The sequence below is a fragment of the Centipeda noxia ATCC 43541 genome, assembly GCF_000160555.1.
GTDB classification, from domain to species: domain Bacteria; phylum Bacillota; class Negativicutes; order Selenomonadales; family Selenomonadaceae; genus Centipeda; species Centipeda noxia.
The window spans coordinates 1-57239 of record NZ_GG749280.1; the positions used below are offsets into that span (position 1 = coordinate 1).

Consider the following 57239-nt stretch of genomic DNA (forward strand, 5'->3'; position numbering starts at 1 on the left):
ATTACGGGGGTTCATGAGCTTTTCCCCATGCGCTTTGCCCGCATCGGCGCGACTGTCATAATATAACACGCACAAGAACTTCCGTCAAGCCCTTTTTCTTCATTTTTTCATGTTTCTTTGTAAAAACCTCCCCATTCTCACAAGCTATATGTAAAGTTCAATTCATTCCGTTCGGATAGTGTTGGTGCGGCGGCATCTTTGTCTGAAAGGACACGGGGGTTCATTGGCCAAACGATGCTGATCACGGGGTCATTCCAACGAATATTGCCGTCGCAGCCAGGCGCGTAGAAATTGTCTGCCTTGTACTGCACCTCGACATTATCGGTGAGCGTGATGAAACCATGCGCAAACCCGCGTGGAATAAAGAGCTGCCGATAGTTCTCTGCCGAAAGCTCGATGCCGACCCACTTTGCATAGGTTGGCGATCCGCGGCGAATATCTACGGCAACATCAAATATTGCCCCTCGCGAGACACGCAGAAGTTTTGCCTGTGCCATTGGATTCAGCTGATAGTGCAGTCCGCGCAGTGTTCCCCTTTGCGCGGAGAAGGAATGGTTGTCCTGCACAAAGTTAACATTGATACCTGCATTCTCCATCTTTTTCTGCGACCAGCTCTCCATGAACCAGCCACGCGCATCGCCGAACACCTGAGGTTCGAGGATGAAGACGCCCTCGAGCGCCGTCTCAATCACATTCATAGATATCTCCTATACATCTTTGATGAGGCGCTTCAAATAAATTCCGTATTCGTTCTTTGCAAGCGGCTCGGCGAGACGCAGAACCTGTTCCGCGTCGATGTAACCCATGCGATAGGCAATCTCCTCAATGCAGGAGATTTTGAGCCCCTGCCGCGCCTGTATGGTCTGGACGAAGGTTGCTGCCGAGAGCAGAGACTCATGTGTGCCTGTGTCGAGCCATGCATAGCCGCGCCGCAGGCGCTCTACATGAAGTTTCCCCGCCGTGAGGTAGGCAATATTGACATCGGTAATCTCCAACTCACCGCGTGCAGACGGACGAATCCCGCGCGCAATATTGACGATATCGCTGTCATAGAAATAGAGTCCCGTGACAGCATAGTTTGATTGCGGCCGCGCTGGCTTCTCCTCAAGGGCAAGTGCCTGTCCCGCTTCGTCAAAGGAGACGACGCCGTAGCGCTCGGGATCGGATACGTAGTAGGCGAACACGGTCGCCCCCTCTTCGCGCTGTACGGCGCTTTGAAGGACCTGCGCAAAGTCGGAGCCATAGAAGATATTGTCACCGAGTACGAGCGCACAGGCGTCACCCGCAATGAAGTCTGCGCCAATAATAAATGCCTGGGCAAGTCCGTCGGGGCACGGCTGAACAGCGTATGATACGGAAAGACCGAGCTGGCTTCCATCACCGAGCAGTGCCTGATAGAGCGCGCTGTCCTCCGGTGTCGTAATGATGAGAATGTCGCGTATCCCTGCGAGCATAAGTGTGCTCAGCGGATAGTAGATCATTGGCTTGTCATAGATTGGCATGAGCTGCTTTGATACGACCTTCGTCAGCGGATAGAGCCGTGTTCCCGATCCTCCCGCGAGGATAATTCCCTTTTTAATCATCCCGTCACCTCTCTGGAATTTTTCCCTTATTGTACGGTGTTTTGTGATGTAAGGCAAGAAAATTTCCAGGCATTATTTCTTGAAGAATCATCATTGGAACGATATAATCAAGAAAATTGTGGTACATAGGAGGACTTATATGGGCACATCTGTAAATTTTTCCGTCGGCGATCCTTTTCCGCTGCCGGTCCTTGCGCAGGCAGACGGCGGCATGTTCCAAGCGGATAAAAACGGTATGATGTTCGTGCTCCAGCTCTCGCGAACAGACGCTGTCGCCGTCGAGGCATTCCGCACAGGAGAAATCGAGCTTGCCGTGACTGAGGAGAGCGGTGTTCTTTTCCTACTCTACCGCATTGACGGCATCTTCCGTGACGGCTGGGGGGACGCCCCGCTCTCCCTCTCTCTTGTGAAGAAAGATCTGCTGCCCGATGAAGAGAGTCTCTCTGATCCGACAATTCATCTCTATCTGATTGATACGAATCTAAAGATTCTGCTGGCGCAGCGTACGGCACATCTACCCGAGAAGTTTGCGGAGATCATCCGTGCAAATATACGTACACAACAAAAAGAACCCCTCTCCGCTCTTGCGTTTCAAAAAAAGGTGGCAACAATCTGGGCAGAGAAATCCTCTGCGGACCTGCGTGCCATGGCAAGTGCGGCGCATACGCTGCCGATGACGCTGGGAAGCGCTCCGCTGCACTAAAAGCAAAGAGCCGATTTTGACCATCGTGAGACGGTCAAAATCGGCTCTTTTAACAAGTTGTTCTGCGGTATGCGTAAGCTACGAAACATAATACACGCGATTTGCGCGGCGGGTGGGCGGCTTCGGCAGATCGCCGCTGCGGTAGCCGAGCGCACAGTGCCCGACACCGATATACGCACCCTCGATGCCCAATTTTTTCAGCAGTTTTTGATAGAAAGGTTCTTCAAACTCTTCCTTTGCACGATTAATCCATATGGTGCCAAGCCCCAGTGCATGCCCTGCGAGCATAAGGTTGCCGAGGACGAGGCTCCCGTCCTGCACCGATGTATGTCCCTCTTTCGGAGCGAGCACAATGAGAATCACAGGGGCACCATAAAAGGGATCCGTTCCCTCTTCCCAACCGCCGATGCGGCAGTTGTCGCGGGCGATTCGTGCCCGCAGATCGGGATTTGTCACAGCAACGATGATCGGAGACTGCTTTCCTTTTCCGCTGGCCGCATACAACCCGGCTTCGATTACCTTATCGATCAGCGCATGCGGCACCTCATCCGTTTTGAACTTCCGAATGCTGCGGCGCTCAATGATGTCCTTGAGCGTTGTGTTCATCGTATTTCTCCCCTTTCTTTAATGCCTTCGACAATCCGCGCGATGAGCGCCGTCCTTGAAAACGGCGTAATGATATAGTAGCCGTCAATATATGGTTCGATGTCTTTTGCAATCGCAAGTGAGAGACGGACGGCGAGTTCTTCCGCTGCAGTCCGGTCCAGCCCACGGTATGCGCTGATGATGCGCTCCTCAACGTGAATGCCCACGATCTCGCTTTCCATAAAACGGGCGTTCCGCTCGCTGACAACAGGCATAATGCCCCCGAGAATAAACGCGCCGGGGAGCATGTCGCGTGCCGTTTGCAGGTTTTCCTTTGCACGCTCACTCAGGACAGGCTGGGTAAAGAACCCTGTCATGCCCGCTTCCATCTTTTTCCGTGCAAGTCCGAGCTGCGACGGAAAATGCTTTGCATTGACATTGAGTGCTCCAAACACATGGAACGGCACGATATCTCCGCGTGAACCGAGGCTCGTGACAAATGAGGCAAGCTTGCGTGAATTGAACTGATAGACGCTCTTGACCTCATCGCGCTCTGCTGTTGGGATCGGGTCCCCCGTGATCGCGATCATATTGTGCACGCCCTCGGCGCTCAGTCCGAGGAGAATGGATTTGATCGCGTTGAGGTTGCGGTCGCGGCAGGTCATATGCGGGATGGGCTCGATGCCGAGCTCGCGGTGGACGCGCCCGGCAAGCATCGCCGCGTCCATACGCGCGCGCGCGATGGGATTATCCGCAATAGTAATGGCAGAAATGCCCGCTGCCTGCAGCTCACGCACCCCGACAAGGAATTTATCTGCATTTCCGGTCTCCGGCGGGTCAAGCTCGACAGCGATGGGCTTCCCTCCGGATTTCAACGCATCAAAAAAGGGACTGAGCGGAACTTCCATCGGTTGGACGCGGGTCTCTTCGCCTTCCTCGTCAATCTCGCCCGTACCGTCCGCAAGTGCGGCACAAAGCGCACGGATATGCTCCGGCGTCGTACCGCAGCAGCCGCCGACAATCGAGATGCCATCGCGCACGATCGCGGCAAGACTTGTGCCGAAATACTCCGGAGCGCTCTCATAGAATGTACGTCCGTCGACAACGATCGGATGCCCCGCATTCGGCATGAGGGAAAGAGGCAGGGACGTCATCCCAAGATGATGACCCAGTTCCCGCATCTGCCGCACGCCATTTACACAGTTAAAACCGACGGCATCAATCGATCCGCTCTCTGCCGCCTCATGAATCAGATCCTCGGCGAAGCGTCCGTCACGCGTATAGCCGCCGGGCAGCGCAGAGAACGAGGCCAGGATGAAGGCATGGGGGCATATGCGTTTGATGTGTGCTGCCGTCTCGATCAAGCCCTCAATTGACGCGTTGGTCTCGAAGAGGAAGTGCGTCGCACCGCATGCGAGAAATGTATCGGCGAGGAAGCGATACTCTGCGATGATGTCTGTATGCGGCAGGCCCGTAACAGGACCAATGTCGGCAAATACATAAGCTCCGAACGGTTCTGCCGCGCGCGCTGCTATTTCCCATCCCGCACGGATGATACGCCGCACAAGAGATTCGTCGCCCTGGTAGACGATACGGTTTGCAGCGAAGGTATTGGTCTTGATCGCCTGTGCGCCTGCCTGCAGGTACTCCGTATGAATAGCCCCGACAACGGCAGGTGTCTCTATATTGGCGAGCTCAACACCTTTCCCGTGGGTATGCGTCTTTTGGGCATAGTATGTGCCCATGCCGCCGTCAAAAACCAGCGGCTCTTTTTTGATGTGTTCTCGTATATCTGCGCTGTTTTGCGCCATCTGTATTCAGCCTCCCTGCCGCGCTATCCGAGTACGCGGCGCGCGATCTCGACAATGCTCCGCGCATCGCCGGCATAGTGATCCGCGCCAATTTCACGCGCATAATCCTCTGTCAGCACAGCACCGCCGACCACGGTTTCACATTCATGCCCTGCCTCATGCAGAGCATCGATGGTGCGCTTCATTGCTGTAACAGTCGTCGTCATGAGTGCGGAGAGCCCGATCAGTCCGACCTGCTTTTCGATGGCGACCTCCACCACGCGCGTAACGGGCACGTCGCGCCCGAGGTCGATAATCTGGTAGCCGTAATTCTCCAGGACAACCTTGACAATGTTCTTGCCAATGTCATGGATATCCCCTTCCACTGTGGCAAGGATGATCTTCCCTTTCGAAACGCCCTGCCCCTCCTCGGCAAGGCGGGCTTTGATGAGTTCAAGACCTGCCGTCGCGGCATTTGCCGCATTGATGAGCTGCGGGAGGAAGATAATTTCCTTCTCATAGCGGTCGCCCACAATATCGAGCGCAGGGATGACCTTCTCCTGGATGATCTCCATCGGCGCTTTCTCCGTGAGAAGCTTCCGCGTGATGCGCTCAGCATCATCACTCAGCCCTCGGATGATCGCGTCCATAAGCGGGTCAACGTCGTCAGCGCCGTCTGCTGCAGCGGTCTGTACGGCATCCGGCGACTCGCTGCCCGTAATGCCAAGTTCCTTGCGTCGCCGTATCTCCGCCTGCTCCGGTGCAAAGCGTGCAATATAGGCGGCGCAGTCCACATCCTCACCAGAGACCGCGCGGAAGGAGATGACAGCATCCATGATCTCCTTTGTGTTCGGATTGACAATGGGGAAATCAAGGCCGACATGCATCGCCTGTATGAGAAAGTTTTCCGTCATATGCACGCGTGCCGGGAGGCCGAATGAGATATTGCTGACGCCGAGCGCACAATGCAGTCCGAGGCGCTCGTGCACCTCCCGCACGGCACGCAGGGTCTCCATTGCCTGATTCTGCTGGGCTGAAACGGTGAGTGTCAGACAGTCGATGATGATATCCTCACGTTCGATGCCGTAGCGCTCTGCCTCTGCGACAATGCGCTCGGCGACCGCGATGCGGTCTGCGGCAGTCTCCGGCAGCCCCTTCTCGTCCATCGCAAGGCCGAGCACAGCCGCCCCATAGTGTTTGGCAAGCGGGAAGATAGCATCCATACGCTCGCGTTCACCGCTGACCGAGTTGATGATGACACGCCCGTTTGTCACGCGCAGCGCCGCTGCAATGACCTTCGGATTTGCCGAGTCGATTTGCAGAGGCAGATCAACCACGCTCTGTACGGCCTTGACGACATACGGAATAATCTTCTCCTCATCAACGCCCTGCGCACCGACATTGATGTCGAGCACCTGCGCGCCCGCTTCCTGCTGGGATATGGCGAGCTTCTTGATGTACCCGTAGTCCTCCTCAAGAAGAGCCTGCTGGAGACGCTTCTTGCCCGTCGGATTGATGCGTTCGCCGATGACATTCAGTTTTCCGTATTCAGCAACGCGCCCCGGCGAGGCGATGCCCTTGCGCTTCCTGCGCTCAGGCCGCTCCGCAGCGCCGCTTGCAACAGAAGCAGCAAGTGCCCGAATGAACTCCGGATTTGTGCCGCAGCAGCCGCCCATGATAACGGCGCCGCGCCGCGCGAACTCCGCCATCTCCCGGCCAAACTCCTCTGCCGTCATCTCATAGGCGCCCGTACGTGGATCGGGCAGACCCGCATTGGGCTTCACAATGACAGGCAGATCCGTCCACTCCATTAGTTCATCGACAATCGGCAGAAGTTCTACGGGACCAAGCGAGCAGTTGACGCCGATTGCCGCAACACCGAGCGCGTCCAGTGTAACCGCGACAGACGGTACAGCTGCACCAAGAAAGGTGCGTCCATTCTGTTCGAAGGTCATCGTCACCCAAATGGGCAGCTTCGTATGCTCCTTTGCTGCGAGTACGGCCGCCTTTGCTTCATAGAGATCGGTCAGCGTCTCAAAGATGATGAGATCGGCACCCGCCTCCTCTCCCGCAACCGCCATTTCGCGGAAAAGTTCATAGGCCGCTTCAAAGGAGAGCGTGCCAAGCGGCTCGACCAGCTCTCCGATGGGACCGACATCGAGCGCAACACGCACCCCTTCCACACCGGAGTGCTCTGCCGCACGGCGCGCAATCTGCACATTTGCCCCGATGACTTCGGCGACGGTCTTGCCTGTTCCTGCGAGTTTATGCCCGTTCGCTCCGAACGTATTGCTGTAAATAACGCGGCTGCCCGCGGCGATGTAGTTCCGATGAATTTCCTCGACCACTTCGGGATGCTCTATGCCGAAGAGCTCGGGGCGCTCGCCCGGCGCAAGCCCCCGCGCCTGCAGCTCAGTCCCCATCCCACCATCCAATATAATAATGTCTTTCATTCCGACTCCTTCACTCTCACGTACGGAATTTTCTTTACGTTTTTGCGCCCTCTCTGCACCTGCGCCCAGCCTTGCGGAAGGGGCAGCTGCGGAACATGAGACAGCTCTCGCAGTCCGGAGGACGATGCGGCTGTGGTGTCCGGGCGATCCCCATGATCGCCGTCACCGATTTGCGCGGCACCATGATCGTCGTCGGCGTCAGCGAGACCCCAACGCGCCGCGTCATATCGAGCAGAGCAAAAAATTTCGGCTGCTCCGAGATCGGCAGATCGCCGTACCCCGGACTGAAGCGATCGGTCAGATAACGCCCCTCTGCCTCCACAGCAGCGCGCATATCGCTCTCGAAATTATTGCAGATATTCTCGATCGCCGTACTCGCACACGCGTCCATGATGACAGAGTCCGCTGCATTCATGACCTCATAGCGCATCATCAGGCGCTCTACCCCGGGACCGAGCGTCGCGCCGAAGAGAACAGCCTCCTCGCACGGCGCAAGCATACGCGGGATATCGCGGCCCTCAAATGTGACACCGAGCACGGCGCCGTTCTCCAACGGCACTTGCCGATAGGTCAGACGCGGGGTTGCCGCTGCCAGCACCTCATCCGTACAGCGGCGAATCTGCGCCGCGATTTCCTCTGTAAGCTCCTGCCCGCGAAAGCCGAGATACTTCAAAATTTCGTTCATATTCAGCGTTGTAAAACGCGGTTCAAACATACTCTCTCCTATTTTTCCTTTCCCCTCGCGGGAACTTGTGATATAATACAGCACTGTCATTTTATATGCTAAGGAAAAAATTATCAAGGGGGAAACGGAATGATAAAAGAAGCGATTCAAAAAGTCGTGGATAAGCAGGATCTCTCCTATGATGAGGCGTACGCCGTCATGAACGAAATCATGTCGGGCGAAACCTCTGCGGTTGAAAATGCCGCCTACCTTGCAGCACTCTCAACAAAGAGCAGCGGCATGGAGACGATTGACGAGATCTCCGGCTCTGCAGCGGCAATGCGCGCGCATGCCGAGACAGTCGAGCATGACATGGACGTGATTGATATCGTCGGTACAGGCGGCGATCACTCAGGCAGCATCAACGTTTCGACAACAGCCTCGTTCCTCGCGGCAGCAGCCGGACTGAAAGTCTGCAAGCACGGCAACCGTGCGGCGTCGTCGAAAAGCGGTACCGCGGACTGCCTGGAGGCGCTCGGCATAAACATCGACCAACCGCCCGAGAAAGTGCGCGAAGAGCTTCGCTCCATCGGTCTCGCTTTCCTCTTTGCCCAGCGCTACCACCAATCGATGAAACATGTCGGAGCGATTCGCCGCGAGCTCGGCATTCGCACGGTATTTAACATTCTCGGCCCCCTCACGAATCCGTCACGCCCTGCCTGCATGCTGCTCGGCGTCTACGGCGAGCACCTCCTGCGCCCGCTTGCAAAAGTATTGCCCGAACTCGGTGTGAAACGCGCGCTCATCGTCCACGGAATGGACGGCATGGATGAAATTTCGATCGGTGCTCCAACAATGGTGCGCGAGATCGCAGGAGGCAATGAGACTTCCTATGAGATACGCCCGGAGGATTTCGGCATTGCGCCCGCATCGAAAGATATGATTCGCGGCGGTTCTCCCGAAGAAAATGCTGCCGTCACGCGCGGCATCCTCGCCGGAGAGATCCGTGACGCACGCGCAGACATCTGTCTCATGAACGCAGGCGCTGCAATCTATATCGGCGGCCGCGCATCCTCTATTGCCGACGGCATTGCTGCAGCACGACAAACGATCGCCGACGGAAGTGCCCTAAAAAAGATGAAGAGTTTCATCAAAATCTCGCACGAATGAAAGGAGTTTGCATATATGCAGACACTCGAACAGCTCAGTAATTTTGTTTCGCGTTATATGGCATTATTCGTCATTCTCATCGCGGGCATCTCCCTTTTTCAGCCGTGGACATTCATTTGGACAGTGCCGTGGATCACGATCCTGCTCGGCGTCGTCATGTTCGGCATGGGTATGACGCTCCGCTTTGCGGATTTTAAGCTTGTCCTCCAGCGCCCGCGTGACGTATTCATCGGTACGGTCGCACAGTTCGGCATCATGCCGCTCCTCGCATGGGCGCTGGCACATGCCTTCGCCCTCCCGCCGGAACTTGCGGCAGGCGTTATCCTCGTCGGCACCTGTCCCGGCGGTACGTCGTCCAATGTCATGACCTACCTCGCGCGCGGCGATGTCGCACTCTCCGTCTCTATGACGATGGCGTCCACCATTCTCGCGCCGATTATGACGCCTCTTCTCACGCTCTGGCTGGCCGGTCAGTGGATTGACATCCCGGCAGAGAAAATGATGATCTCCATCGCGCAGGTCGTCATCGCTCCGATCATCCTCGGCATTCTCATCAACCATTTCTTTGAACGGCCCGTGCAAAAGGCAATCAAAATCCTCCCGCTCATCTCGGTCATTGCTATTGTGCTCATCGTCGGCGGCGTTGTCTCAGCGAATGCGGAACGCATCATCGAGACGGGCGCCCTCATCATGCTCGTCGTCATATGCCACAACCTCCTCGGCTACGCACTCGGCTTTCTCGTCGCCAAAGCGCTCGGTATGAATATGGCGAAGGTCAAAGCCGTCTCCATCGAGGTTGGCATGCAGAACTCGGGGCTCGCAACTTCGCTTGCACTCCTCCACTTCGGTGCGGCAGCTGCCATCCCCGGCGCGCTCTTCAGCGTCTGGCACAACATCTCCGGCTCCCTTGCCGCCAATTATCTTTCGAGCGGAATGAAAAAATCCTCGTAAGAATTTCACAGTGAAAAGGGGCTGACCAATAAAGGTCAGCCCCTTCTTACTATATCCAATTTCTGCACCGGAATTCAATTAATGGTTGAACATGTTGCGCAGCGCCTGCTTGTTGACCTCGCGGTTCAGCTGAGCAAGATGCTGCGTCAGCTTAATGCTTTTCGGACAGACGCGCTCGCAGTTCTGACTGTTGCCGCAGCTCGTGATGCCGCCCTTTTCCATCAGTGCATTGAGACGTTTCGGTGCATCGAACTTTCCGAGCGGATGCAGATTGAACAGCAGCGTCTGTGCCGTCGGCGCGGGCCCGATGAAATCCGACTGAGGTCCGACATTCGGACACGCCTCGAGGCAGCAGCCGCAGGTCATGCAGTGCGACAGCTCATAGCAAGTCTCAGCCGTATAGGGATTCTGAATCGGCGCATCCTTAACGTCCCATGTGCCGTCCACCTCAATCCAGCCGTGAATGCGCTTGAGGCTCTCAAACATAACTGATCGGTCAATGAGAAGATCGCGGATGACCGGGAATGTACGCGCCGGCTGTATGCGAATCGGCTGTGCAAGGTGATCTACCAGCGCGCAGCATGCCTGCTGCGCACGGCCATTGATGACCATCATGCATGCACCGCAGACCTTCTCGAGGCAGTTGCACTCCCAGACCGGAGGCGGAACGCGCTTGCCGTCGACGGTCACAGGGTTCTTCTGAATCTCCATGAGTGCTGCAACGACGTTGAGACCGGTACGATAGTCGACCTCGAATTCCTGCGTATACGGGCTTTCATTCGGTCCGTCCTGGCGCTCAATGATAAAACGAACTTTTTTCTGTTCTGCCATGACTGCTATCCTCCCCTACTCCTTCTTGGCAACGGCATAGTTGCGCGCACGTGCCTTGATGAGCGAATGCTCAAAATCCATGTAGCTGATAATCGGTTCCTCTGTCTTCGGATCGTAGTCTACGATGGAGGTCTTCATAAAGTGCTCGTCATCACGGCCATAGAAGACGAGCTCGCCGTCGGCATCGGTCATGCGTTCGCCGCTCTCGTCAAGCAGGATCTTGGCATGTGCGCCGCGGCTCTCATCGCGGCAGCGCGCCGCCTTCGTAACCGCCATCGCATAGAGAATCATATTGCGCAGCTGACGTACGAACATCGCTTCCTGGTTCGCCCATGTCCCATGATCCGTCACGCCGATGTCATCCCAACGCTTCAGGATGTCCTTGAGCTTTTCAAGGCAGATATCAAGGCCCTTATTGTCACGCTCGATGGAGACGTAATCATACATGATCTCGCCCATCTCCTGATGGAGCTGATGCGCATTGACCGAGCCTGTCATATTGCGGATTCTGTCGAACTCCTCAACGGCCTCTTTGCGCGCGCTCTCCATCTCTTCCTCTGTAAGGGCAGTCCCGAGCTCGCCGCTGCGGGCCCAGCGCAATGCCTCAGGCCCTGCGATAAAGCCCGAGTATGCCGCCGAGAGAAGTGAATTCGCACCAAGACGGTTCGCACCATGGTACTGATGGTCGCACTCACCGGCCGCCATAAGCCCCGGGAGGTTTGTATGGTGATTGCGGTCGACCCAGATACCGCCCATCGAATAGTGCACGGATGGGAAGATCTCCATCGGTACCTTGCGCGGGTCCTGACCGACAAACTCCGAATACATCTCGAGGATGCCGCCGAGCTTGCGCTCGAGGTAGTCCGCGGGAATATGGGAGAGGTCGAGATAAACACGGCGGTCATTGTCAATGCCGAGGCCCATATGGACACAGACCTTGAAGATTGCGCGGGAGGCAACATCGCGGGGAACAAGATTGCCGTATGCCGGGTACATCTCCTCGAGAAAATACCACGGCTTTCCGTCCTTATACGTCCAGATGCGCCCGCCCTCGCCGCGGCATGCTTCAGACATGAGACGGTTCTTATCCGAGCCCGGAATCGCTGTCGGGTGAATCTGAATGAATTCCGGGTTGCCAATGTGTGCGCCCTGCTGATATGCGGAGGAAACCGCCGAGCCGTTGCAGATTGTGGACGCCGTACAGCGTCCGAACACCTGTCCGGGTCCGCCTGTCGCCAGTATGACAACATCTGCCGGGAACGATTTAATCTCGTTTGAATTCATGTTTTGCGCAACAATGCCGCGGACAATGCCGTCCTTATTCTTAATCGCGCGGATGTATTCCCAGAACTCATATTTTGTAACCTTGCCTTTGACTTCCCAGCGGCGCACCTGCTCATCGAGTGCGTAGAGAAGCTGCTGACCGGTCGTAGAGCCCGCGAATACCGTACGCTTATTCTTCTGTCCGCCGAAGTTGCGCAGATCAAGCACACCCTCTGCCGTACGCGTAAACGGAACCCCCATCCGGTCAAACATCTTGACGAGCTTCGGCGCAGCCTCAACCATGCCTTTGACCGCAAGCTGATCCGCGAGGAAGTCACCGCCGTAGACCGTATCATCGAAGTGCTCATAGACGCTGTCGTGCTCGCCCTTCGTATCCATGCAGGCATTCATACCGCCCTGTGCGCAGAGCGAGTGCGAACGCTTCACCGGGCAATAGGAAAAGAGGTCAACCGTACCGCCGCCCTCGCAGACCCTCATCGCAGCGAGCAGCCCTGCCAGACCGCCGCCGACGATGATAACCTTATTTTCTGGTACTTTAGCCATTCTTACTCTCCTTTGCTGCAGTTCTCACATGAAATAGCTGCCCATGAAGGCGAGCGTAACAAGACTCATCAGCGTACAGAGGCTCATCGCAAGCGCATTGATCACAGACTGCGCGCGCGGCCCCTTTGCAATGCCCCATGTCATGCAGAATGTCGAAATCCCATTGCAGAAATGGAAGATCGCTGCAATCATGCCGAGCGTATAGAGCACTGTGTGTAAAATGGCATAATCCCCCGTCACAAAATAGGTATAGAGGAGGTCATAGTTAATATGTGTCCCCATGATGCCCTTTTCCCACACGCGCATATAGCCTACATGCCAGATGAGGAACGGAATGAGCAGCCATGCCGTATAACGCTGAACGGCAAACTGCCAGTTGCGGACGTAGCCATAATTGCCGGGATTGTTCTTCGCCTGCGCAGCGATATAGATGCCATAAATCGCGTGAAAGAGAATCGGCAGCGCGATGGCAAACACCTCGAGCCCGTAGAAAAGCGGACGCGGGATAAGATCCATCATGGCCAGCGCATCGTTGAAGGCCTTCGCTCCGCCTAGCACGGTCGAGTTTGTAAAGACGTGCTCAAAGAGGAAAACGCCGATGACGATAAGTCCGACCAAGGAATGCAGGCGCCGCATGTAAAAGGTTGTGTGGAACATTTCATACCTCCTAAAATATGTAGACCTCTGGAAGTGCAGCTCCGGAACATCTCCGGAGCTGCTCCCCGAATGATTCGTCATGCGCCAAACCATCCGCATGCGTAGTCAAATCAAAGTTTGCGATAGGGTTTCTGTCCCATTTCATAGAAGTTATTGCCCTCGGAATCAATCACAACGATACAGGGGAAATCTTCGACCGTTAGCTTTGCGACGGCTTCGGGGCCAAGTTCCGGGTACCCTACGACTTCATACTTCTTCACAGACTTTGCAATCAGGGCCGCCGCACCGCCGACCGCAGCAAAATAGGTGGCGCCATGCTTCTTCATCGACTCGACAACGGCTGCCGAACGCGAGCCCTTGCCGACCATGCCTTTGATGCCCTGTTCCAACATCGTCGGAGTATACGCATCCATGCGGCCGGATGTCGTTGGGCCTGCCGAACCGATCGGGTCGCCCGGCTTTGCCGGCGTCGGTCCAAGGTAGTAGACAATTTGATCGTGCCAGTCAACCGGCAGAGGTTCTCCTTTTGCAAGGGCCTCGGTCATCGCCTTATGCGCCGCATCGCGCGCACTGATGATCGTCCCCGTAATCAGGACACTGTCACCGGCCTTGAGCTTGCGAGACATTTCTTCTGTAAACGGAGTCGTAATACGGATACTGTCCGCCATTGAGCATTCCTCCCTAACGATAATACACAGTGTCAGAGCACTCGATGCGCATGCCTAAGGGCATGGCAGCAGATGGTCACCGCAACCGGAAGCCCTGCGATGTGCGTTGCCCCCCATTCAATATTCACGGCAAGCGCGGTGGTCGTCCCTCCAAGCTGGGGACCAATGCCCGTCTTGTTGATCATCTCGAGGAGCTCATTCTCGAGTTGTGCATACTCCGGCATTGCATGCCGCTGATCAATCGGCCGCGTAAGCGCCTTCTTCGAAAGGAGTGCCGCCTGATCCATCGTTCCGCCGATACCGACACCGACCACCTCGGGAGGACACGGATTCGGACCCGCATGCTGAATGATCTCCATGACAGCATTCTTTACACCCTCAACACCATCTGCAGGAACCAGCATCTTCACGCCGGACTTGTTTTCCGAACCGAAGCCTTTGGGCGCGATCGTAATGTTGAGCTGATCGCCGGCAATGATCTTTGTGTAGATCACACCCGGCGTATTGTTCTGTGTATTCTTTCGGTTAAAAAGGGGCTCCGCAACAACCGATTTGCGCAGGTACCCTTCCGTATATCCCTTTGCAATTCCCTCGTTGATCGCATCCTCCAAGAGGCCACCGGTGATATGGAGATCCTGCCCGACCTCCACAAACACAATGGTCATCCCTGTGTCCTGGCAATATGGACGATCCTCCTCACGCGCGATCTCAGCGTTGCGAATGATCTGATCCAAGACAATCCTGCCGACGGGCGACTCCTCGGTCTCTCTCCCCTTTTTTAACCCCTTATAGACATCATCCGGGAGATAGTACGCCGCTTCTTTGCACATCTCGGCGACGTTCTCTGTGATTTCTTTTGCGCTTAGCTCTCGCAAAATAATCCCTCCTATAAATATAACTTATACACAGGTTGATTAGACTATATCATATTTTTTTCTTGCTTTCAAGTTTTTCAAATAGAGCGTAAAGCCTTGAGAAAAGTGAATCTCATTCAATTTCAGGAGATATTTTTTACGCTTGGCCGCGCTTCATTTTCTATATTGTTCTTTATCGTTTCTTTCACGTATTACATTGGATAATAAAAATTATGATCCCGTTTGCACTGTATTTCAAGTCATATATCAAATGTTTTTTATCTTTTTAGCGAATGCGAAGAAGTTCCACCTGCGGAACTTCATGTTCATGCAGCTCCACAAGCATAAAAGAGCCTCTCCGCTCATCGCGCGGACGTGCAATGCTCCCCGGATTGAGCACGGTCACATCTCCGCGTTCTTCGAGCGCCGTGTGCGTGTGTCCGTAGACTGCAATATCCGCCCCTGCTTCACGTGCCGCCGCGGAAAGCATCGCTGTATCAAAACGCACGTTAAAGAGATGCCCGTGCGTGAGAAAAATGCGGTGGCCAGCTGCCTCCACGACCGTCTCCTCATAGATGCCGTCCGCGTAAACGTCACAGTTGCCGAGAACGCGCTCCACACGCTTGCCTGTCAGTTTCTCCAAATCATCCGCATCTGGGGCGAAATCCCCCGCATGCAGCCAAAGTTCCACCGCAGCTGCGCCGGGTACGGCAAGCATATCCTCAAATACACGGATATCTCCGTGACTGTCACTCACAATTCCGATCTTCACGATATTTCCCTTTCTAAAATGTAGGACGGCATGAGGTTTCTCCTCATGCTAAGTCCCCCCCGCACTTTCCTCATGGCAGACAGAGGCAAAGGCACGCTTCCGTTATCTCGTGCGAAGAAATTTTTCGAGCTGCACCTTCATTCTTTTCAGGGCGGTGCCGCGATGACTGATCTCATGCTTTTCCTCGCACGTAAGCTCCGCCATTGACCGACCGTCCGACAGATAAAAATATGGGTCATAGCCAAAGCCCCCCGTACCGCGTGCCTCAGGCCGGATATAACCGGAGCAGGTTCCCTCTGCCGTGAGTTCATGCCCGTCCTCGAGCGCAAGCACAAGCGCACAGTGATAAGCAGCGGCAGCATTCTCCTCGCCACATATCCGGAGGTCCGCGATGAGCTTCGCATTATTCGCCGCATCGTCACCGTGCATGCCCGCATAACGTGCCGAACGGACACCGGGCGCACCGTCGAGCGCCTCCACGGCAAGTCCCGAGTCGTCAGCAAGCGCTGCCAGCCCCGTCTGTTCTCTGTAACAGCGTGCCTTAATGCACGCATTCTCCATAAAGGTCGCGCCGTCTTCGACAGGTTCTTTGATCTCCGATGCATCCGGCAGGATCTCATGTATGCGCGAAAGCGGCACAAGGCGTACAGGCAGCCCCGCAAAAGCTTTCTCCATCTCACGCACCTTGCCTTCATTCGACGTGGCGATAAGAATGATCTTCTCCATCTTATCCCTCCCGCCCCGGCAGCCAGGACAATGTCTCACCGAGCGCTGTCTTCTGATGTTCGATCAGCTCTCGGATACCTCGTTCGCCGAGATCGAGGAGCGCATTCATCTCCGCGCGCGAAAATGAACGCCCTTCACCCGTCCCCTGCACTTCGACGAACTCGCCCGCCCCCGTCATCACGAGGTTCATGTCAACCATCGCGCTGGAATCCTCCTCATAGCAAATATCGAGGAGCGGAGTTCCTTCCGTGTCAATGCCGACACTGACCGCCGCTACATAGTCGCGCACGGGAAAGATTCCATGCTTTGTATAGAAGGTCGCACATGCTTCCACAAGTGCAACAAATGCCCCCGTCACAGATGCAGTCCGTGTCCCGCCGTCCGCTTGAAGAACATCACAGTCAATATGGATGGTCCGCTCACCGAGTACCTTCATGTCGACCACCGCGCGCAGGGCACGCCCGATGAGGCGCTGAATCTCCTGTGTTCGTCCCGACTGCCGGCCGCGCACAGCCTCCCTTGCCGTCCGCTCTGCCCCCGCTCCGGGGAGCATGGCGTACTCCGCCGTGACCCACCCTGTCCCCGAGCCTTTCAAAAAGAACGGTACACGCTCCTCTACCGTTGCTGCGCATACAACGCGCGTATGCCCAGTCTCAACAAGGGCAGAGCCGGCAGGATACCGCTGATATCCGCGTTCGATGTGCACGGGGCGCAGCTGATCGGTACGTCTCAGATCTCTTCTTGGCATGCTTTTCCCTCTTCCGTCATTTACTTATAAAAAAGAAAGCAGGATGTTTGCGCTGATGCGGAGATTGATCTCCTGCAAATTCTTCCTGCTTTCCGCCTTTTCTTATGTATGTCGATGCATTTACTCAGCATGATGCGCCGCCTGATACTGCCGATAGTTTTTTACGATGCAGATCGGCGTTTTTTGCGAAGCGTTTCCAAAGGGATTATCCAGCAGCAGCTTTGCTGCAAGCGTTCCGTCCACGCCGTCCGACACGCCGACCACGCGGGAGCGCTTGAGGTCATTGACATCCGCTACCATCGCGCCGAATGCTCCCACACGCTCGCAAATGCGCGCAGCAACCCGATCCGGCTCGGCAGGACCGTAGACGATCATCTTATCGAACGGCGGCATCGTCCCCGTCACATCGTCAATCAGAGCAGCTTCCTTCCCGCCCCACTGGTAGAATAATCCGCTCTTTCCGACAAGCTTGCCGAGGAATCCGGCAAAGAGTGCAAAAAGGACGCGCCATGTTCCCTCCACGTCCATCAGCGCCTGCATTCCATGCGGACTTGCGAGGCTGCCGTAGTCCGGGATAAAACGGCATGCGAAGCGGGCGGCAGCGGAGATGTTCAGCTCCTCGGGACAGACGATCCGCCCCTGCGTGATCGCTACCACACTCTCGGCGCAGCAGACGAGATCGTCTGCAGTCACCCGTGGGCCGGCGTAGGATTCGATCACATCCGCAATATCGTCCGCATCGGTCAAGATCCGCGTTGGAACGGGAAGAATATCCAGCTCAGCCATTCTTCTTCCCCCCTTCCCGGGCAATCGCAATGCCGGCAAGATCTGCAATTTCCTGCGCCGCAACCTTCAGCATCACCTTTGAATAATGCGCAGGAATACGTCCAGTCTCCTGGTAGATGAGGTCGAGCCGCAAGTCGGGCAGATGCGCAATCGCCTCTTCAAGAGAATTCCCTCTGCGGCCCTCAATGGAAACCTTGAGTACGAGATGGATGCGCGAATGCTTCTGAATCAGCACCGCCTCAAAGTAATCGTCCTCACGCGGCGCGCCGGCAAGCTCCACCTTGCCGCGTACAAGCGCGCCGTCATACTGCTCATAGGGAAGCTGGATGCGCAGAAACGCGTCCATGATCGTCCCGCACTGCTTTCCCTCATTGGCAAATGGGATGGTCGCCCCGATCACGAGATGCTCCGCCGTGTGTTCGACAAGAGAAAACTTCGTCATCTCGCCGACCTTCGGCACGATGATCTCCGTGCCGAGATAGGCAAAAACCGCCCGCCGACCGATCTCCGCGACAATCAGCATGACGATCAGTAAGTGTATCCACCATCCAAGTTCAGCGCCCAATGTCCCGTCCCTCTTTCTCTGCCGCCATCGCCGCCTCCAGCGGCTCATAGAAACGCCGCGGCAGGCGCGTGATGTGCCCGGTGTCGCGGCGCGTAAATACATTCTCCGAAAATCCGCACACGAGCATCGTTCCCGCCTCATTCAATATGCGATATGAGAACGCCATCTTCGCCTTTGTGAGCGCCGTACCCGTCGTCTCGATGACGAGCTCGTCATCAAAGTGTCCCGGCGCATGGAACTCTGCACTGACCTTCGTGATTGGGAATACATATCCTGCCTCCATCAGATCGCCTAGTGTGATGCCGATGCGCCGCAGGTAGGCGACACGTCCGATCTCAAACCAGCGGATGTAGTTCGCATGGTGCACGACCTCCATCGCATCTGTATCGTAAAAATTCACCCGATGTTCAACACGGATCGGCATGAATGCTCCTTTCGTTTCGAGAATCTGAGATTCCTCAGACAATTTCCTCCATGCGCTCTGCACGCGCGAGATACCCCTCAATCCGTGCAAGCGCCTCCGCCCCCTCGACCAGCCGTCCCGACTCAAAGAAGGTGCAGTGCGCCTTCCTCTCGCCTGCAGGCACAGTGCGCAGATTCGTACGACGCGCCAATTCCTCTACCGTCCCCTCATTCCCGTCTACAAAACCTACTGTCTGCGGCATGATTTGACGCAGTGTATCTTTGAAATAATTAAAGTGCGTACACCCGAGCACAATCGCGGAATAGTTGATGAGGTCATACGGCGCAAGCGCACTCCGGAGATAGTTCTCTACACGCGGAGATACAAACTCTCTCTCCTCCGCAAATTCCACGAGGCGCGGGAGGGCAAGAAGATCGATGCACCCGCCTGTGTCATACGCCGAGATCAGACGGCGCAGCTTCTCACCGTTTACGGTGATCGGCGTTGCCGTCACAAGCACCCGGCGCTCCGTATCGCGTTCAAGCGCTTTCTTTACCGCAGGCTCCATTCCGATGATCGGCACCGCATAGAGCCGCCGCATCTCATCCACCGCAACAGAGGTCGCCGTATTGCAGGCAACGACAACAGTATCGGCCTTCTGTTGCTCAACGAGAAAATGAAACGCCTCGCGGACGAAGCCTCGCACGGCAGGGACGGATTTCGTGCCATAGGGCACATGATCACGGTCAGCGAAGAATAGGAAGTCCTCTGAGGGGAGTACGCGCCGCGCGTGACTGAGCACAGTCAATCCACCAATCCCCGAATCAAACAGAGCGATGCGCATTGCCGCCTCCTCTTCTGCACCAACGATATTATTCTATTATAGCAACTTCTTCTCCCTTTGACAAATTCCTTCCACCCCTGCTATAACCGGTTCATTGAACTTTTGTAATATTTAATTACTTTATGGAAAGATTTTGCAGATGAAACGACGGCTGAAAAAGAAGGAATATGTCTTCGTTGCCTCGATGCTCTTCGGACTTGTCTTCGGCGCAGGCAATCTGATCTTCCCTGCAGCCATGGGTCAGCGTGCAGGCGCAGCGATGCTGCCGGCACTCATGGCTCTGCTCTATCTCGCACTCACCTATGTCGGTGCACAAAGCCGCACAGTCTATGGCATTGACGCGAATGGAGGCGACAGCCTCTATCACATCGCATCCCATTATTTCGGCGCATCCGGCGGCATTCTGCTCGGCATTACGATCACCTGCGCCTGTCTTAAGACCGCCATTGGGCTCGTCACCGCATGCAGCACGACATTCTCCGAACTTTTCCCGCGCTCGCCCTCGTATGAAAAATATGCCGTTTTCTTCGCGTTCTTCTCGTTCGCCGTGTCAAACGTCGGACTCAGCCACATCATCGCATATGCTCTCCCTGTACTCTACTTCCTCTATCCCGCGGCCATTGTCCTGATCGTTCTCTGCCTGCTGGAGGGTGTGCTCGGATATCATCGCCCGCTCTTTGTCGGCACAATGATCGGCACCTGCACCGCCGCAGCATTTGATTTCATAAAGGCTCTGTCACCGTCCGTTCAGAGTGCGCTGCCCGGCATCCATCTCCTGCGCACGATCGGAGAGGCGCTCCCTCTTTCCGTGATCGGCATGGGATGGGTTGTTCCCTCGATCACGGGGCTCCTGCTCGGCAGCATCGTTCTCGTTCTGCAAAAAAGATGGGCCTATTGACGCAAAGGGGCCTTTTTGATAGAATGAATACCGCTGAATACGGAGAGGTGTCCGAGTGGTTTAAGGAGCCGGTCTTGAAAACCGGTGATGCGGCAACGCACCGTGGGTTCGAATCCCACCCTCTCCGCCATATTTTTGCAATCGAAAAGACGACTGCTTATGCAGCCGTCTTTTTTTTGTACGAATATAAGTCGTTACAGCGTTCCAAAGATGCGGTCGCCTGCATCGCCAAGCCCCGGTACGATGTATCCATGTGAATTAAGACATTCGTCCACTGCCGCGACGTAGATCGGCACATCCGGATGATCGGCAGCAACACGCCGGACTCCCTCAGGCGCCGACACAAGACACATGAGGATGATGTTCTTCGCTCCCTTTTCCTTGAGCAGCGCCAGTGCAGCCGATGCGCTTCCGCCCGTTGCGAGCATCGGGTCAGGAACGATGAGTGTGCGGTCCTCCACCCCGCTGGGAAGCTTTGCATAGTATTCGACCGGCGCAAGTGTCTCCGGATCGCGGTAGAGCCCGATATGCCCCACACGTGCGGCCGGAACGAGCATCAGGATGCCGTCGAGCATCCCAAGCCCCGCGCGCAGAATAGGAACGATGCCGAGCTTCTTCCCCTCGAGCATCTTTCCGCAGCAGGGAGCAACGGGCGTCTCAATCTCCACATCCCGCAGCGGGAAATCGCGCGTGATCTCATATGCCATGAGCATGGAGATCTCCGAGAGAAGCTCGCGGAACTCCTTCGTCCCGGTCTCCTTCATGCGCATAATCGTCAGCTTATGCTGGATGAGCGGATGATTGACCAGATGGAGACTCGGGACATCGGACGGATGGAATATATCAGGCATGAGAGGGGCATCCTTTCTGCTAGAAAATCATTTTACATGTAGAGCGGATAGTTATCGCAGAGCACAGCGACGCGGCGGCGGGCTTCTTCCCGGCGCGGCATATCCGTCGGCGCATCAAGCACATATGCGATGATGCGTGCGACTTCGCGCATATCCTCCTCGTTGAAGCCGCGCGTGGTAAGCGCAGGCGATCCGAGACGGATGCCGCTCGTGATGAAGGGGCTGCGCGGCTCGAACGGAATCGTATTGCGGTTCGCCGTGATGTTGACCTCATCGAGGATATTCTGCGCGTCTTTTCCGGTGATTTCCTTGTTCGTAAGATCGACAAGCATGACGTGCGTGTCCGTCCCGCCGGAGACGATACGATAGCCGAGCCGTATCAGCTCATCGGCGAGAGCAGCGGCATTCTTTACAACCTGGGCGCCGTATTCCCTGAACGAAGGCTGCAGTGCCTCGCCGAGCGCGACTGCCTTCGCAGCGATGACATGCATCAGAGGGCCCCCCTGAATGCCGGGGAAAACAGCTTTGTTGATCTTCTTTCCAATCTCCTCATCACGCCCGAGGATGATGCCTCCGCGCGGGCCGCGCAGCGTCTTATGCGTGGTCGAGGTGACGACATCCGCGTATGGAACAGGACTCGGATGCTGACCTGCAGCGACGAGGCCGGCAATGTGCGCCATATCCACCATAAAGAGAGCGCCGGCTGCCTTTGCGATCGTTCCGATACGTGCGAAATCTATCGTGCGCGCGTAAGCAGAGGCCCCTGCAATAATCATTTTCGGCTTGTGTTCCTTGGCAAGTCTCTCCAGTGCGTCGTAGTCGATGCGCTCGGTCTCCCGATCCACGCCGTAGGGAATGACCTTATAATAGGTGCCCGAAATATTAACAGGACTGCCGTGCGTCAGATGTCCCCCATCCGTCAGATTCATGCCGAGAATTGTGTCTCCCGGCTGCAGGAGCGCAAAGAACACCGCCATATTTGCCTGCGCGCCCGAATGCGGCTGCACATTTGCCCAGTTCGCGCCAAAGAGCTCCTTTGCGCGGTCAATCGCCAGCTGCTCCACAACATCGACGTACTCACATCCGCCGTAATAGCGTTTGCCCGGATAACCCTCTGCATATTTGTTTGTGAGAACGCTGCCCTGCGCCTCCATAACGGCACGGCTGACGATATTCTCCGAAGCGATGAGTTCCAGCTTCGTCCGCTGACGCTGCAGCTCATGCTCAATCGCTTCGTATGCCTTCGGATCGACCTGATTCAACGCATCCATAATACTCATGCAAAGCTCTCCTCAATGATTCGTTTGCTCTTCGAGCGCCATTGTCTTCTCAATGCGGCGCGCATGGCGTCCGCCCTCAAATTCCGTCCGAATCCATGCGCGCACAATCTCGCCCGCAGGGCCGAACCCCGTTACGCGGCCGCCCATAGCGAGCACATTTGCATCGTTGTGCCGCCGCGACATAATCGCCGAGTAGACATCCGTACAAAGTGCCGCACGGATTCCATCAATCTTGTTCGCAGCAATCGAGATGCCGATCCCCGTCCCGCAGAGGGCGATGCCGCGGTCTGCCTTTCCTGCGATGATTTCAGCACATACCTTCTGTGCAACATCGGGATAATCGACTGCCTCCTTGCCGAACGTACCGACATCCTTTACACGGATATCACTGAACTCGTGGAGCACCATTTTGATCTCTTCTTTGAGCTCCACCGCTCCGTGGTCACTGCCGATGACTATATTCATGGGAATGCCCTCCTTTCTATGCTCCATATTCTCTGTTATTCTAGCATAAATCGCTGAAAAAGAACAGAGCCGTCAGCGCTGAAAGCGCGCACGAAATGCAAGCGACAGGAAGAAAAACAGCGACGCCGCCGCAACGATCGCCGCACCCGCGGCAATACCGAGATAGTATGCGGCAAATAGTCCGATCAGTCCGGAAAGGAGTGCCAATACCGTCGAAATGACATGATACTCCTTCACGCTGCGCGCAAGATTGCGCGCAGCCGCTCCTGGGAGAACGAGGAGCGCATTGATGATGAGAATGCCGACCCACTGAATGCTCACAGCGACGACCACGGCAAGCAGAACGGCAAACGCCGCCTCAACAGCAAAGATAAAAATGCCCCTGCTCCGTGCCAGCGAGGAATTGACCGAGAGCAGCAGCAGACGATTAAAGAGCAGAATCCAGCCGATGAGGACAACGACATCCACCGCAGCGAGTCCTGCGAGATCAGAGGGCGTAATACTCAGTACATCGCCGATCAGCAGCGGGGAGAACTTTGAGAACCCGCCGCCGCGGCTCATAATCATAAGTCCGACCGCAATCGCCGTTGAGGAAAACACGCCGATGACCGTATCCGCCGACGCCGCTGTCCGATGCTTGATATAGGTGATGAGGAGAGCAAAGACGACGGAAAAGAGAACCAGTGACGTGATCGGAGAGAACATGCCGGCAATCGCACCAATCGCGATTCCCGTAAATGCGCCGTGTCCGAGAGAATCGGAGAAAAACGCCATGCGGCTTGAAACCACCATCGTGCTCAGCAGTCCAAAAAGCGGCGTCATGAGGAGAATCGCAAGAAGCGCATTTTTCATGAACGCATATTCCATCCACGAAAACGGAAGAAGCGTGTCCAGCACGCTGTAGATCAGTTCCATGCGTGCTCCTCCTTCTCCGTATCCGCTGCCTGTGCATCCAGATGCCGAAGGTCCGGCAGAATACCGAAGATACGCTCCATCAAAGGGCTCTCAAAGACCTCGGCCGGCGTCCCCTCCGCCGCAATCCCACGGTCCATCAACACAACCTTGTCCGCATGGCGTGCAACCATGCCGAGATCATGAGAGATGAGGAGGATCGCGAGATCCTCCTTTGCCCGCAGATCGGCAACGATCTCATAGAACAGCGACAATCCGTTCTGATCGACCCCCGAGACGGGCTCGTCGAGCAGGAGAAGATTCGGCATGGGATCGAGCGCAAGCGCGAGCAGCACACGCTGAAGCTCACCTCCTGAGAGCGCACCGAGGCGTCGGTCCATCAGATGCTCCGCGTGTACGCGCGCAAGGTTCTCAGCGGCACGCCTGCGATAGCGGCGTGCAGAAAACAGCCACACGGGACGCACAGTCAAACACGCCATGAAGAGATCCATCACCGTCGTCGGCGCGCTCACATCCAGGCGCAGATACTGCGGCACATAACCGATCACCGGATGGTCGGTATGTCGATCTCCCGCATCGACAAAACGCAGACTGCCCGCATGGGGGATTTCTCCGAGAATCGCGCGCAGGAGCGTACTCTTGCCCGCGCCGTTGGGTCCGATGATGGCTGTCAGCTCTCCACAGTGAATATGCAGATTGACATGCGAAAAGACTTCAAACGTCCCGAACGAGACGCTGAAGTCTTCGATTTTGGTACAACAAAAATGTGCGCAGCCTTCGGCTGCTCCTCTGTGATGAAAAATATGCCTGAGCATGCGTATCCTTACTTTTTAATCCGTCAGTCGGCGAAATTTCCACGTGCCTGCCAAAATCCCGAGCACCGCATACACGAAGACAATGCCGAACGAAAACATCGAGAACGTTCCCGCTGTTCCAAGGCTGCGCAGGAGATGACTCGTGTGCGTCAGCGGCAGGATCTCCACGAACCAGCGCACGACATCCGGCAGCGCCGCCGTCGAGAAGAAGGTTCCGCAGAGGAATGACATCGGCAGCAATACGTAGAGATTGACCTGCCCCATCTCCTCATAGGTGGAGATATACATCGCCGCGAGAAAGCCGATCTCCGCAAAGATCATGCAGTTCATCGCGAGCACGAGGAGAAAGAGCGGCGTAATGGAAAAATGCGCCCCGAACAGATAACTGAGTATAATGATAATCGCGGATGAAATCATCCCGCGCACAACCGCTCCCGCAATCTTGCCGATGACGAAAGCATCCGGACGAATGGGCGCGATCAGATACTCCTCGAGACTCCGGTGGTAAATGCGCTCTGCATGCACCGAGATAATGCTGTTGAAGCTGATGTTCATTGAATTCATGGCGAGCAGCCCCGGCACAAGGAAGTCAAGATAGGATCCGGCGCCGACATCAATGCTGCGCCCGAGGCCCCAGCCAAAGGCGACAAGGAACATGAGCGGCGAGACCATACGGCTCAGAATATATTTCGTCAGACGCCGGCGCAGCACAACCCAATCGCGCCAGAACACCGTCCAGATATCCCCCAGCATCAGAGCCCTTCCTTTCGTCCCGTCAGCTCGATGAACACGTCCTCGAGATTCGTCGGGCGCAGTAAAACGCGCTGCATCGTGTTCTCGAGTGTACGTGCATGGGCACGTGCTTCTTCACCGGTATGAAAGAAACGGTACATGCGTCCGCTCTCTTCGTCCCACTCCACGGCATAGCCCCCCAGCTGCTCGCAAAAGGCATGCGGCGTCTGCACATCAATCAGGCTGCCCCTATTGATAATGGCAACACGATCACAAAGCGCCTCTGCCTCCTCAATATAATGTGTTGTCAACAGCACGGTTACGCCGTTGCGAGCAATCTCGCGCACAATCGACCAGATGTGCCGGCGTATCTGCGGATCAAGCGCTACCGTCGGCTCATCGAGAAAGAGCACCTGCGGATGATGAATCAGTGCGCGTACAATCAAAAGCCGACGCGTCATGCCCCCCGAGAGACGACGCACACCATCGTTGCGCACCTCAGTAAGTGCCATCTCCGCGAGCAGCTCCTCGATGCGCGCCGTACGCTGTGCACGAGCCATATGATGCAGGCGCGCATGCAGCTCCATATTGTCCCATACCGTGAGTTCCTGATCAAAGTTCACATGCTGAGGCACAACACCGATCCGCTCCTTAACCGCGCGCGCCTCCGTGCGGATATCCTGTCCGCCGATGCGAATGTGTCCGCTTGTCGGCTGCGTCTGCATCGTGAGCATCCGAATGATCGTCGTCTTTCCCGCGGCGTTGGGTCCAAGGAGACCGAACACCTCCCCGCGCCGCACAGAGAGGCTGATCCCTGCAACAGCAGTCTTCCAGTCCTTTTTCTTCGCCTCATTCGTATGGGGGAATTTTTTTACGAGAGCCTCCATCTCGATCATCATAGATTCCATCGCAGCTCAATCCGCCCGAAATTGGATGCCCGCCATGAGGCGTGCCTTCTCCATCACTGCCATGACTGTTCGTGTCGTGTGCAGCCCCTCCTCTGCGCGCGCATAGTCACCGCGTTCAAAAATGTCCCGCATCGCTTCGAACTCATGCACCATACGGTGTTCATATCGATTCAGTGCATACGTCCGCGGTTCTTTGCCGCGCAGACCAACCGTGAATGAACGGAGTTCATTCGGGGTTCCCTCTGCATGAATCCAGCCGGATTCCCCCTGAATCATAAAGAAAGAGGGGCTCATACTGTCCTTTGCCGCCGCCGCAGAAGCAACAAAACCGTCATAGCGCAGCGTCAGTATCCCGGAGGTATCAATTCCGTTGAATCCGATGTTTGCCGCATAGGAAGCCGACTGCGGCCGGCCGAACAGAGAGATGATCAGCGAGAGATTGTAGACGTTCAGATCATAGAGAGCCCCGCCGGAGAGAGACGGGTCGAATACCGGCGCGACATCACGGTCCAAATAGCGGTCATAGCGGCTGGAGTACTGGGAATAGTTCGCCTGCACAAGACGAATGAGTCCGAGCATCGGAAGCATCTCCATGATCCTCCGATAATTGGGGAGAAAGAGCGGCGTGACTGCCTCAAACACGTATCGCTTGGCTGCCTGCGCACGCGCAATCAGCTCCTCCGTTTCCGCCAGCGTTGAGGCAAACGGCTTCTCCACAATCACATGCCACCCCGCTGCAATCGCTTGCCGCGCATAGTCAAAATGCGCACTGTTAACAATGCCGAGATAGACAAAATCCGCTTCATGCGCTGCCAGCATTGCGCCATAGTCGGTCGCCACCTGCGGCACGCCAAACTCTCGGGCCATGGCGCATGCCTTATCTCGGCTGTGCGGGCGTGCACAGAGTACAGTGACCTCGATCCCATCTGCCTGACGCAGTGCAGTCAGCGCTTCCCGCGCGATCATACCTGTACCGACAACTGCCATCTTCATTTCAATGCTCTCCTTCATTTGCGGAATCTCGATTCTATACACAGCCGCCTCTGTCATCCATTTATTATAACAGGGTCATTCCATAAAGAAAAGGGTCTGCCGCAGAAGCAACTCCTTCCGCAGCAGACCCCTTTACAGCAATGTGAGAGAATGTGTTTCCCTTATTTCATCATTTTAAGGTGATCCGCATCCGCATCTTTTTTCCCCTGCAGAGCGTCCCACGCATCATTCGCGCGCTCTACAAATGCAGCTCGAATATTCTTGTTCTCGCCGAGACCGTGCAGATAGGTATTCACCTTAAAGCCCTTGCTCTCAAGAATACTCTTGTGCGAATCCGAATCTTTGCCCGCCATATCGTTGTGTGCATGATCGCCCGCAACCATCATAATCGGCATGAGCGTCACTGTCTTGACATTCGCATTGTTGAGCTTCGGAACGACATCTTCGAGACTCGGCCACCCCTCAACCGTGTAGACGTAGACATTCTTATATCCGAGCGCATCAAGCTTCGCCTGAATCACGGAATAGTAAGCATTGGAAACGTGCGGTGTGCCGTGTGCCATGAGGAGAAGGGCCTCATCCTTGCCAAGCTTCGGGAACTGGCTGGAGACGGCCTTGATGAACTCCACAACGTCATCCGACTGCTCTTCCTGCCCCTGCCAGTACATAAGAGATGTCCCGCAGGTCATCGTCTTGAACTGTTCTTTATACTCATTGAACACAGCCTTGACATAGGAGTACTCCATTCCCGGAATGACGTCCAGCGAGACCAGTGCAATGCGCGAGTAGCCGTCTGCCTTGAGTTGTGTCAGCGCCTCCTCGGGGGTCGGATACTTCTTGCCCTCATTCTTTTCGATGCGGTCGATGATGATGTGGGAGGTAAATGCCGTCACAACCTTCACACCCGGATGGGCCGCCTGAATGTCACGCACGGTCGCCTCAATCGTCTTTTCACGCGTCTCCTTGAACGTCGTGCCGAAGCTCGCCACGACGATGGCATCCTTGTTCGCGAGATTCTGAAGCTGCGGATTCTCATACTTCAGCACACCGATCTCCGAAGCCTCCAAGAGGGCCGGCGTTGCTGTCTTGACTTCGGGATTGAGCTCATATGACGCCTCTGCCGGGCTGTATGAGAGTCCCAGGACCGCCGAGCATGCAAGTGATGCAGCCAGCATTTTCTTCCAATTCTTCATCCGAATTCCTCCCAAATAGATAAATAAAAGCTTTCCTGCCACAGCAAGAAAGCTCATAGTGTCCGTAGGATCTATGCATCGCCTTCCTGTCGCTCGCAGGTATGTGATGACAGGCAGCCAAACGGCGCCCAAACACACGGCAATCATTAAACAGGCAGTTCTCCTGGCTCGGTTCATCGCTCTCCTGCGCCTTCCCAAAAGGCCTATCCTCTCAGTGGCTTCCTGCAGGTTTGCTCCCCTCACAGTGGCGGGACCGCGCCGGCTTATCCGGCTTCTCTTTTAAGCACGCACAAATGTGCTGCACCTGTTTTTCATTAATTTAATTATATATAATATGCTACGCTTATTAGAATACATCATTATTCTTAAGTTGTCAATCATTTGATGCACTTATTTCGACGTATCTTCTTCCACATGTGCTCTCCATTTAGCGGGTATAGTGCCGCCGCCCTCTGCCGTCTCTTCAACATAGGTATTGACGGCATCGTAGTTTGCGCGGACCCCTGATTTTGTGTTTCGGTACGTCACAGCGTTCGCCTTCTTCACTCCGATCGCTCCCGCTTCTTCGGCAGCATCGATATTAGCGCCGAGATAGATAAAATCCCACCCGTCCTGTTCCTGTTTATCGGAGATCATCTCCTTCACCTTCTGCTTGGTGAATTTCGTGCTCGCATTCTCAAGACCGTCCGTGATGATGACAAAGATCACCTTCGTCTTGCCGCACTCCGTCGCTTTCGACCGCTCCATCTTCAGAATCGTGCCGCCCACTGCATCGAGCAATGCTGTTGTGCCGCCCGTCTCGTACTCCCGCTCCGTCAGCGGCCGGACATTTTGAATATACCTTCGCGCATAGAGAAGATCCGTTTTGTCGTTAAAAAGTACTGCCGTCACGCGCACATTGATGCCGAGCTTCTTCTGCTTTTCGATCATGGAGTTAAATCCGCCGATCGTATCCTTTTCAAGCCCCTGCATTGACCCGCTCTTGTCGATCACGAGCACGAGCTCTATGCGCTTCGGCTGCTCCATCGCCTTCGGCGCATCATCGGTGCCCTTGGCAGCAGCAGCGGCGGCAGATGCCATGCACATAAGACAGGCGAGCACAGCGCATTGAATCCTCTTCCACATGATAAAATCTCCTCTGCACGGCAGCGGTCGTCTACTCTTCCGGCGTGCGGGTGCCGCGATTGATGGTTGTGAGGCCGCGATAGACCGTACTGATATCGAGATCATCCCCGCGTGATTCCATATATTTCTCCAGCTTGCGCTTGACCCGCTGCAGTGCATTGTCGATGGATTTCACCTGGCGGTGCAGATCGACCGCAATCTCCTGATAGGACTTGCCGTCGAGATAACTCATGAGCACACGCCATTCGAGATCGCTGAGGATCTCCTCCATCTTCTGCTCAATATCGACGAATTCCTCGCGGCTGATCACAAGCTCCTCGGGATCGCTGATGCGTGCGCCGGAGAGCACGTCGAGCAGTGTGCGGTCGGAGTCCTCATCGTAGATGGGTTTGTTGAGCGACACATAGGAATTGAGCGGGATATGCTTCTGCCGCGTCGCTGTCTTGATCGCAGTGATGATTTGCCGCGTCACGCAGAGTTCGGCAAACGCGCGGAAGGATGAGAGCTTGTCCTCGCGAAAATCACGAATTGCCTTAAAGAAGCCGATCATACCCTCCTGCACGATATCCTCGCGATCTGCGCCTATGAGAAAGTAGGAACGCGCTTTGGAGCGCACGAAATTACGATACTTATTGATGAGATAGTCCAGCGCATCATCGCCCTGGCAGGCGCGAATGCGCGCAAGCAGATCCTCATCCGTGTACCCGTCATAGATGCTGCTCTCTGCAGATGTCTCGTCACATTCGTCCCCGTCCGAATCGAGGTCGTCTGTATCGATTGCATCCGGCACAGTTTGTTCCTCATCGAGCATGGATTTTTGCTTTTCACCGTAAAAAATCATACGATTGCTCCGTCTTTCAAAGGATTGCTTTGGAGAATCCGCCGAACAAATCAGCCGTTCCCGTACAAATGTCCCAGTTTTATTATACCTCTATTGCAAAACCTCCGTCAAGAGACAAAAGAGGACTGCAGGCGGCTCAATCCCGCTGCAGTCCTCTTTGCTTATATTGCATTACGCGCGTTCCCGAATAATGACCTTCTCTTCCCCATCCGTATCTCTGAGCAGCACAGAGACGTCCTCATGCGCTGCAGTGGGAACATTCTTGCCGACATAGTCGGCGCGAATAGGAAGTTCTCTGTGCCCGCGGTCAATGAGCACGGCGAGCTGGATCATACGCGGCCGCCCGATATCAAGAAGCGCATTTATTCCCGCGCGAACCGTTCTTCCGGTATAGAGTACGTCATCGACGAGCACAATCGTCTTTCCCGTGATATCAATCGGCATTTCTGTCGGATGTACAATGGGCTGATAGGAAAGCTCGTTGAGATCATCGCGATAGAGTGTGATATCGAGTATGCCGCGCGGGAGTTCACGGCCTTCGATCCGTTCGATCTCCGCTGCAATCCGTGCCGCAATGGTCACACCGCGTGTGCGGATGCCGACCAGGACAAGATTCTCCATGCCCTTGTTTTTCTCGACGACCTCATGCGAAATGCGCATAAGCGCGCGCCGAATCCCGTCATCATCCATGAGGACGGCCTTTTCCCTGAACTGTGTCATGCGATCAGCTCCTTATCTGCCGCTGCGCAGTGCGCACAGAATCTCCTCTATGTCCGCGGGCAGCGGCGCCGTAAACGCCATCTCCTCGCCGCTGCGCGGATGCGCAAGAGTAAGTGTCAGCGAGTGCAGCGCCTGTCCCGCAATTGCAAAGGGATTTTTCTTGGACGTGTACTTTGCATCCCCGACGAGCGGATGTCCGATGCTTGTCATATGGACGCGAATCTGATGCGTACGCCCCGTCTCCAAGCGACATGCAACAAAAGTATATCCGCCGAAACGCTCCAGCACCTCAAAATGTGTAGTCGCGTGTTTTCCATTTTCCCGGACAATTGCCATCCTCTTGCGGTCGGTCGGATGACGACCGATATCGCCTGTGATAATGCCCGCACGCTCCGCAATATTGCCGTATACAATCGCACGATACTCGCGGCGCGCTTCTTTTTTCTGTATCTGCTCTGCAAGAGAGCGGTGCGCCGCATCATTCTTGGCCGCCGCCATAACGCCTGAAGTATCCTTGTCAAGACGATGCACAATACCGGGACGCAGTGCACCGTTGATGCCTGAAAGGTCCCGGCAGTGATAGAGAAGTGCATTGACGAGAGTCCCTCCGGAGATGCCTGCGGCAGGATGGACAACCATGCCGCGCGGCTTATTGACGACAATGATATCAGCGTCCTCATAGAGAATATCAAGGGGGATGTTCTCCGCACGGACGGAGACCTCCTCCACAGGGGGGAGATCGCACGCGACGCACTCTCCGCCGCGCAGCTTATAGTTCGCCTTGCGCGGCGTTCCATCTACAGTAACTCGCTTCTCTTCGATCAGCCGCTGTGCATAGCTGCGCGACAGATCGGGCATCTTGCGCACGAGGAAAACGTCCAGCCGTTCGCCCGCGCAGTCTGCACTGAATATCCCGCTCATCGGGGGAGCTCTTTCTTCTGCACGAAAAATGCCCAGAGAACGGCTGCTGTCCCAAGGACAATGGCGATGTCTGCGACATTAAAGACGGGCCAGATGCGAAAGTCGAAAAAGTCGACGACATGCCCCGTACGCACACGGTCGATCATATTGCTCACGGCTCCTGCCGCAAGGGCAACCGCTCCATAGTGGATGAGCGTCCCGCTGCGGCGCAGGCGCTCATAGAATGCAAGGAAGACCGCACAGAATACTGCGGCCGTAACGAGAAAGAGCCATTGCTGGTACTCAAAGATACCGAACGCCGCTCCGGGATTGAGAACAAACGTAATATGAAAAAATGGCGGGACAATCGGAATACTCTCACCCGGCAGCATGGTCAGCTCCACACAATATTTGACGAGCTGATCAAGAAGTACCGTGCCGAAAAAGAAAAATGCCGCTTTCACGCGTCCGCTCATCACTTCCAAATATCCTTCCTGTTCCGTCCATTCCACTGCCCGCTGCAAAGTTCTCCGGCAGCTTCTAAAAGAAGCGCTTCAATACGACAACTGTGCGGCCCTTCTTTGTCTGTCCCCGCACCTCGGTTACCTCAACCCGCCCGCGTCCGCGCATCGAGAGAACATCCCCCTCCTTGATCGTCTTGGACGCACTGCCCGCGCTCTGCCAGTTAAGCTTCACCTTATCCGCGGCAATATCATCCGCCGCACGGCTGCGCGAGACGCCGAACCCCGCCGCAGCGACGGCGTCAAGGCGAAGGGAAGCAACCGTTGCACGAATCTCTTTCGTCCGTTCCTCACGCGGCGCAATCTCCGCCGTATCCTCCACCGTTGCTTTGACGCCGGCAGCACCGATCATGGTCAGATTATTCACGATGAAGTCCGAGATCTTTGCATCGCAGAGAATCTTTGCCGCATCCGCCCCCGGCAGAATATCTCCGATTGATTCACGCTCAATCCCAAGACCCATGAGCGCGCCGAGTACATCCCGATGCGAAAGACGTGCAAACTGCCCGTTCCATGCAGCCGCCACGCAGACGATCCCAAATCCGTCAGGCGTTCCTGCAAAATCCGCATGGCGCAGCATCGCACGCTGACGCTCTGCTCCTGCATATCCGCCGTCGAAATCAAGCTGTATGCCTTCATAGTTGGCACAAATAGTCTCCGCAATTTCCTGGCCGTAGGGATCGAGAAAAGGGCTGATGCGAAACTTGCGCGTCTTTATAACGCTCTCAGCGAGATCGAGCAGACGGATCGCCGTCTCCTCTCCCTCGCTCCCCCGATAAAAGCGGAGAATCCGCTCCCTCTGTTCCGATGCCATTATCTTCTCCTTAGGGTAGGCCCGACCTTTTCTGTGCGTCAGTTCTTTCCAAGTTCTCTTGAACGTTCCGCCGCTGCAAGCACAGCCTCTATCAGCGCTGAGCGCACGCCCTCTCGTTCGAGTATACGCAGCCCTGCCGCAGTGGTTCCCGCGGGGCTTGTCACCGCCGCGCGCAGATCGGCAGGCGAGCTCTTCGCAGCGAGCGCCATCTGTGCTGCGCCAAGCATCGTCTGCGCCGCGAGCATCGTCGCCGTCTCTCGCCCGAGTCCCGCGGCGACACCGCCCTCAGCAAGTGCCTCGATCATAAGGAACACATAGGCAGGGCCGCTTCCGGAAAGCCCTGTTACGGCATCAAGATCATGCTCGCGCACCTCAACAATGCGTCCCGACGCGCCGAGTATACGCGCTGCGTACGCACGCTCTTCCGCTCCCGCATGCATACCGCACGCAAATGCAGACATGCCCGCGCCGACGGCAAGCGGCGTATTCGGCATCGCGCGGATAACCGGATGTCCCGGATATGCGGCCTCAATCTGCGCAATGGGAAGTCCCGCCACAATCGAAAGAACGAGCGCCCCCTCATGCAGAAGAGGCGCCGTCTCCTGCATCGCCTCCGCAGCTGCGGAGGGTTTTACCGCAAGGATGAGTACAGCAATATGGGGCAGAAAATCCTCTGCCCCGACCTGTGCATGCACACCATAGGCCGCTGTCAGCACATCACATCGCGCAGCCTTGTGTTCCGATACGTGAATATGCGGCGGAGAAGTCATTTCCTGCGCCGTCAGCCCGGCGATTATTGCCTCAGCCATCGCTCCGCCGCCGATGACGCCGATTTGTACTGCGTCACTCATAATGTTTTACCTGTTCAGCCATGACATATCATCCCCGAGGCGATGCTCCTCCTCGGAGTAGCTGACGTTGACATTGCTCGGCGCACAGAGGATGACATTGTTGCTGATCTTTTTGATATCGCCGTTGAGCGCATACGTCGTTCCGCTGATGAAGTCGATGATGCGGTTCGCAACGCTCTTCTCCGTCTTTTCAAAGTTGAGCACAACCGGCTTTTTCTTCTGCAGATTGACAGCCACCTGCTGCGCATCGTCAAATGTCTGCGGCTCGATCACTACGACATTCATGCGATATGCTGCGACGACATTGTCGATTGGCGTACCGCCTGCGGCTCCCGCAGGCACCGAAAACTCCGGAAATGCCGAGAGATTCGCACCTGTCTCGCGCGGGCGCGATGCACGTGCGCCGATCTCAGCAACAGGAGCACCCTTCTGCTCCTCGTTCTCCTCTGTCTCATCCTCCGGCGTAATGCCAATGAACTTCGTTGATATTTTCTTAAAAATACTCACTGATCCCTCACACTCCTAGGGTATATTGACGTGCACCAAAAATCGCAGTACCGACGCGCACCAGATTCGCCCCCTCCTCGACGGCGATCCCATAATCGTGGGTCATGCCCATCGAGAGGTAGCGGATGTCTGCCGTGCGCGGCCCCGCTGCCTTCATCTGACGAAACAGCTCATACATTTCCCGAAAGAGGGGACGACACTGTTCCACATTCTCATAATTCGGCGCAATACACATAAAACCCTGCAAGCGAACCGAACACAGTTCATCGATTGCCGCAAGCAGTTCATCTAAATCTTCCCGATAAACCCCGGATTTGCTCTCCTCGCGCGCAAGATTGACCTGCACAAGAACATTCTGCACCTTGCCGAATCTCTCCGCCGCTTTGTCAATCTCCTGTGCAAGGCGAACGGAATCCACCGAGTGGATGAGATCAAACTGCCGTACCGCCTGCTTTGCTTTATTCGTCTGCAAATGCCCGATGAGATGCCATTTGACCGCGCGTGCCAGCGTTCCCGCCTTGCTCAGCGCCTCCTGCACGCGATTCTCGCCGATGTTCATAACACCCGCGTCAATGGCTTTCTGCATTGCCTCTACCGGATGGTTCTTCGTCACGGCAATCAGTTCCACGGGTGTCTCTGCCGATACGCGCGTACGCCGCGCACGCGCTGCAGCGATCTCGGCACGCACGGACTGCAGCCGCTCATATATCATCGCGTCATTACTCATCTCAGCTCCATCACCGCCGCCAGCCGTCCTGTCCTGCCGCCCGCGGCACGATAGGAATAAAAAAAAGTACGATCGCACGATGTGCAGACATTTGCACTGTCGATATTGTTCTCCGCCAGCCCCGCCTCCACCAGCTGGATGCGGTTTGCCGCCCAAAGATCAAGATGGATCGCACCGTCCCGCTTCGTCAGGATCTCATTTGCATGCGCGGGAAATTTCGTGTAGAAACGATCCGCGACCTCCGGTCCCACGACATAGCAGTCCGCCGAGATGGAGGGTCCGATGCCGGCGCATACGTCGGAAGGCTTTGTCCCAAATTCCTCGCCCATACGCGCAATCGTTTTTGCCGCAATCCGCTGTACCGTCCCCTTCCATCCTGCGTGGACAAGCCCCGCAGCATTGTGCACAGGATCATAAAGGAGCACCGGAACACAGTCCGCATAACAGAGCAGGAGCGCAACGCCGCTGTCATTCGTGATCATCGCGTCCGCATCTGCGCATGCATCGTCATAGTCGCGGGCGCCCCGCCCCGCATCACGCCGCAGAACACGCACAATCTCCGTGCCGTGCACCTGACGAATGGTACAGATACGCGCGGCATCCGATCCGATCGTACGCAGATAGCGCGTACGGTTCTCCCATACATGGGCAGGATCGTCTCCGACATGCAGCGCCATGTTGAGCGTATCGAACGGCACAGGACTCACGCCGCCGTGGCGCGCAGAGAATCCATGGATAAGGCGATCTTCGGGAAAAATATCGAGCTGTCCGCTCCAGAGATTATTCCCCATATGCCGCAATACAAAACTCATCCATTTATCCTTTCCGTACTACGGCAAACGCCGCACCGCTCGCATCCGTTAAAGCATGCAGGCGTCGCCTTCAGCGCCTGTGCCCGCATATATTCCTGCCAAAGATAACACTTTGTAAAGCCCATATCGAGATGCTCCCATGGGAGATAATCATCCCGCGCCCACGCCCGCATCAGATAATCCTCCGGCGCAAGCCCGTCTGCCTTCATCTCCGGCACAAGATCCTTAGCCCCTCTTCCTGCCGCCGCTCGGATAAGCGGCTCCGCCAGCCGACGATCACCGCGCGCAAGGATTGCCTGCACAAGCGCCTCCTTCGGAGATTCAAAGTGAACGATAATCCTCTTGCGGCGGCGGAGCGCCTGTACAATACGCTTAATAACGGCATCAAGGCGCTTCTTGTCCGCCATCGGCATCCATTGGAATGGTGTGAAGGGCTTAGGAACGAACGGATTGATGCTGAGTGTGAGTGTTCCGCGGCTCCCCTTTTCATCCATATAGTCCCGCAGTCTCTCCGTGAGATCAATGATCGCATCGATGTCCGCGTCCTCCTCAAACGGCAGTCCCACCATGAGGTAAAGCTTGAAATTTGGGATGTGTGCCGCGGCTCCGAGATCAATAGCCGTAAAGAGATGATGTTCTTCAATTCCCTTATTGATAACGGCGCGCATCCGCGCGCTTCCCGCCTCAGGAGCAAGCGTCAGCGTCTGCAGTCCGCTTGCGGCAAGGGATTCAACAAGCTTCTTCGTCACGGAGTCTGCGCGGAAAGAGGCAACAGACATGGACAGTCCCTCTCCGAGAATAGAACGACAGAGTTCATCGATCTCCGGATAATCCGAAATCGCCGCTCCCATCAAACCGATTTTCTTTCCATGGGAAAGAGCTTCACGCACCTGCGCCTCAATGACAGAGAGGGAACGGTTGCGCGGGCGGCGGAAGCAGTAGCCCGCCATACAAAAGCGACAATGCCGTCCACAGCCGCGTGCCGTCTCGATGAGGTAAAAGTTGAATTCCGTATCCTCGGCAACGACGACCGTATGCGCAGGAGCGGCATCAAGATTCTCTACCCACTGGCGCGATATGCTGGGCGGTGCTCCCGCTTTCGGCGCAAGCGATGCAATATTCCCGTCCGCACAATAGGAAGGCATATAGAATGCAGGGACGTAGACACCCGGAACGCGTGCCAGGCGCAAAAGGAGTGCTGCCCGGTCCTCGCCTGCACGCACGCCTTCATGATAGGCATCCATCAGAGCAGGCATGACAGCCTCCCCCTCGCCGATCACAAAAGCATCTGCAATCTCTGCGAGGGGCTCCGGATTGAACGTTGCGCAGGGCCCCCCCGCAATGACGAGCGGATCATGCTCTGTGCGCTCAGCTGCACGCGGCTTGATGCGGCTGAGTGCAAGCATTTTGACCACGTGGAAATAGTCCATTTCAAAGGAAACAGCAAAGCCGATGACAGCGAAGTCTGCAAGCGGTGTCTGCGTCTCCACACTCATCATCGGCGTCTGTGTACGCTCGTAGCGCGAAATTTCGGTACGGTCAGGCAAGAATACGCGCTCACACGCCGTATCGACGCGCCGATTGAGGAGCTCGTAGATGACATGAATGCCGAGGTTCGACATACCGATGAAGTAAGTATTCGGATAAGCCAAAGCAAATCGTGTACGTGTGCCCTGCGGATAGCGATAGTATCCGCGTTCCCGGGCAAGACGCTCCTGCAGTTTGCTTTTCAGCTGATAATCCAAATCCCACCGCTGCCTTTCGTTGTTGTCACTCCTTCCCCCGGTGCGCGCGCAATGTCTCCAGCTCCTCAATGAAATTCGTAATATCGTCGAATTTCCGATAGACTGAGGCAAAGCGGATATACGCGACCTCATCGAAATCCTTCAGGCGCTCCATCACGATCTCGCCGATCTTCTCAGACGGCACCTCCGGCTCTGTGCTGTTGCGAATATCACGCTCAATCTCCGCTACGAAATTCGTGATCTGCTCCATTGAGATGTCGCGTTTGTCACACGAACGAATAATCCCCGTCAGCAGTTTGTCACGATTGAAGGGCTCACGACGGTTATCACGCTTTACAACCATGAGCGGCAGCTTCTCTACCACCTCATAGGTCGTGAACCTTCGTGCGCACTCGCCGCATTCACGGCGGCGGCGAATGGTCATGCCTTCGTCTGCTGCGCGGGAATCAATGACCCGGCTGTCCGGCGCCTTGCAAAAAGGACATCTCATTACTTTCATCCTTCCTCATGTGCCGTATATCACTGTTGATTTCTCGTGCCCTTGGTTCCCCGTGCATCCTTGGCCCCCGTCGCTCTGCTCTGTCCTTGCTGTGCAGCAGGAGCTTCCTGGGAGGGCGCAGGCGGGAGCGTATCCCTGAGATCCTTCGTCTCTTTTGTGAAACGACGCTCTACGACCTCGCCCTCATTCCCGAATCTGCCAAGCTTTTTCCCGTTTGCCGTCACTTCAAGTGCGCCCGCATTGCCTGCGCGGATGATGATCGCGTCATTGGCCTGCCAGTTCTCGGTTCTCCCGCTTTCAATGATGCCTTCTAAGACGACATTGCCGTCAACCTGTACCTCCATCCAACTGCGTTCTGTCAGATGCACGCTCACACGCACGTCCTGTGCGCTCGCCGCCGCTGTACGGGCGGCATCAGAGGCATCTGCCTCAGCAGCAACAGACGTCGGCGCAGGTTGCTCCGTTTTTGTCGGCGCAGGCGCAGCCGTCTCCTTTGCCGGAGAATTGATGGCAGAAATGAGGGCTGCACCGCCGCCCACAAGCGCAGCCAGCACAATGATGCCAAGTGCAAGCTTGCCGAATATCCCTGCATAGGACGATCTCCGCCCGCCAATGGATATCTGGGAGAGCGATTCGTCGCCGACGCTGCTCAGCGAAATACGACGCGGCTTTGTCTCCGGTTCTGCCGGTACGGGGGCAGGCGGAGCGCCGTTCTCCTCTGCAAACTGCTGGACCAAATGTTCCGCGTCCAGATGAAGAAATGCAGCATAATTGCGCACGAATCCCTTCGCATATACCATACCGGGCAGTGCATCGATATTGCCCCGCTCGATATGCTCAATGTAAAGCTTGCGAATGCTCGTCCCTTCCTCGATATCCGCAATCGTCAGCCCCTGCTTCTCGCGCGCTTTTCGCAAGATGTCTCCGACCATGAGACTCCCTCCCAGACTTTTGTTACTCCCGGAATATATGCCTTCAATTATACACAAAGTATCATACAAAGACAAATTTTTTCAATACTGCTCCCCCGCAATCGCGATAATGCGGTCTGCAAAAGAAACAATATCCTCGTGTTTCGTAAAGCGTCCAAGGCTCACGCGGATCGACGCACATATCTCCGGCTCCGAAAGACCCATCGCCTGCAGGACATGAGACGGATGTGCGGCCCCGGCGCTGCATGCACTTCCTGCCGATACGGCAAATCCTGCCAAATCGAGTCGGATCAGCATCGTATCCTGTGACGTTCCGGAAATGCCGAAGTTCAAAATGCCCGCGAGATGCGACTCCCTGTCCCCGTGAAAAGAAATGCCGCCGACCGCAGACAGCTTCGTGTGCAGGAACTCTGCAGCAACGCTCAGGCGCTCATTCTCCGCCGTCATCTCAATACCCGCAATCTCTGCCGCACACCCGCAGCCCACAATTGCCGCTGTATTCTCCGTGCCTGCCCGCATGTCGCGCTCCTGTGCTCCGCCGTACAGAAGAGGTGCAATGGCCGTCCCGCGCCGCACATAGAGTATGCCTATCCCCTTGGGTCCGCAGAATTTATGCGCAGAAAAGGAAAGCGCATCCACGTTCAGCGCGTTCACATTGAGTGGTATATGCCCCGCTGCCTGTACGGCATCCGTATGGAACAAAATACCGTGCGCGCGAACAAGTGCGCCGATCTCTGCAATCGGTTCTATCGTCCCGACCTCGTTGTTCGCCGTCATGATGCTGACAAGAATGGTTTCGTTCCGCAGTGCGGCTTCTACATCTGACGGGTCAACACGCCCCGCCGCATCGACGGGGAGATAGGTAACGGAAAATCCATTCCTCTCCAAGTAATGACAGGTCTCGAGCACGGCGGCGTGCTCGATCGACGAGGTCACGATGTGTGCGCCGCGGCCTGCCGTGCGCTGTGCCTCTGCAATGCCGCGCAGCGCCCAATTATCGCTCTCCGTGCCGCCGCTCGTAAAAAAGATCTCCTCAGGAGACGCGCCGATAAGTGCAGCCGTCTGGGCGCGCGCACGCATGACGGCACGGCGCGCCCCCTGTCCGAACGCGTGGAGGCTCGACGGATTGCCATATATATCCGTCAGATACGGCATCATCTCTTCGAGCACGCGGGGATCAAGCGGCGTCGTCGCAGCATAATCGAGATAGATCGGCGCACTGCTCACTGGTTGCACCCTACGCGCTGACGGCCGCGGCGCATCAAATCGGAAAGTGCAATATTGTTCAGCACATTATTGATGTTGTCGCAGACTTCTTCCCAAATCTGGCGCGTGACACAGTTGCCGGCACGCACGCAGCTCTGATCGACGGCCTCGGCACTCGTCAGCAGGCAGTCCACAAGGGCGATCGGCCCCTCCACAGCGGTGATGATCTGCCCGATCGTCACCTCTTCGGGAGGGAGCGCCAGCGTATAGCCGCCCTGCGCTCCACGCACGCTCTCTACGAGCCCCGCACGCCGGAGCGGCGCCATCAGCTGTTCCAAATAGTTCTCTGATATGCCCTGCGTCTTTGCAATCGTCTTGAGCGGGACGACCCCCTCCCCATAGTGCAGCGCCAGTTCATAGAGTGCCGTCACACTGTAGCGCCCTTTCGTTGATAGTTTCATTGATATCCCCCGGATTGATGGGTATTCCCCATCAATCCCGACCATTCTGCTTTGATTTATCGTTATTATAAATGAGTTTCGTTTTCCTGTCAAAAAATCCGCAGATACTACTGCCCTGTCGACCCAAATCCGCCTGCACGCATCTCGCCGCATCCGGCAGCATCGCCGTCCACTGTCAGATATTTCGTGAAGATCCCCTGCGCGATACGTTCTCCCGCCGAGATATGCACGGAATCCCCGCCGTAATTGTAGAACGGAATGAAAATATGGCCCTCGTTCTCCATATTGCCGTAATAATCTGCATCAATGACGCCCACGCTGTTCATCAGCATAAGATGCTTCTTGAGTGCCGTACTCGACCGGATGTAGATGAGCAGCACCTCATCCTTCTGCATATATGCCTTGACTCCTGTCGGTACAAGGGCACATTCCCCGGATGCGATATCCACATCGGCCGCAGAGGCGAAATCATATCCCGTACTGGCCCCTGTTTTTCGCTCCGGCAAATGAATGCTCGCCGCTTTGTATACCGATACAACTTCAAATCCGCGTGTCTTCATAACCTTCCTTCCCTCCTGAAACGAAAAAAACGCCGCGCCGAATCATATCATTCAGTGCGGCAGCATATCAGTTCCTGTATTAAGATTCCTCGATCAATGCCTTTACCGGCTGTGCAGGAGTAATGGTCGAGACAGCGTGTTTGTAGATCATCTGCTGCTTCCCCAAGCTGTCCACAAGGATAATGAAGCTGTCAAAGCCGCGCACCGTCCCCTTGATTTGGAAACCGTTGACGAGATGTATCGTTACCGATATGCCCTCTCTGCGCACCTGATTGAGGAAATTGTCCTGCAGATTGATAATTTTTGCCGTCACGCCTGAGCGCCCCTTTCTCTTTCTTCCTTCCATGCACGCACATCTGTGAGGATGTGCTGCAGGAGTTCCGTCTTTGTCAAGGCATCTGCATCATACCAGCGAATATAGGGCATCCGCCGATACCATGTAAGCTGTCGCTTGGCAAAATGCCGCGTCGCCTTCTGGATGGCGTCAACCGCCTCTGCTTGGCTCATCTCTCCGGCGAGATAAGCGGCAGTCTCCTTATAGCCGATGCCCTTCATCGCAGGTGCATCGCGCTGCACGCCGCGCGCAAGGAGCCCTGCTACCTCGTCTGCAAGCCCCGCCGCAAACATTTCCTCTGCGCGCGCGTTGATGCGCTCATAGAGACGTGCACGTTCCCGCGTGAGTCCGATGACAAAGGCATCGTAGGGCGTATCTCCGCCCGCAAGCGCACTCTCCTGTGAAATCCGCTCTGCACCGTAGCGTATGACCTCAATTGCACGAATAACACGCCGGAGATTATTCATGTGCAGGCGCTCCGCCGCACGGGGATCACGCTGTGCAAGGAACGCATGCACACGCACATTTCCTCTCCTGACGGCAATGCGCTCCATTGCACGGCGAAAGCAGGCATGCTCCTGCGTCTCGTTGAAGTCGTAGCCCTCGACGAGGGCCTTGATATAGAGCCCTGTCCCGCCGACGATGAAGGGCAGACGGCCCTCACGCTCATGTGCCTGCACGAGTTCGGAGACCCGCATCACAAACTCCGTTACGGAGAAGGATTCGTCCGCGTCCAGCACATCCACGAGATGATGCCGTACGCGCATGAGCTCCTCTTTCGTCGGCTTTGCACTGCCGATATCAAAGCCGCGGTAAAGGAGCATGGAATCGCCCGAAATGATATCGGTGCCAAGTTCCTCTGCAAGTCTCAGTGAAAGTTCCGTCTTACCCGCCGCTGTCGGTCCGAGCAGAACGAGAAGGGGCAATTTCTGACGGGTTGTCAAAGCTCAATCGTTTCGCCGGGAGCAACGATATTTACATGTGCACGCGTCATTGCCTCCGTGACCTCCTTATAGCGGTTTACCTCCTGTGCGATGACCGGCCACGTGTCGTAGTGGATGGGGATGACATGGCTCGCATTGAGCCACTGTGCTGCCTGCGCTGCATCCTCGAGCCCCATTGTATAGTTGTCGCCGATGGGCAGGACGGCATAGTCGATCGCATCCTTGCGGCCGATCAGCTGCATATCGCTGAAGAGTGCCGTATCGCCGGAGTAATAGACGACCTTGTCGCCGATGTAGATGACAAAACCGCACGCGATCCCGCCGGCAACCCCTGCACTGTGCTGGGCAAACGTCATCCGCACCTTGCCGAAGGGCAGGTCAAGCGAACCGCCGGTGTTCATCGGATAAGACTGGATCGCGGAGCACGCCTGGCTCTCACACACACTGATGACCTCGGGGATCGCGACAATCGCCGCGCCTGTACGCGCCGCAATCGACGGCGCGTCACCGAGATGGTCTCCGTGCGCATGGGTAAGCAGGATGAAATCGCACTCCACATCGTTCGCCGCAATGCTCGCGGTCGGGTTTCCCGTCAGAAAGGGATCGACAAGCACCTTATGTGTTCCGTCATCGAGCAAAAAAGCCGCATGACCGTAGTAGCTGAATTTTACCATGGCGATCACTCCCTCAACTCCACTGCTGGTTATTATTGTTTATTATACGATATGTCGGAACAATGTCAATAGAAAAGCCGTTTGGTCCACAATATGCGTGGACCAAACGGCTTTTCATTCCGGTGTGATTATGCGATGCTCAGTGTGAGCTTTTCTCCATTGATGTTCCAGTCCTTGCTCGTTCCTGCAGGTGCATCGTAGGAAACACTGTCAGCGAGCGTGACCGTACGGATAAACTCCTCATTTTTCGCAGCAATCTCCATAAGCTTTGCGTTGCCCGAGAGATCAAGCACGATATGGTCCGTCACCTCAAGACCGCATTCTTTGCGCATCGTCTGCACCTTGCTGATGATCTCGCGGACAAAGCCCTCCTCGATCAACTCCGGCGTAAGCGTTGTCGCGAGCGCAACCGTTACGTCACCATAGCTCTGACAGTTATACCCCTCCTGCTGCGAGACGGTCACCTCGACATCCTCCGAGGTAAGCGCAACAGCACCGTCTGCAAGGCTCAGCGTATAGCTGCCGTCCCTTGCAAGCGCTTCTTTCACCGACGCGCCGTCGCTCTCCTCAAGGGCCTTCTTGACTGCGCCCATCTGCTTGCCGACCTTCGGTCCGAGAACGTGAAAATTCGGCTTCACATGGTAGGCGAGGAAGTCCGACATATCGTCACGGAAGGTCACCGTTTTGACATTCAGTTCATCTTCGATGATCTTAACGAAGAATTCCGGCAGCGTGTGCCCTGCCTTGACAAACATATCGGCGACAGGCTGGCGGTTCTTGATGTTCGACGCATTGCGTGCTGCACGCCCGAGCGTGACGACTTCGAGGACGATCTCCATATTCTCCTCAAGCGCCGGATCGATCCACGCTTCGTTCACCGTTGGGAAATCCGCGAGATGAACGGAGATCGGCGCGTTTTCATCGACCGAGCAGACAAGGTTGCGGTAGATGCTCTCCGTGATGAACGGCACCATCGGCGCCGCTGCCTTCACCGTTGTCACGAGCGCTGTATAGAGGGTCAGGTAGGCGTCTACCTTATCCGGTTCCATCCCCTTTGCCCAAAAGCGGCTGCGGCTACGGCGCACATACCAGTTCGAAAGTTCTTCGACGAAGGACTGCAGCGCCTTTGCCGCCTCCGTCACGCGATAGTTTGCCAGGCAGTCGTCCACCGTGCGAACCATCGTATTCAGGCGGGAGAACACCCAGCGATCCATAACTGAGAGGCGGTCATAGTCAAGCGTATGCTGCGTCGGATTAAACGCGTCGATGTTCGCATAGAGGACATAGAACGCGTACGTGTTCCAGAGGGTCCCCATAAACTTGCGTGCGCCTTCCTGTACCGCATCATCAGAGAATCGATTCGGCAGCCACGGGGCGCTGTTCTCATAGAAATACCAGCGGATCGCGTCCGCGCCGTGGCGGTGTAGGGCGTCCATCGGTTCGACCGCGTTCCCCTTGGATTTGCTCATCTTCTGCCCGTTCTCATCCTGCACGTGGCCGAGGACGATGACGTTCTTGTACGGGCTCTTGTCAAAGAGCAGCGTCGAGATCGCAATCAGCGAATAGAACCAGCCGCGCGTCTGATCGACCGCCTCAGAGATAAAGTCCGCCGGGAAATATTTCTCGAAGACTTCCTTATTCTCAAATGGATAGTGCCACTGTGCGAACGGCATCGAGCCGGAGTCGAACCAGCAGTCAATGACCTCGGGCACGCGGTGCATCTCCCCGCCGCACTCATGGCACTTGAACGTGATCGCATCGATGTACGGACGATGCAGTTCGATGTCTGCGGGGCAGTCCGGCTGCAGGCTGCGCAGCTCTGCGATAGAGCCGATCGCATGCTCGTGTCCGCAGGAACATTTCCAGATGTTGAGCGGTGTCCCCCAATAGCGGTCGCGGCTGATGCTCCAATCCTGCACATGTTCGATCCAGTTGCCGAAACGTCCGTCGCCGATCGTCTTTGGGATCCAGTTGACCGTGGCATTATTCGCGACGAGCGCATCGCGCACAGCCGTCATCTTGATGAACCACGAGGCGTGTGCGTAGTAGATGAGCGGCGTGTCGCAGCGCCAGCAATGCGGATAGCTGTGGGTGAATTCGGGTGCCTTGAAGAGTTTTCCGCTCTTTTCGAGGTCGTCAATGATCAGCGGGTCGGCATCCTTCACAAAGACCCCCGGCCAATCCGTCTCCTCCGTCATCTCGCCCTTGTCATTGACGAACTGGACGAACGGCATATTGTACTTCCGGCAGACGCGGTTGTCATCCTCGCCAAAGGCCGGCGCCGTATGGACGATGCCCGTGCCGTCCTCGGTCGTGACATAGTCGTCGCAAATGACGAAGAAGGCGTTATCCTGCACATCTTTTGTCGCAAAGGGATAAAGCGGCTCGTACTTGCGGTACTCGAGTTCGCTGCCCTTCATTCTCGCAAGGATTTCGTGTTCCTCCGGCGAATCGGAGAATACGCTGTCCATCAGCGCCTCGGCAAGATAGTAGACCTCACCGCGGGCGCGTACCTTCACATAGGTCACATCCGGGTTTACGCACAGCCCGAGGTTCGACGGGAGTGTCCACGGCGTCGTCGTCCATGCAAGGAAGTACGCGTCCTCATCTGCCGCCTTGAACTTCACGATTGCCGAGCGCTCTGTCACATCCTTATAGCCCTGCGCAACCTCGTGCGAGGAGAGCGGCGTGCCGCAGCGCGGGCAGTACGGAACAATCTTATGGCCCTGATAGAGGAGCCCCTTCTTCCAGATCTCCTTGAGCGCCCACCACTCAGACTCGATAAAATCGTTCTCGTATGTGATGTAGGGATGCTCCATATCCGCCCAGAAGCCGACGACATCGGAGAACTCCTCCCACATCGCCTTATACGTCCAGACGGATTCACGGCATTTCTTGATGAATGGTTCGATGCCGTACTCCTCGATCTGCTCCTTGCCGTTGATGCCGATCGCCTTCTCGACCTCGAGTTCGACCGGCAGGCCGTGGGTATCCCAGCCCGCTTTGCGGAGCACCTTGCGGCCCTTCATCGACTGGTAGCGCGGCAGCATGTCCTTTATGACGCGCGTCAGTACGTGTCCAATGTGCGGACGCCCGTTCGCGGTCGGCGGCCCGTCGTAAAAGGTGAATGTTTCGCAGCCCTCGCGCTGGTCGACGGCTTGCTGTGCAATATGATTCTCGCGCCAAAAATCCGCAACGGCCTTTTCGCGCGCGGCAAAATTCAGATTGGTATCTACTTTCTCGTACAAAGAAAACCCTCCCGTAGCGTAGTCACGTCATTCTAGCACACGGAAGGGGATTTTTCAAGGAACAGGCGGCATCTGCCCAAGATTTCTCTTGCACCTTTATGCAAAGAGTGCTATAACCAACGATGAATATAGAAAGCACAAATAAAATCCACGCCAATTCGAGCAAAGGTTTTATCAGCGATTCCGAAAGGATCGTCGATTTACACAGCAGAGGGATATCATGTACGCATTCAAACATTTACTCACTGCCCTGCTATTATGCACGCTATGCATCATCCCATACACCGCCTCTTCCGCCGATACGAATGCAGACTACCGGGGTTATGTCTGGCGCATCGATACAACGGCGGGCAATGCGGCGGAGCTGCCGCACAATTTCCGCACGGCGGCATCGCCGTTCCGAACATGGACAGACGCGGCGAAGTTCGGCGTCGACCCGAACTACACTCCCTCTCGCGAGGGGCTAGACGCCCTGCCGCTCTCGGGAAGCGCGGAGTTCTCCGTCCCTGCCTTTCACGCGCTGCTGAAAGACCTGCACACGCGCGCAAAAGCCTCGATCTGTATCGTCGATCTGCGGCAGGAGTCGCACGGCTTCATGAATGGGAACGCCGTCAGCTGGTACGGCAAGCACGACTGGGGCAATATCGGCCGGACGAAGCACGAGGCACTGCGTGACGAGAACATGCGCATTCGCAGTGCACAGGGCAAGGATGTCGTGCTCGCGCACCTCGACAAGAAAAAGCAGCAAAAAAATCAGCAGACCGTCCGCGTCACGGCGGCGATGACGGAGCGTGAGCTGGTCGAGCATGCGGGCGTGCGCTACGTCCGTCTCGCCGTCACCGACCACAAATGGGCAGACCCACAGACCATCGACAAATTTGTCGATCTCGTGAAAAAAATGCCTGCGGACACATGGATGCACTTTCACTGTCAGGCAGGCAAGGGACGCACGACCAGCTTTATGGCGATGTACGATATGATGAAAAATCCCTCCGTCCCGCTGAAGGACATTCTCTATCGTCAGTACCTGCTCGGCGGAGCATACCTCGCCTACGACCCGACCACGCAGCATACACCGACGGGATGGGAGGATGCAGACTACCATCACAAGTCAGAAATGATCGCAAAGTTCTACGACTACGTTCAGCAGAATCACGAGGGCAACTATGCCGTACCGTGGAGTACGTGGCTGAAGAAGAATCCATAAGAGAATAAGAAAGCCCGCACATTGTATTTGATATGCGGGCTTTCTTATTCTCTTACTGCGGCTTGATATGTCCTGTCTGGTAGGCATGCAGGAGCGCATGCAGGTCAGCGATCTCGTCGGCGATCGCGGCACCGCGGTCAGTATCGCGCACGAGGGAGCTGCGCGCCTGCAGCTCGACCGTCTGGGAGACAGACTCGATATCGCGGTTCTCGCGCAGTGCCTCGCGCACATTCGCCACGGTCTGATGCTGGAGGAGGCGCAGCCCGCGTGAGTTGTAGATGAGCGTGTAGCCCGAGATGCCTGTCTTCGCACGGAACGGCGCAGCAAAGCCGCCGTCGATGACGAGTGCACGTCCGTTTGCGCGCATGGGGCTTTCTCCCTTTTTCACCTTGACGGGAACATGTCCGTTGATGATATGCCCCCGTTTCGGATCGAGGCCGAACTCGGCAAGGACTCTCTCGCAGACGGTCTCGTCGTTGATCAGACGAAAATACGGATCGGACGGCTCTTCCCACGTTGACTCATCAGCGATGAAGGAGCGCTCAAACGTCGTGAATGAACGCCCCGAGGTGGGCGCGAGGAGGCCGCACCAGAGGAAGTACATGAAGTCCAGCCCCTCCTGCGTATGCTCATTCCACGCCTCGCGCGCCTTCTCCTCGCAGAAATCGAACCATGCACGTCCGCAGTATTCCTTCCCTTTATATGCGATCGTTCGGAACTCTCCTGTCTCATCCAGCGGAACACAGGCATGAAAGAGCAGATTGCCGTTATAGCACATATACATGCTGCCGCGCTCATACAGATAGTTCACATGGCGCTGCAGCGCCTTGCTCTCAAGGAAATAGGAGCGCAGATCTGCAATGATGTGCTGCTCCTCCTCCGTGAGCTCATAGCAGTCCGCCCCATTATCAATTGTGGGGAAATAGGCACTCTCAAGCTCCACGCGCCGACCATTGCCGAGCGTAACATAGGAGGAGCTGTAATCGATCTTGTCAAGAAGCAGGCGGTCCTCCATCTGAAAGTTCGGATTACGTTGAATGAGCGCTCCCTCGAGTTTGAACATCATCATCGTAACGGCACGCTCCGCCGCCTTGATGGGGTTCTCATCAGGGTAGATGCGCGAGGCAAAGGTCGAGAGCGGACGCAGGCTGATCCCGTAGCCGCGCTCGAGGACATCCGTATTCCGATAGCGCAGTGAGTTGCGAATCACCCCCGCGATGCAAACCTCACTGCCGAGCGCCGCTCCCATCCAGAGCACGTCATGGTTTCCCCATTGAATATCGACGGACGGGTGCTGCATAAGAAGATCGAGAATGCCGTCCGGACGATCGCCGCGGTCAAAGAAATCGCCGACAATATGAATACGCTCGACTGAGAGGCGCTTGATAAGCACGCTGAACGCCTCGATGTAGTCTGCGCCGCCGCCGATCTCCACAATCGTTTCAATCAGCTGTTTATAGTAGTAAAGCTGCGCCTCATCATGCTCTGGACGCGTGTTCATCAGCTCTACGATGACGGACTCGTAGCGTTTCGGGATGTAGTCGCGCATTTTGTTTGCGGGGAATTTCCAACTCATCAGCTTCGTAAGTTCGAGCAGATTTGCCAAATTTTGCTGGTACCAGATCCCGGAGATCTTCCCCTGCACGGTCAGCTGTTCTACCTTCTCGCGCGGATAGTAGATCAGCGTGCAGAACTCTGCCTTCTCCTCATCTGTCATGCGCTCGCCGAAACAGTAGTCCACTTTCTCCTTGATGACGCCCGAACAGTTGTTGAGGATGTGAAAGAACGCGTCGTACGCGCCGTGCAGATCGCTCATAAAGTGCTCCGTCCCCTTCGGCAGCATCAGTTGGGACTGCAAGTAGACGATCTTCTCGTAGACAATCTCCTTCGTCGGATACTTTTCCGCCATCAATCTGAGCACTTTATCCTGTTCCGATGTCATCGGTATCGTCATATCGCTTCCTCCTGCGAAATATTTTCACTCTTCTGCATTCTAACATCGAAACAATTTTATTTCAAATCAATCCGCCTTTTGCACGCAGAAATTCTTCGGCCACCGCACGCGGTTCCCTGCCCTCACTCTCAACAGCGTAATTCATCGCCGCCATCTCCTCGTCACTGATGGTTCCCGTCAGCTTTTCCAGCGCATCACCAAGCTCCGGATGACGCTCGAGCACCTCCGCACGCACGACATTGCCGCAGCGATAGGACGGGAAAAAGTTCCGGTCATCAGCGAGCACGACAGCATCCGCTGCGGCAAGCTGTCCGTCCGTGGTAAAGATGATCATCACGTCGATCTGCCCGTTTGCAAATGCCTGATATTTCAATCCGATATCGAGATCCGTCGTGCGCCCGAATGTTAGTCCGTATGCTTCGCAGAGCGCAGGATAGCCGTCCGCCCGCTCAAAGAAATCATATTCCGCGCCAAAGGTGAGATCGGGCGCGGCGCGGCGCAGGTCGGAATACCTGTGCAGATCGTATTGCTCGGCGATTTCTCGGCGAACGGCAATACCGAACGTGTCGTTGAAGCCGTACATCCCCGCCCAACGCATGTGAAAACGCCGCTCGTATTCCTCTGTGAGCTTTGGAAATAGTTCTTCGCTGTACTTTGTCTCTTCTTTGAGCACCATATTCCATCCGGTTCCCGTATATTCCGGATAGATATCGAATGCACCGCTCTCCATCCCCGGATGGATATTGGAAGTGCCGCCGCCGACGCCGGCAGTAATACGCGCCTCGAGTCCCGTATTATGTTCAATGACCATCTTCAGTATCTCACCCATAATGAGCTGCTCTGTCATCGGCTTCGTAGCAATGTGAACGACATCTGCCCTGGCGAAGAAACCATATGTCACGCTGCTCACCGCAATGAGCACAGCCGCAGCTCCGGCATATGCTATGCGTTTCTTCCCGCACAGTCGCACCGGCTCTGCCATGCGCCGTTCCGCCCACCCCAGTACGCCGTCCACTGCAAGAGCGAGGATGGCAATCAAGAGACTGCCCGCGATTGTGAGCGCCGTATTGTTCGTCGTAATTCCGCGATAGATTGCTACCCCGAGACCGCCTGCACCAATGAACGAGGCAATGCCCGCAAGTGCAATCGTCATCGTCGCCATATTGCGAATACCTGTCATAATAACAGGCATGGCGATTGGGAGCTGAACATGTGTCAATGTATAAAACGCCGAGCCGCCCAATCCGATCGCCGCCTCACGGAGCGAGGACTGAACCTGTGTGAGTCCCGTATGCGTCGCACGTACCATCGGCAGGAGTGCATAGATCGTGAGCGCGATGATTGCCGAACGGTTGCCGATGCCAAAGAAAGGAATGAGAAAGCCGAGCATCGAAATCGACGGAATCGTATAGAGGAAGTTCACTGTCCCGAGCGTGGGTGCCGCCGCCCGTTCATATTTGTGAATAAGAATGCCCGCCGCCCCGCCGAGAACGATGGCAATGCCGATTGCCGCACCTGAAATCCACAGATGCTCGATCATGAGCTGGAGGAAGAACGCACTGCGCTCCGCAAAGATGGAAAGAACTGCATGCAAGAGTTCCATACCGTCCCTCCTTTTCAAATGTAATCTATAATATCACAATAATTTTATTGTATCACAGAAATCAATATAATACAAGAAGCCCCTCCCCATACAGGAGAGGGGTCCGGGTTCTATACGAGCACAACAGCTTTGCCGAGGCCATCACGCCCCTCAAGCCAGCGGTGCGCCTCCGCAGTATCTGAGAGGGTGAATACACGCTCCGGCCGGACGGGAACTTTATATTGTCTGATGTATGCAAACAATTCACTCAGATGCTCCTCACGCACATTACCCGAGTAAAAGGAGGTGAGATAGGCATCCTCCGCAAGATCTCCGATCGGTTCAAATCCCTCCAGATCCCATTTCCCGCCGAGCAGTCCCGTATTGCACAGAATACCGCCGCGCGCAAGATGTTTCATACTGTCCTTCATGACAGCAGGGCCGACCAGCTCGAGAATGCGGTCATACCGTTCATCCGTACGCAGAATGCCGTCCTCTTCAATCACAACATCGCTGTAGCCCGCGGTAAGCATCCGTGTGCGCTGCTCCGCGCGCCGGGTGCTCCCAACAATGTACATATGCGGAAACTGTGCACGCATAAGGCGCAGGAATGCGATGCCGACACCGCTTGCCCCGCCGCGTACGAGGACCGTATATCCGTCCTCGATGCGCAGGTTCTTGAGCGAACCGAACGCCGTGTAATACGTCTCCGGAATCACCGCTAAAATCTCCCACGGCAATTCACTCTGCACAGGATAAATCTGCTCATTCGGCAGCAGTACATACTCCGCATAGCCGCCGTCAAAGGCGCGCCCCATCTCCCCCATCAGTGAGACAACGCGCTGCCCCGCGGGAAGGCGTACTGCGTCCGTCGTCTCTTCTACCGTCCCGACGCATTCGATGCCGAGGATGCGCGGAAAGGAAACGGACGGAGACAGCCCCTGGCGCGTGAAAATCTCCGAATGGTTCACGCCAAAGGCGCGCACGCGCACGAGCGACCAGCCAGCCTTAAGCGCAGGACGCGGGACATCTGTATAAACGAGCTGTTCCGGTCCGCCGGGTTTATATACAACAACCGCTTTCATCATATTTCCTCCCAACGCAGATCTTTTCTTCCATATTATCATCTCATCCGCAAAAATGACAAGCACAGCTCAGGAGTTTGTCTCTTTCCATCTCCTATGCTATAATGCCCCTGTAACAAAGTCGTATGCTAGGAGTTGAGCATCCTTGAAGAATTTTGCCTCAACATTTGTCCATTTTATTGCAAGTGTCGCCTTCGCCGTGAGCGCTGCGGGGTATTGGTATTTCACAGACAATATCTCGATCGAAACGGCGTCCGAGATTTTCCTTGGCGTATTCCTCGCCGCATCACCGCTCCCCTTCATCGTCTCACGATGGCTGATCGCTATGCGCATCAAACGCCGCCTGCACAGCAGCGCCATCGTATGCAGCCGTATGGGCGCGCTGACCGAGCTCCTTCATGTTGATACGATCGCATTCAACCGCAACGGAACGCTCACAGAAGGAAATATATTCATCTCAGGACTGATTCCCGAAGGGATGACGCAGGGCTCTCTGCTGGCGCTCGCTGCCAGTGCCGAACGCGAAGCCGTACATCCGTATGCGCAGGCGCTCTATGATACCGCCGTTCAGCGCGGTCTCCATCTCCAGCGGCACTCGGCGGCACGCGAGGCCGAAAGTCTCGGCGTTGAGGCGCTCATTGCGCGCACGCCCGTCCGCGTTGGAAAGAAGGAATGGCTACAGGAGGAGAACATCGAGATCAGTGCCGCTCTCCTCACGCGCGCCGATCAGCTCGCGACGAGCGGACAGTCGCCGCTCTTTGTCAGCTCGAGCAAGTATGCGCGCGGCATCATTGCCGTACGTGACGATGTGCGTGCAGAGGTAAAACGCACGCTGCAGCAGCTGCGTGAACGCGGTCTCTCTCTCGTTCTCCTCACGGGCGAGACAAGGCGTCTCGCAAATGCGACGGGCAAGGAACTCCGCATCAGTGAGATACGTTCTGATCTCACAGGCACGGATAAGGCACGCGAAATCCGGCTGCTGCAGTCACGCGGCGCCGTCGTCGCGATGGTCGGCGATCCAATGTCGGATCAGGCGGCGCTGCGCGCAGCAGATATCAGCATCGGCTGTCCCTCCTCTCTGGAGGAGCCGCCTGCTTCTCCGGAAGAAGATGCTCCGCAGGATCCGCTGCACGAAGAACTTCTGCGTGGTCCGAATGAAAATATTTCCGCTGAAGAACGCGAGCTGCTGCTGCCTGCCGAGAACGCCGCTTATTTCGAGTCACATCCGCTGCACAAACAAAGCTGTTCAGCGGACTTTACGCCGGATATCATGCTCGATGCGGCGGGACTTCCGAGTCTCGTCGCTCTCTGGGATACGTGCAACGCTGCACGTTCACGCGCAAAGCAAAATCGCTGGCTGAGCATCTTCTTCCTCCTGCTCTTTGCACCTGCCTCTGCGGGCCTTCTCTCCTTCCTCGGCGCTCCGCCTCTCTCCTATCCGTTCGTCGCGGGCGCACTGCTTTTGCTGATGCTCCTGCTCATTATGAATGCACTTCGTGAATGAGTTTAACTAATATCCATTCCTAAATAATTGAAAATATCATTCTAACTTGTATTTCATTTTAACCTATGATATAATTCACCGAACCATGACCTTTTGTCCAATTTTCGGGGCAAAAGCAGGGGCTGTGATTATATTGTGGGTTCTTTATTTTGGGAGGGTTTTGGGAATGGAAGAAGTGTTGCTGTCACGATGGCAGTTCGCAATCACAACCGTCTATCATTTTCTCTTCGTCCCCGTCACGCTCGGCATGGCGATCTTTGTCGCTCTGCTCGAGACGTGCTACGTGAACACGAAGAAGCCGGAGTGGAAGAAGACCTGCCGGAAGCTTTTGCATTTCTTCGGCACACTCTTTCTCATCAACTTCGCGATGGGTGTCGCCACAGGGCTTGTGCAGGAGTTTCAGTTCGGCATGAACTGGTCGGAATACTCGCGCTTCATGGGCGATATCTTCGGCGCACCACTCGCACTCGAGGCGCTGACGGCGTTCTTCCTCGAGTCGACGTTCCTTGGCATCTGGATGTTTGGCTGGGACAAGCTTTCTGAGAAGGCACACTGCGCATGCATCTGGCTCGTTGCCATCGGCAGCAATCTGTCTGCCTTCTGGATTCTCGTTGCCAACTCCTTTATGCAGCATCCTGTCGGATATACGATTGCCAACGGGCGTGCGGAGATGGCGAGCTTCACCGAGCTGATTACAAACCACTATATCCTCGGCGAACAGTCACATACGCTCTTTGCAGGCATCACAACGGCAGGCTTCGTTATCATGGCAGTCTCCGCATGGAAGCTGCTCCACGATGAAGAGTCTCGCTATGCATTCACGCAGGCGATCAAGGCCGGTGCAGTCTACACGATCATCGGTGTTTTCGGCGTCATCCTCAGCGGTCATTTCCACACGCAGTACCTCGCACAGGCAAGCCCGATGAAGCTCGCAGCAATGGAGGCACTCTGGGAGACGGAGGATCCTGCTCCGTTCGCTGTTCTTGCCTATCCGAATATGGAAAAGGGCCAGAACGATTTTGAGATCACGATCCCCTATATGTTCACCATCATGGTGCATGACAATATCAAGGGTGAGGTGCGCGGCATCAACGACCTCCAGAAGGAAGCCGTCCAGAAGTACGGCCCCGACGACTACCGTCCGCATGTAACGATGCTCTTCTACTCGTTCCGTGCGATGGTCGGCGCAGGCTTCTTTATGGTGCTCGTCTCACTCGTGGTATTCTATCTCTCGAAGAAGGACAAGATCCTCTCGTCCAAGGGACTCCTGCGCGCGCTCCCCTGGCTCGTTGTCGTTCCCTTTATCGCCAATTCCTGCGGCTGGATTGTCGCAGAGATGGGCCGTCAGCCATGGATTGTCATGGGCCTGCAGAAGACAATGGACGGCGTCTCGCCGAACCTCAGTGCGGCCGAGATCATGTTTACGATGATCGGGTTCACGGTCCTCTACCTGCTGCTCATCATCACGGCGCTTTACATCGCCTTCCGCTTCATCCGCCGGACGCAGATTACACCTGCCATCGAAGGAGGGAAGTAAACATGGATTACAATATTCTCTGGTTTGTGCTCATCACTGTGCTCTTCACGGGTTTTTTCTTCCTCGAGGGATTTGACTACGGTGTCGGCACACTTCTCACGATTATCTCGGATAAAGAGAGCGACCGCTCTCAGATCGTCCGCACGATCGGTCCCGTCTGGGACGGCAACGAGGTCTGGATGATCACGGCAGGCGGTGCGATGTTTGCAGCGTTCCCGCATGTCTATGCTACCCTCTTCAGTACGTTTTACATCGCGCTCTTCCTCATGCTGGTCGCACTCATCCTGCGGGCGGTCGCGTTTGAATTCCGCCATCAGCGCACGGATGAAAAATGGCAGAGCATGTGGTCGAATGCGATCACGTTCGGCAGTATCGTCCCTGCATTCCTCTGGGGCGTTGCGGTCACAAATCTGATTGCGGGACTTCCCATCGGTCAAAACATGGTCTATCAGGGCAGTTTCTTTGATCTCTTGACCCCGTATACCCTGGTCGGCGGCGCAGCATTCTTTACGGTCTTTGCCTTTCACGGTGCCTCATTCCTAGGCCTGCGTCTCACCGATCAGCAGCTTCTCGCACGTGCACGTACGCTTGGTCTGAAATTCGGTGGCCTCGCGGCAGTTCTTTACGTTCTCTGCATGGTTCTCACCTATTTAGAGACGGATCTCTACGACAGCACGCTCGCCGGTGCAGCGCTCGTCCTCTCCGCAGTCTCCTTCGTTGCAGGAATCGGGGCGCTTTACAAGAACTGCTCCAAAGGCGCGTTCGTGCTCGGCGGTCTCGCCATTGCGGGTACGACGATCGGCTTTTTCGCCGGACTCTTTCCGCGGCTTATGGTCTCGAGCCTCAACCCGAGCTGGAGCCTGACGATCCGCAACGCTTCATCGACGGAGTACACGCTCTCCATTATGACAATTGCGGCGCTCATCTTCGTCCCCATTGTCCTCGGCTATCAGATCTGGACGTATTATATTTTCCGTAAACGCATCGCTCCGGATGACACGAGTCATCAAGCCTACTGACAACCAAATGAAAAAGAAGTCCATCCTATTCTCCGCCCTTCGTGCGGAGAGAAATCATATTCTCATGCGTGCGGCGATCGAACTCCTGCACGGAGGACTCGTCATCGCCGCGGCGTGGGAGGCTGCGGTCATCGTAAATACGGTATTCATGCAGCGCGGCGGACTTTCCGAAACAGCATCAGAACTTCTGATGCTGTTTTTGTGCGTTCTCTCCATGGCGCTCCTGCGCCTGCCAAAAGGACATATCGAGGCGCAGCTCTCCCATCATCTGCGCCTCTCCTGCCGCAAGGCTCTGCATGAGGC

General features: G+C 55.8%; 59 protein-coding genes, 1 tRNA gene and 1 riboswitch (1 of these 61 running past the window's edge). Of the genes, 10 read left to right on the forward strand and 50 right to left on the reverse strand.

The window, feature by feature from the left end:
* Positions 1-137: 137 nt before the first annotated feature.
* Together rfbC and rfbA are read right to left on the reverse strand one after the other, a co-directional pair.
* The gene (gene rfbC / locus HMPREF7545_RS03895) at positions 138-698 is read right to left on the reverse strand and encodes a dTDP-4-dehydrorhamnose 3,5-epimerase (protein ID WP_006694376.1); all 561 of its coding nucleotides are present in this window, start codon (positions 696-698) and stop codon (positions 138-140) included.
* A gap of 9 nt (positions 699-707) precedes the next feature.
* On the reverse strand, positions 708-1583 hold the full coding sequence (rfbA, locus tag HMPREF7545_RS03900; RefSeq protein ID WP_006694377.1) for a glucose-1-phosphate thymidylyltransferase RfbA: 876 nt from the start codon (positions 1581-1583) through the stop codon (positions 708-710).
* Between the two features lie 139 nt (positions 1584-1722).
* On the opposite strand from rfbA, the gene HMPREF7545_RS03905 reads away from it, so the two are divergent.
* Positions 1723-2286 carry a hypothetical protein gene (locus HMPREF7545_RS03905; protein ID WP_006694379.1) on the forward strand — a complete coding sequence of 188 codons (564 nt, stop codon included), beginning with the start codon at positions 1723-1725 and terminating at the stop codon, positions 2284-2286.
* 78 nt (positions 2287-2364) lie between these two features.
* Here HMPREF7545_RS03905 and HMPREF7545_RS03910 read toward each other — a convergent pair whose 3' ends face one another.
* The 4 genes from HMPREF7545_RS03910 to HMPREF7545_RS03925 are packed head-to-tail and all read right to left on the reverse strand — an operon-like array spanning position 2365 to position 7829.
* Positions 2365-2892 carry a nitroreductase gene (locus tag HMPREF7545_RS03910; protein WP_006694380.1) on the reverse strand — a complete coding sequence of 176 codons (528 nt, stop codon included), beginning with the start codon at positions 2890-2892 and terminating at the stop codon, positions 2365-2367.
* Entirely contained in the window at positions 2889-4682 is a 1794-nt protein-coding gene (locus HMPREF7545_RS03915) for a bifunctional homocysteine S-methyltransferase/methylenetetrahydrofolate reductase (protein ID WP_006694381.1), read from the reverse strand. Before HMPREF7545_RS03915 ends, HMPREF7545_RS03910 begins: the two co-directional genes overlap by 4 nt.
* Positions 4683-4705: 23 nt before the next feature.
* The gene (locus HMPREF7545_RS03920) at positions 4706-7114 is read right to left on the reverse strand and encodes a homocysteine S-methyltransferase family protein (protein ID WP_006694382.1); all 2409 of its coding nucleotides are present in this window, start codon (positions 7112-7114) and stop codon (positions 4706-4708) included.
* A 34-nt stretch (positions 7115-7148) separates the two neighbouring features.
* Entirely contained in the window at positions 7149-7829 is a 681-nt protein-coding gene (locus HMPREF7545_RS03925) for a vitamin B12 dependent-methionine synthase activation domain-containing protein (protein WP_006695615.1), read from the reverse strand.
* Positions 7830-7928: 99 nt separating this feature from the next.
* Here HMPREF7545_RS03925 and trpD point away from each other — a divergent pair, with 99 nt between their 5' ends.
* Positions 7929-8948 (forward strand): anthranilate phosphoribosyltransferase, encoded by a 1020-nt coding sequence (gene trpD, locus HMPREF7545_RS03930; protein ID WP_006694384.1) that lies wholly within the window; start codon positions 7929-7931, stop codon positions 8946-8948.
* 15 nt (positions 8949-8963) lie between these two features.
* On the forward strand, positions 8964-9899 hold the full coding sequence (locus HMPREF7545_RS03935) for a bile acid:sodium symporter family protein (protein ID WP_006694385.1): 936 nt from the start codon (positions 8964-8966) through the stop codon (positions 9897-9899).
* Positions 9900-9977: 78 nt separating this feature from the next.
* Here HMPREF7545_RS03935 and sdhB read toward each other — a convergent pair whose 3' ends face one another.
* The 12 genes from sdhB to murI form a co-directional block, all read right to left on the reverse strand.
* Positions 9978-10730, reverse strand: a complete 753-nt coding sequence (gene sdhB, locus HMPREF7545_RS03940) for a succinate dehydrogenase iron-sulfur subunit (protein ID WP_006694386.1) — start codon at positions 10728-10730, stop codon at positions 9978-9980.
* A 15-nt stretch (positions 10731-10745) separates the two neighbouring features.
* Positions 10746-12557: a succinate dehydrogenase flavoprotein subunit gene (gene sdhA / locus HMPREF7545_RS03945; RefSeq protein ID WP_006694387.1), complete on the reverse strand. Its 1812-nt coding sequence runs from the start codon at positions 12555-12557 to the stop codon at positions 10746-10748.
* 24 nt (positions 12558-12581) lie between these two features.
* Positions 12582-13214, reverse strand: coding sequence for a succinate dehydrogenase/fumarate reductase transmembrane subunit (locus HMPREF7545_RS03950; protein WP_006695619.1), 633 nt, complete (start codon positions 13212-13214; stop codon positions 12582-12584).
* Positions 13215-13324: 110 nt separating this feature from the next.
* Positions 13325-13882, reverse strand: coding sequence for a Fe-S-containing hydro-lyase (locus HMPREF7545_RS03955; RefSeq protein WP_006694389.1), 558 nt, complete (start codon positions 13880-13882; stop codon positions 13325-13327).
* A gap of 32 nt (positions 13883-13914) precedes the next feature.
* Positions 13915-14757 (reverse strand): fumarate hydratase, encoded by an 843-nt coding sequence (locus HMPREF7545_RS03960; RefSeq protein WP_006694390.1) that lies wholly within the window; start codon positions 14755-14757, stop codon positions 13915-13917.
* Between the two features lie 265 nt (positions 14758-15022).
* Positions 15023-15508 carry a metallophosphoesterase gene (locus HMPREF7545_RS03965; protein WP_006694391.1) on the reverse strand — a complete coding sequence of 162 codons (486 nt, stop codon included), beginning with the start codon at positions 15506-15508 and terminating at the stop codon, positions 15023-15025.
* Between the two features lie 102 nt (positions 15509-15610).
* The gene (rdgB, locus tag HMPREF7545_RS03970; RefSeq protein WP_006694392.1) at positions 15611-16234 is read right to left on the reverse strand and encodes an RdgB/HAM1 family non-canonical purine NTP pyrophosphatase; all 624 of its coding nucleotides are present in this window, start codon (positions 16232-16234) and stop codon (positions 15611-15613) included.
* A gap of 1 nt (position 16235) precedes the next feature.
* A complete protein-coding gene (gene rph / locus HMPREF7545_RS03975) occupies positions 16236-16982 on the reverse strand; it encodes a ribonuclease PH (protein WP_006694393.1) in 747 nt (248 codons plus the stop codon).
* 120 nt (positions 16983-17102) lie between these two features.
* Positions 17103-17768: a hypothetical protein gene (locus HMPREF7545_RS03980; RefSeq protein WP_006694394.1), complete on the reverse strand. Its 666-nt coding sequence runs from the start codon at positions 17766-17768 to the stop codon at positions 17103-17105.
* Positions 17761-18291 (reverse strand): hypothetical protein, encoded by a 531-nt coding sequence (locus tag HMPREF7545_RS03985; protein ID WP_050752685.1) that lies wholly within the window; start codon positions 18289-18291, stop codon positions 17761-17763. The genes HMPREF7545_RS03980 and HMPREF7545_RS03985 overlap by 8 nt, the downstream gene beginning before the upstream one ends.
* A gap of 31 nt (positions 18292-18322) precedes the next feature.
* The gene (locus tag HMPREF7545_RS03990; RefSeq protein WP_006695624.1) at positions 18323-18757 is read right to left on the reverse strand and encodes an acyl-CoA thioesterase; all 435 of its coding nucleotides are present in this window, start codon (positions 18755-18757) and stop codon (positions 18323-18325) included.
* Positions 18758-18791: 34 nt separating this feature from the next.
* Entirely contained in the window at positions 18792-19580 is a 789-nt protein-coding gene (murI, locus tag HMPREF7545_RS03995; RefSeq protein WP_006694397.1) for a glutamate racemase, read from the reverse strand.
* Positions 19581-19719: 139 nt separating this feature from the next.
* On the opposite strand from murI, the gene HMPREF7545_RS04000 reads away from it, so the two are divergent.
* Together HMPREF7545_RS04000 and HMPREF7545_RS04005 are read left to right on the forward strand one after the other, a co-directional pair.
* A complete protein-coding gene (locus tag HMPREF7545_RS04000; protein WP_006694398.1) occupies positions 19720-20478 on the forward strand; it encodes a branched-chain amino acid transport system II carrier protein in 759 nt (252 codons plus the stop codon).
* Positions 20479-20519: 41 nt separating this feature from the next.
* Positions 20520-20608 (forward strand) — tRNA-Ser (locus tag HMPREF7545_RS04005).
* A 64-nt stretch (positions 20609-20672) separates the two neighbouring features.
* On the opposite strand, the gene upp is transcribed toward HMPREF7545_RS04005, so the two are convergent.
* The 29 genes from upp to ileS all read right to left on the reverse strand — a co-directional run bounded on the left by upp (position 20673) and on the right by ileS (position 47048).
* Positions 20673-21329, reverse strand: a complete 657-nt coding sequence (gene upp / locus HMPREF7545_RS04010; RefSeq protein WP_006694399.1) for a uracil phosphoribosyltransferase — start codon at positions 21327-21329, stop codon at positions 20673-20675.
* Positions 21330-21361: 32 nt separating this feature from the next.
* The gene (gene glyA / locus HMPREF7545_RS04015) at positions 21362-22609 is read right to left on the reverse strand and encodes a serine hydroxymethyltransferase (RefSeq protein WP_006694400.1); all 1248 of its coding nucleotides are present in this window, start codon (positions 22607-22609) and stop codon (positions 21362-21364) included.
* 12 nt (positions 22610-22621) lie between these two features.
* Entirely contained in the window at positions 22622-23074 is a 453-nt protein-coding gene (gene rpiB / locus HMPREF7545_RS04020) for a ribose 5-phosphate isomerase B (protein WP_006695628.1), read from the reverse strand.
* Between the two features lie 72 nt (positions 23075-23146).
* Positions 23147-23989, reverse strand: a complete 843-nt coding sequence (locus HMPREF7545_RS04025; RefSeq protein ID WP_006694402.1) for a metal ABC transporter permease — start codon at positions 23987-23989, stop codon at positions 23147-23149.
* Positions 23980-24801 (reverse strand): metal ABC transporter ATP-binding protein, encoded by an 822-nt coding sequence (locus tag HMPREF7545_RS04030; protein ID WP_006694403.1) that lies wholly within the window; start codon positions 24799-24801, stop codon positions 23980-23982. The genes HMPREF7545_RS04025 and HMPREF7545_RS04030 overlap by 10 nt, the downstream gene beginning before the upstream one ends.
* A gap of 15 nt (positions 24802-24816) precedes the next feature.
* Positions 24817-25554, reverse strand: coding sequence for an ABC transporter permease (locus HMPREF7545_RS04035; protein WP_006694404.1), 738 nt, complete (start codon positions 25552-25554; stop codon positions 24817-24819).
* Positions 25554-26441: an ABC transporter ATP-binding protein gene (locus tag HMPREF7545_RS04040; protein ID WP_006694405.1), complete on the reverse strand. Its 888-nt coding sequence runs from the start codon at positions 26439-26441 to the stop codon at positions 25554-25556. The genes HMPREF7545_RS04035 and HMPREF7545_RS04040 overlap by 1 nt, the downstream gene beginning before the upstream one ends.
* A gap of 6 nt (positions 26442-26447) precedes the next feature.
* Complete coding sequence (locus HMPREF7545_RS04045; RefSeq protein ID WP_040571205.1) at positions 26448-27434, reverse strand: Gfo/Idh/MocA family protein; 987 nt, start codon at positions 27432-27434, stop codon at positions 26448-26450.
* A 161-nt stretch (positions 27435-27595) separates the two neighbouring features.
* Positions 27596-28627, reverse strand: coding sequence for a sirohydrochlorin cobaltochelatase (locus HMPREF7545_RS04050; protein WP_040571206.1), 1032 nt, complete (start codon positions 28625-28627; stop codon positions 27596-27598).
* 136 nt (positions 28628-28763) lie between these two features.
* Positions 28764-28950, reverse strand: a riboswitch (cobalamin riboswitch).
* Positions 28951-29017: 67 nt separating this feature from the next.
* A complete protein-coding gene (locus HMPREF7545_RS04055; protein ID WP_006694408.1) occupies positions 29018-29752 on the reverse strand; it encodes a vWA domain-containing protein in 735 nt (244 codons plus the stop codon).
* A 31-nt stretch (positions 29753-29783) separates the two neighbouring features.
* Entirely contained in the window at positions 29784-30593 is an 810-nt protein-coding gene (gene sigH / locus HMPREF7545_RS04060; protein ID WP_006694409.1) for an RNA polymerase sporulation sigma factor SigH, read from the reverse strand.
* A gap of 171 nt (positions 30594-30764) precedes the next feature.
* Positions 30765-31313 carry a bifunctional pyr operon transcriptional regulator/uracil phosphoribosyltransferase PyrR gene (pyrR, locus tag HMPREF7545_RS04065; RefSeq protein WP_006694410.1) on the reverse strand — a complete coding sequence of 183 codons (549 nt, stop codon included), beginning with the start codon at positions 31311-31313 and terminating at the stop codon, positions 30765-30767.
* Between the two features lie 12 nt (positions 31314-31325).
* On the reverse strand, positions 31326-32234 hold the full coding sequence (locus tag HMPREF7545_RS04070) for an RluA family pseudouridine synthase (RefSeq protein WP_006694411.1): 909 nt from the start codon (positions 32232-32234) through the stop codon (positions 31326-31328).
* On the reverse strand, positions 32231-32689 hold the full coding sequence (gene lspA, locus HMPREF7545_RS04075) for a signal peptidase II (protein WP_040571263.1): 459 nt from the start codon (positions 32687-32689) through the stop codon (positions 32231-32233). Before lspA ends, HMPREF7545_RS04070 begins: the two co-directional genes overlap by 4 nt.
* A 64-nt stretch (positions 32690-32753) precedes the next feature.
* Positions 32754-33548: a YlmH family RNA-binding protein gene (locus HMPREF7545_RS04080; protein WP_006694413.1), complete on the reverse strand. Its 795-nt coding sequence runs from the start codon at positions 33546-33548 to the stop codon at positions 32754-32756.
* A 38-nt stretch (positions 33549-33586) separates the two neighbouring features.
* Entirely contained in the window at positions 33587-34399 is an 813-nt protein-coding gene (proC, locus tag HMPREF7545_RS04085; protein ID WP_006694414.1) for a pyrroline-5-carboxylate reductase, read from the reverse strand.
* Positions 34400-34405: 6 nt separating this feature from the next.
* Positions 34406-34906, reverse strand: coding sequence for a cell division protein SepF (locus tag HMPREF7545_RS04090; RefSeq protein ID WP_006694415.1), 501 nt, complete (start codon positions 34904-34906; stop codon positions 34406-34408).
* A gap of 7 nt (positions 34907-34913) precedes the next feature.
* Positions 34914-35633: a YggS family pyridoxal phosphate-dependent enzyme gene (locus HMPREF7545_RS04095; RefSeq protein ID WP_006694416.1), complete on the reverse strand. Its 720-nt coding sequence runs from the start codon at positions 35631-35633 to the stop codon at positions 34914-34916.
* Positions 35630-36445, reverse strand: coding sequence for a peptidoglycan editing factor PgeF (pgeF, locus tag HMPREF7545_RS04100; protein ID WP_006694417.1), 816 nt, complete (start codon positions 36443-36445; stop codon positions 35630-35632). Before pgeF ends, HMPREF7545_RS04095 begins: the two co-directional genes overlap by 4 nt.
* Positions 36442-38190: a radical SAM protein gene (locus HMPREF7545_RS04105; protein WP_040571207.1), complete on the reverse strand. Its 1749-nt coding sequence runs from the start codon at positions 38188-38190 to the stop codon at positions 36442-36444. The genes pgeF and HMPREF7545_RS04105 overlap by 4 nt, the downstream gene beginning before the upstream one ends.
* Before the next feature lie 25 nt (positions 38191-38215).
* Complete coding sequence (gene nrdR, locus HMPREF7545_RS04110; RefSeq protein ID WP_006695644.1) at positions 38216-38680, reverse strand: transcriptional regulator NrdR; 465 nt, start codon at positions 38678-38680, stop codon at positions 38216-38218.
* A 29-nt stretch (positions 38681-38709) separates the two neighbouring features.
* A complete protein-coding gene (locus HMPREF7545_RS04115; protein WP_006694420.1) occupies positions 38710-39621 on the reverse strand; it encodes a helix-turn-helix domain-containing protein in 912 nt (303 codons plus the stop codon).
* An 81-nt stretch (positions 39622-39702) separates the two neighbouring features.
* The gene (locus HMPREF7545_RS04120) at positions 39703-40848 is read right to left on the reverse strand and encodes a cysteine desulfurase family protein (protein ID WP_006694421.1); all 1146 of its coding nucleotides are present in this window, start codon (positions 40846-40848) and stop codon (positions 39703-39705) included.
* On the reverse strand, positions 40845-41288 hold the full coding sequence (locus tag HMPREF7545_RS04125) for an RrF2 family transcriptional regulator (RefSeq protein ID WP_006695647.1): 444 nt from the start codon (positions 41286-41288) through the stop codon (positions 40845-40847). The genes HMPREF7545_RS04120 and HMPREF7545_RS04125 overlap by 4 nt, the downstream gene beginning before the upstream one ends.
* 107 nt (positions 41289-41395) lie before the next feature.
* Positions 41396-41848 (reverse strand): dCTP deaminase/dUTPase family protein, encoded by a 453-nt coding sequence (locus HMPREF7545_RS04130; RefSeq protein ID WP_006694423.1) that lies wholly within the window; start codon positions 41846-41848, stop codon positions 41396-41398.
* Positions 41849-41927: 79 nt separating this feature from the next.
* Complete coding sequence (gene hfq, locus HMPREF7545_RS04135) at positions 41928-42161, reverse strand: RNA chaperone Hfq (RefSeq protein ID WP_006694424.1); 234 nt, start codon at positions 42159-42161, stop codon at positions 41928-41930.
* Positions 42158-43126 (reverse strand): tRNA (adenosine(37)-N6)-dimethylallyltransferase MiaA, encoded by a 969-nt coding sequence (gene miaA / locus HMPREF7545_RS04140; protein WP_006694425.1) that lies wholly within the window; start codon positions 43124-43126, stop codon positions 42158-42160. The genes hfq and miaA overlap by 4 nt, the downstream gene beginning before the upstream one ends.
* Complete coding sequence (locus HMPREF7545_RS04145) at positions 43123-43800, reverse strand: metal-dependent hydrolase (RefSeq protein ID WP_006694426.1); 678 nt, start codon at positions 43798-43800, stop codon at positions 43123-43125. Before HMPREF7545_RS04145 ends, miaA begins: the two co-directional genes overlap by 4 nt.
* A gap of 128 nt (positions 43801-43928) precedes the next feature.
* Positions 43929-47048, reverse strand: a complete 3120-nt coding sequence (gene ileS / locus HMPREF7545_RS04150) for an isoleucine--tRNA ligase (RefSeq protein ID WP_006694427.1) — start codon at positions 47046-47048, stop codon at positions 43929-43931.
* A gap of 220 nt (positions 47049-47268) precedes the next feature.
* Here ileS and HMPREF7545_RS04155 point away from each other — a divergent pair, with 220 nt between their 5' ends.
* Positions 47269-48255: a phosphatase domain-containing putative toxin gene (locus tag HMPREF7545_RS04155; protein WP_006694428.1), complete on the forward strand. Its 987-nt coding sequence runs from the start codon at positions 47269-47271 to the stop codon at positions 48253-48255.
* A 52-nt stretch (positions 48256-48307) separates the two neighbouring features.
* Here HMPREF7545_RS04155 and HMPREF7545_RS04160 read toward each other — a convergent pair whose 3' ends face one another.
* The 3 genes from HMPREF7545_RS04160 to HMPREF7545_RS04170 all read right to left on the reverse strand — a co-directional run bounded on the left by HMPREF7545_RS04160 (position 48308) and on the right by HMPREF7545_RS04170 (position 52879).
* Positions 48308-50209 carry a fructose-bisphosphatase class III gene (locus HMPREF7545_RS04160; RefSeq protein ID WP_006694429.1) on the reverse strand — a complete coding sequence of 634 codons (1902 nt, stop codon included), beginning with the start codon at positions 50207-50209 and terminating at the stop codon, positions 48308-48310.
* Between the two features lie 61 nt (positions 50210-50270).
* Complete coding sequence (locus HMPREF7545_RS04165; RefSeq protein WP_006694430.1) at positions 50271-51812, reverse strand: ABC transporter permease/substrate-binding protein; 1542 nt, start codon at positions 51810-51812, stop codon at positions 50271-50273.
* 110 nt (positions 51813-51922) lie between these two features.
* Positions 51923-52879 carry an alcohol dehydrogenase catalytic domain-containing protein gene (locus HMPREF7545_RS04170; RefSeq protein WP_211204985.1) on the reverse strand — a complete coding sequence of 319 codons (957 nt, stop codon included), beginning with the start codon at positions 52877-52879 and terminating at the stop codon, positions 51923-51925.
* A gap of 142 nt (positions 52880-53021) precedes the next feature.
* Here HMPREF7545_RS04170 and HMPREF7545_RS04175 point away from each other — a divergent pair, with 142 nt between their 5' ends.
* The 4 genes from HMPREF7545_RS04175 to cydD all read left to right on the forward strand — a co-directional run.
* A complete protein-coding gene (locus HMPREF7545_RS04175; protein WP_040571209.1) occupies positions 53022-54380 on the forward strand; it encodes an HAD-IC family P-type ATPase in 1359 nt (452 codons plus the stop codon).
* Between the two features lie 166 nt (positions 54381-54546).
* On the forward strand, positions 54547-55917 hold the full coding sequence (locus tag HMPREF7545_RS04180; protein WP_040571210.1) for a cytochrome ubiquinol oxidase subunit I: 1371 nt from the start codon (positions 54547-54549) through the stop codon (positions 55915-55917).
* 2 nt (positions 55918-55919) lie between these two features.
* Complete coding sequence (gene cydB, locus HMPREF7545_RS04185; protein WP_006694435.1) at positions 55920-56936, forward strand: cytochrome d ubiquinol oxidase subunit II; 1017 nt, start codon at positions 55920-55922, stop codon at positions 56934-56936.
* Positions 56911-57239 carry the 5' portion of a thiol reductant ABC exporter subunit CydD gene (cydD, locus tag HMPREF7545_RS04190; RefSeq protein ID WP_006694436.1) on the forward strand. Its footprint extends 1345 nt past the window's final position, so 329 of the gene's 1674 nt are visible here — the first part of the coding sequence; it begins with the start codon at positions 56911-56913; the stop codon falls past the right edge of the window. Before cydB ends, cydD begins: the two co-directional genes overlap by 26 nt.

Coding starts and splice junctions, on each gene's coding strand:
- HMPREF7545_RS04050 (WP_040571206.1), bottom strand. CDS start 28,627: ATGAAGAATTGGAAGAAAATGCTGGCTGCATCACTTGCATGCTCGGCG.
- HMPREF7545_RS04035 (WP_006694404.1), bottom strand. CDS start 25,554: ATGCTGGGGGATATCTGGACGGTGTTCTGGCGCGATTGGGTTGTGCTG.
- HMPREF7545_RS04000 (WP_006694398.1), top strand. CDS start 19,720: ATGAAACGACGGCTGAAAAAGAAGGAATATGTCTTCGTTGCCTCGATG.
- HMPREF7545_RS04170 (WP_211204985.1), bottom strand. CDS start 52,879: ATGATGAAAGCGGTTGTTGTATATAAACCCGGCGGACCGGAACAGCTC.
- proC (WP_006694414.1), bottom strand. CDS start 34,399: ATGAGTGACGCAGTACAAATCGGCGTCATCGGCGGCGGAGCGATGGCT.
- rph (WP_006694393.1), bottom strand. CDS start 16,982: ATGCCAAGAAGAGATCTGAGACGTACCGATCAGCTGCGCCCCGTGCAC.
- HMPREF7545_RS03955 (WP_006694389.1), bottom strand. CDS start 13,882: ATGGCGGACAGTATCCGTATTACGACTCCGTTTACAGAAGAAATGTCT.
- HMPREF7545_RS04160 (WP_006694429.1), bottom strand. CDS start 50,209: ATGACGATACCGATGACATCGGAACAGGATAAAGTGCTCAGATTGATG.
- HMPREF7545_RS04025 (WP_006694402.1), bottom strand. CDS start 23,989: ATGGAACTGATCTACAGCGTGCTGGACACGCTTCTTCCGTTTTCGTGG.
- sigH (WP_006694409.1), bottom strand. CDS start 30,593: ATGATTTTTTACGGTGAAAAGCAAAAATCCATGCTCGATGAGGAACAA.
- nrdR (WP_006695644.1), bottom strand. CDS start 38,680: ATGAGATGTCCTTTTTGCAAGGCGCCGGACAGCCGGGTCATTGATTCC.
- lspA (WP_040571263.1), bottom strand. CDS start 32,689: ATGAGCGGACGCGTGAAAGCGGCATTTTTCTTTTTCGGCACGGTACTT.
- HMPREF7545_RS04045 (WP_040571205.1), bottom strand. CDS start 27,434: ATGAAGATGGCAGTTGTCGGTACAGGTATGATCGCGCGGGAAGCGCTG.
- sdhB (WP_006694386.1), bottom strand. CDS start 10,730: ATGGCAGAACAGAAAAAAGTTCGTTTTATCATTGAGCGCCAGGACGGA.
- HMPREF7545_RS04165 (WP_006694430.1), bottom strand. CDS start 51,812: ATGGAACTCTTGCATGCAGTTCTTTCCATCTTTGCGGAGCGCAGTGCG.
- HMPREF7545_RS04070 (WP_006694411.1), bottom strand. CDS start 32,234: ATGAGCGGGATATTCAGTGCAGACTGCGCGGGCGAACGGCTGGACGTT.
- murI (WP_006694397.1), bottom strand. CDS start 19,580: ATGCGCATCGCTCTGTTTGATTCGGGGATTGGTGGATTGACTGTGCTC.
- rpiB (WP_006695628.1), bottom strand. CDS start 23,074: ATGAATATAGTCATCGGCAGTGACCACGGAGCGGTGGAGCTCAAAGAA.
- pgeF (WP_006694417.1), bottom strand. CDS start 36,445: ATGAGTTTTGTATTGCGGCATATGGGGAATAATCTCTGGAGCGGACAG.
- HMPREF7545_RS03990 (WP_006695624.1), bottom strand. CDS start 18,757: ATGCCGATCCGTGTTGAACATCGGGTGAATTTTTACGATACAGATGCG.
- upp (WP_006694399.1), bottom strand. CDS start 21,329: ATGCCTGATATATTCCATCCGTCCGATGTCCCGAGTCTCCATCTGGTC.
- HMPREF7545_RS04080 (WP_006694413.1), bottom strand. CDS start 33,548: ATGGCATCGGAACAGAGGGAGCGGATTCTCCGCTTTTATCGGGGGAGC.
- HMPREF7545_RS04155 (WP_006694428.1), top strand. CDS start 47,269: ATGTACGCATTCAAACATTTACTCACTGCCCTGCTATTATGCACGCTA.
- HMPREF7545_RS03935 (WP_006694385.1), top strand. CDS start 8,964: ATGCAGACACTCGAACAGCTCAGTAATTTTGTTTCGCGTTATATGGCA.
- HMPREF7545_RS03910 (WP_006694380.1), bottom strand. CDS start 2,892: ATGAACACAACGCTCAAGGACATCATTGAGCGCCGCAGCATTCGGAAG.
- HMPREF7545_RS04095 (WP_006694416.1), bottom strand. CDS start 35,633: ATGAGTAATGACGCGATGATATATGAGCGGCTGCAGTCCGTGCGTGCC.
- HMPREF7545_RS04040 (WP_006694405.1), bottom strand. CDS start 26,441: ATGGAATCTATGATGATCGAGATGGAGGCTCTCGTAAAAAAATTCCCC.
- HMPREF7545_RS03905 (WP_006694379.1), top strand. CDS start 1,723: ATGGGCACATCTGTAAATTTTTCCGTCGGCGATCCTTTTCCGCTGCCG.
- sdhA (WP_006694387.1), bottom strand. CDS start 12,557: ATGGCTAAAGTACCAGAAAATAAGGTTATCATCGTCGGCGGCGGTCTG.
- HMPREF7545_RS04180 (WP_040571210.1), top strand. CDS start 54,547: ATGGAAGAAGTGTTGCTGTCACGATGGCAGTTCGCAATCACAACCGTC.
- HMPREF7545_RS03925 (WP_006695615.1), bottom strand. CDS start 7,829: ATGTTTGAACCGCGTTTTACAACGCTGAATATGAACGAAATTTTGAAG.
- glyA (WP_006694400.1), bottom strand. CDS start 22,609: ATGAGTATTATGGATGCGTTGAATCAGGTCGATCCGAAGGCATACGAA.
- HMPREF7545_RS04130 (WP_006694423.1), bottom strand. CDS start 41,848: ATGAAGACACGCGGATTTGAAGTTGTATCGGTATACAAAGCGGCGAGC.
- HMPREF7545_RS03985 (WP_050752685.1), bottom strand. CDS start 18,291: ATGCTGATTGTCGCGGAGATCGGTCGGCGGGCGGTTTTTGCCTATCTC.
- rfbC (WP_006694376.1), bottom strand. CDS start 698: ATGAATGTGATTGAGACGGCGCTCGAGGGCGTCTTCATCCTCGAACCT.
- rdgB (WP_006694392.1), bottom strand. CDS start 16,234: ATGGAGAAGATCATTCTTATCGCCACGTCGAATGAAGGCAAGGTGCGT.
- HMPREF7545_RS03920 (WP_006694382.1), bottom strand. CDS start 7,114: ATGAAAGACATTATTATATTGGATGGTGGGATGGGGACTGAGCTGCAG.
- HMPREF7545_RS04125 (WP_006695647.1), bottom strand. CDS start 41,288: ATGAAACTATCAACGAAAGGGCGCTACAGTGTGACGGCACTCTATGAA.
- HMPREF7545_RS04030 (WP_006694403.1), bottom strand. CDS start 24,801: ATGCTCAGGCATATTTTTCATCACAGAGGAGCAGCCGAAGGCTGCGCA.
- HMPREF7545_RS04115 (WP_006694420.1), bottom strand. CDS start 39,621: ATGGTCGGAGACATCTTGCGAAAAGCGCGCGAGAAGCAGGGGCTGACG.
- HMPREF7545_RS03980 (WP_006694394.1), bottom strand. CDS start 17,768: ATGGCTGAGCTGGATATTCTTCCCGTTCCAACGCGGATCTTGACCGAT.
- cydB (WP_006694435.1), top strand. CDS start 55,920: ATGGATTACAATATTCTCTGGTTTGTGCTCATCACTGTGCTCTTCACG.
- HMPREF7545_RS03915 (WP_006694381.1), bottom strand. CDS start 4,682: ATGGCGCAAAACAGCGCAGATATACGAGAACACATCAAAAAAGAGCCG.
- rfbA (WP_006694377.1), bottom strand. CDS start 1,583: ATGATTAAAAAGGGAATTATCCTCGCGGGAGGATCGGGAACACGGCTC.
- HMPREF7545_RS04055 (WP_006694408.1), bottom strand. CDS start 29,752: ATGTGGAAGAGGATTCAATGCGCTGTGCTCGCCTGTCTTATGTGCATG.
- HMPREF7545_RS03950 (WP_006695619.1), bottom strand. CDS start 13,214: ATGTTCCACACAACCTTTTACATGCGGCGCCTGCATTCCTTGGTCGGA.
- pyrR (WP_006694410.1), bottom strand. CDS start 31,313: ATGACACAGTTCAGGGAAAAGGCCGTCCTCATGGATGATGACGGGATT.
- HMPREF7545_RS04145 (WP_006694426.1), bottom strand. CDS start 43,800: ATGGTAAAATTCAGCTACTACGGTCATGCGGCTTTTTTGCTCGATGAC.
- trpD (WP_006694384.1), top strand. CDS start 7,929: ATGATAAAAGAAGCGATTCAAAAAGTCGTGGATAAGCAGGATCTCTCC.